Genomic DNA, 57,671 nt, shown 5'->3' with positions numbered 1-57,671 from the left:
GACCCGGCATCGGGCGGTGAGCTGAAGATCGAAGGGCAGGCGGTTGATATCGCCAAGCGTCGTCCTGGTCCCGATATGCGCTCCAAGGTGCAGATGGTGTTCCAGAACCCTTACGGTAGCCTCAATCCGCGCCAGAAGGTTGGCGATGTGTTGATGGAGCCGCTGGTGATCAATACGTCCGTCCCAGCCGCCGAGCGTCGCGAACGGGCAGAAGCCATGCTGGTCAAGGTTGGTCTTGGCCCGGAGCACTTCAACCGTTATCCGCACATGTTCTCGGGCGGTCAGCGCCAGCGTATCGCCATCGCACGCGCGCTGATGCTGAACCCGACGCTGCTGGTTCTGGACGAGCCGGTTTCTGCGTTGGACCTATCGGTTCAGGCGCAGGTTCTGAACCTGTTGGCCGATCTTCAGGAAGAGTTTGAGTTGACCTACGTTTTCGTCAGCCACGATCTTTCCGTGGTGCGTTACATTGCTGATGACGTGATGGTGATCTCAAAGGGTGTCGCGGTAGAGCAGGGCACGCGAGAGGAACTGTTCGCAGATCCGAAGCATCCCTATACACGCCAGCTTTTTGCGGCGACTCCGATCACGGATGTCGATGCCATTCGCGCTCGCGTCGAGCGCCGCAAGGCCGCACGCATTGCCGCTACAGCCTAAGCATTTGTTTTGGCAAAGACGAAACAGGCCGGTTTTCCGGCCTGTTTTTTTGTGCGCTGATTTTGCAAGCGATTCACGGCTTCAGAAAACTGCTTACAGCGGCAAGCGCACCATTGTCCCTGACATGACGATATGCAGTTTTCAATTCTGCAACGAAGGCTGTGTTATCAGGAAGGTCTTCACCAAATGTCCGGGTGAAGCCCAGAAAGCGGTCGATGACGTCGTCCGGCTCCATCCGTAGCTGGTCGGGTGCATCCCATTCATTGAACACTGGATCCAGGATCGTAATCGGCTCGCCGTTTTCATCGATCGTCGCGCAGGATCGGACCCAGAGCGCGACGGCGAGCACAAGGGGTCGGCTATCCGCCTTGAACGCCAGCAGCTCTCGCAGCGGCGCGAGGACGCGCAGCGGCAGCTTCTGCGAGGCATCCGAGGCGATCTGCATGGTCTTGTGTTGAAGCGCGGGGTTGCCAAAGCGCTCGCGTAAACCGGCCGCAAATGCCTCTCCGTCAACGGCGGCACTGAGTGTTTGTTTCACAGCATGCCAATAGGCATCAATAAAGCGCCGGATCGCAGGTTCGCTCCATGCATCAGCGACGGTGGCGAGCCCGGCGACCTGGCCGGCTGCCGCAATGGCGCTGTGTGCACCGTTCAGCATCCTGAGCTTCATATGCTCATAGGGTTCTACGTCGGCAACGAACTCCACACCGGACTTTTCAAGCGCTGGTCGTCCGTGTGGAAAGCGATCTTCAATGACGAAGCGGAAGTAAGGCTCAGCGACGACGGGCCAGGCGTCTTCAACGCCAAGGGCCGCTTTGATGCTTTCGCGATCAAGGCTGGTGGTTGCTGGAACGATCCTGTCGACCATTGAACAGGGGCAGGCAATGTTTTCGCCGATAAAATCCGCCAGTTCGGGTTTGGCCAATCTCGCATATTCCAGCAGCAGCTTTTGCAAGACACTGCCATTGGATGGGAGATTGTCACAGGACAGAAGCGTAAGTGGCACAGAACCTTCTGAAAGCCTGCGCTGTGTGGCGGCGAGAATGAAGCCGTATATGGTTCGCGGCTTGTCGGGATTTGCAAGATCGTGGACGATATCCGGATGATCGCGCAGCAGGGTCTTGCTGGCAAGATTTGTAACGTAACCTTTTTCAGTCACGGTCAGCGTCACAAGCCTGACACCTGGATCGGACAAACGGGCGATGAGTGTCTCGGGTGCCTCGGGCGCGACGATTGTTTCGACAATGGAGCCGATGATGCGCAGCTTCTGGCCATCTGCATCGCGCAGGCTGAACGTGTAGAGATTGTCCTGAGGTTCGATTGCATCGCGTGTGTCTGCACTTCTGAGCGATGCGGCCACAATGCCCCATCCGGTCTCGCCCCACGCGAGGCAGTCATCGATAAAAACCGCCTGATGGGCGCGGTGGAAGGCCCCGACACCGAGGTGAACGATACCCGGTGTGACCGCGTCGCGATCATAAAGGGGGATTTCGACGGATTGAGGCAGATAGGAAAGGGTTTTGGCGGAAAGCCGTTCTGACATTGGCAGCGTCGTGGCTTTCGGATTTTCAAACGGCAATTCTGTTTCCTCCCAGTTGTCTTTATCATGCTAGCCGGCAGCTATCCCCCGTTCTGCTTCAGCAGACGGATCTGGCGCAGCGTGTTTTGCCGGCTGCGCTCCAGGTGGCGCCACAGTGCATCGACGATCTGTGCCTTGCTTTTGGCACCCACCGCATCTGCGATATTCTGGTGCTCATCGACAGAACGGCTGTAGTCACCCAAAATCGAGACGAAAACGGTGTGCGTCTGGTCGAGGATGCGCTCATGCGAACCGGAAATGACGGGAATATTGGCAGCACCGACAAGCAGGCTGTGGAACGAACGATCATAGAAAAGCGCCTGTGATAGGTCGTCCAGGCTGGTGCCTTTTGAGAAAGCACGATGTTTCTCTAGGCTTTCCAGAAGTTTTGCATGGAGGGTGTCGTTCAACTGCCCGGCGTCGAATGCCACTTCGACCGCACCTTTTTCGATAAGCATTCTGGCGGCGTAGAGTTCCTCAACATCCTCAATGCTGAAATCCCGCACCACCATGCCGCGGCGGGATGAATTGACCACGAGCCCATCCGCCTCGAGCTTGAGACAGGCTTCTTTGATCGGAGTTGGACTTATTCCGAGATCTGCGGCGAGTTCGTTGGGAAGCAGTCGCTCCCCGCCACGCAACCGCCCACTGACGATACGCGAACGCAGTTCCTGGTGGGCCTGTTCGGCAAGAGTGACTTTGACCAAGCTGTTCATGCAAACATCATTGCTCAACCATAAAAGATCGGCAATCCTTCGAAATTAAAAATAAAAAATTTTTTATTTTCTATGATCGATAGTTTGCGTTAGTTCTTATGTCTACGCTCACGGCTTCTGGGAGGAAGGCTGCTGAGTTTGGTCAAGAGGTTGGTTTGACGGTTTGCGGCCCGTTGCGGGCGCGGCCTTTTCACGTCCGCCATGCTCCTCCCGAGATGATTGAGCGCAAGGGAGTGAGTGTGCCTTATGAAAATCAAGTCGGTCGAACCGTTTATCCTGCACCTGCCGTTAACCTCGGCATCCATTTCAGATTCTACCCACAGCATCACCCACTGGGGCGTCGTTGGCGCCAAGATCGTAACCACTGATGGCCTAGAGGGGTATGGCTTTACCGGAACGCATGCGCACCTGCCTTCCGATCGACTGATTACCTATTGCATCAGCGATTGTTATGCTCCCTTGCTCATTGGCGAAGATGCATCCGATCATTCCCGACTGTGGACGAAGCTGGCGCGTTATCCCTCGTTGCAGTGGGTTGGGCGTGCTGGCATCACGCACCTTGCGCTGGCGGCCATCGATGTGGCTCTTTGGGATCTGAAGGCGAAGAAGGCTGGCGCTCCGTTGTGGCACTATCTAGGCGGTGCAAGAACCGATCGGCTGGAAGCCTACAATACCGATATCGGCTGGCTCTCCTTCAACCTGGAAAATCTGCTGGCCGGGAGCGCAAAGGCCGTGGAAGAAGGTGGGTTCACACGCCTCAAGATCAAGGTCGGGCACGACGATCCGAATGTTGATGTCGAGCGTCTTGCTGCTGTCCGCAAGCGCGTCGGTTCATCGGTCAGGATTGCTATCGACGGTAACGGCAAATGGGACTTGCCGACCTGCCAGCGTTTCTGCGCCGCCGCCCGTGATCTCGACATTTATTGGTTCGAGGAGCCAATGTGGTATGACGACGTGACGAGCCATGCGCGGCTGGCGCGCAACACGTCGATCCCCATTGCGCTTGGCGAGCAGCTTTACACCGTCGATGCCTTCCGCTCATTCATTGATGCCGGTGCGGTCGCTTACGTTCAGCCGGATGTGACGCGGCTCGGTGGCATAACCGAATATATTCAGGTCGCCGATCTGGCGTTGGCACACCGGTTGCCCGTGGTGCCGCATGCCGGCGAAATGAGCCAGGTGCACGTGCATTTGAGCTATTGGCACCCGGCCTCGACCATTCTCGAATACATCCCCTGGATCAAGGACCATTTTGAGGAACCGGCCAATGTGGTTGATGGTGTCTACAAACGCCCGCAACAAGCGGGCGCCAGCACGACGCCGCTTGCCGCAAGCATGGAGCGTTACGGCAAGCCGGTCAGGTGAGGTGATGCCACCAGGCGATTAACGCCAGCCGAGGGCCGGGGCCACCTGCTTCAGGATCGTTTCGATCACGTGCGTGTTGTACGCGACGCCGAGTTGGTTCGGTACGGTCAGAAGCAGCGTGTCGGCCTCGGCGATGGCCTCATCGGCCTTCAGCTGCTCGATAAGCGCTTCCGGCTCGGCCGCATAACTGCGCCCGAAGATCGCCCGCGTTTTGTCGTCAATGAAGCCGATCGAGTCATCTTCCTTGTTGCCGTAACCGAAATAGGCCCTGTCCATATCGTTGACGAGAGCGAAGATACTACGGCTGACCGAGACGCGTGGTTCGTGTGCGTGACCTGCTTCTTTCCAGGCGGCTCGGTAGGCCCTGATCTGCTCGGCCTGCTGGACGTGGAACGGCTGACCCGTCTCATCCGTCTTCAGCGTCGAGCTTTGCAGGTTCATGCCAAGCTTTGCGGCCCATTCGGCGGTCGCATTCGAGCTTGAACCCCACCAGATGCGCTCGCGCAGGCCATCCGAATGCGGTTCCAGCCTGAGGAGGCCTGGCGGGTTGGGGAACATCGGCCGTGGATTGGGTTGTGCGAAACCTTCACCTTTCAAAAGTTCAAGAAAGACTTCGGTGTGCTGGCGCGCCATATCCTCTTCAGTCTGGCCTTCCGCCGGGCGATAGCCGAAGTAGCGCCAGCCATCGATGACCTGTTCCGGCGATCCGCGACTGATGCCAAGTTGCAGGCGCCCTCCCGATATCAGATCGGCGGAGCCGGCATCCTCGGCCATGTAGAATGGGTTCTCATATCGCATGTCGATGACGCCGGTACCGATCTCGATCGTCTTCGTTCTCGCGCCAACCGCAGCAAGCAGCGGGAAGGGCGAGGCAAGTTGCCGGGCGAAGTGGTGTACGCGGAAATAGGCCCCGTCAGCTCCAAGTTCTTCGGCTGCAACCGCAAGGTCGATCGATTGCAACAGCGTATCCGCGGCTGAGCGCGTTTGCGACTGGGGAGAGGGCGTCCAGTGCCCGAACGACAAAAATCCGATCTTTTTCATGATGGCCTTCGAAACGTTGGAGGAGTACCGGCAAGCCGGTATCGTTGTTGCCTGTCATATAGGCATCGCTCCCCCTTATCCAATCCAGCAATCGGAAACAGGGTGTCGCTGAAATGTGAACGACAGGATGCTCAGATGAGGGTTTTACGATCGAGCACGAACAGCTTCTCGTGGGCGCGAACCGTGTTCAATATGAAGTCCATCAAGGACCGTACGCGTGGTACATCGGCAAAGTCGTGATGGCTTGTCAGCCAGTAGCCACGCCGCAACTCCACCTCTTCCGGCAGAACCATCTGCAGGTCAGGGAACCGTGCCGCTATGAAGTTCGGCAGGATGCAAAGGCCGCGACCGCCGAGGGTTGCAGTCAGCTGCGCAAAGATGCTGGAAGACTGAAAATTGGGTCTCAATCCCGGCAGCACGTCCCGCATGTAATCGAGACCAGGCGAAAAGATCAGATCCTGTACGTAACCAATGAAGAAGTGGTCGAGAAGGTCTTCGCGGCGGGTGATTTTTGGCCGGCCGGCGAGGTAAGAGCGCGATGCGTAGATGTGCAGTGTATATTCGATGATCTGTTCATTGACATAGGGACCAGCTTTCGGCGGGTCAAGCGTCACTGCCACATCGGCTTCCTTTCTGGAAAGGGCCATGATCTGCTGGATCGTCACCAGTTCCACCATGATGTGGGGATGGGTGGCGGCGAAGTCGTTCAGTTTTTCAACAAAGAAAAAATTGGAAAAACCTTCCGGAGCACTCAGCCGTACGACACCGCGAAGCAGGCTGCCGCTTTCGGAAATATCCGACTGCAGTCGCTCTGCTTCAGCCTCGATGCGCTCGACGGTATCGACTAGCCGACGCCCCACATTCGTCAGTTCATAACCACGCGGATTTCTCTCGAACAGCTTGGTTTTAAGAGAGAATTCCAAGCGGTCGATGTGGCGGGAGACGGTGGCATGACTGGTCCGCAGGCTGCGGGCTGCGGACGAAAGCTGACCGGTTCGCGCGACAGCGAGAAAATATTGCAGGTCGTCCCAAGTGAAAGGCGTCGCCATATTGTTCCCGAAGAAGTGACTTCTGTTCAAAAATGAACAGTTCCTGTTCGCAATTTGATGATGCAGCCGTCTTGTGTCAACGCGCGAATTCGAGAAATCTAGGCTCAGGATGCATCGCTTTGAGGAGGGCGATGTGACCATTTCAGTGCAGATCGGAGCAGGTGCTCCGTTCACGACTGCACAAGTTGGATCTGAGGCTCGCAATCGATCTCTGGGAGGAGAAGTCAATGCGCAAGAGCATTATTTTGTCTACGGCCATGGTGTTGGCCGCGGGAACTGCCGCTTATGCCGCCGATCTTTCGGATGGCAAGGTCAAGATCGGCATCCTGAACGACCAATCCGGCGTCTATGCCAACTTCGGTGGCAAGTATTCTTTCGAGGCCGCCAAGATGGCGGTGGAGGATTACGGCGGTAAGGTGCTGGGCGCACCGGTTGAAGTTGTGACCGCCGACCATCAGAACAAGGCTGACGTTGCATCCAATATTGCCCGTCAGTGGTACGATACCGAACAGGTCGATTCCATTATGGAACTGACGTCATCGTCGGTTGGTCTTGCCGTGCAGGCACTGTCCAAAGACAAGAAGAAGATCACGATCAACACCGGTGCCGCAACAACGGAGCTGACCGGCAAGCAGTGCAGCCCCTATGGTTTCCACTGGGCCTACGATACCTATTCTCTGGCTGTCGGAACCGGTGGCGCGCTGGTAAAACAGGGTGGCGATAGCTGGTTTTTCCTGACCGCTGACTACGCCTTTGGATATTCGCTGGAAGAAAACACCAGCAATTTCGTCAAGGCCAACGGCGGTAAGGTTCTCGGTTCGGTACGCCATCCGTTGGCAACCACCGACTACTCGTCATTCCTGCTGCAGGCACAGTCCTCTGGCGCCAAGGTCATCGGGCTTGCGAATGCCGGCCTCGATACGTCCAACGCTATCAAACAGGCGGCGGAGTTCGGTATTGTTGCCGGTGGCCAGCGCCTTGCGGCCCTGCTCTTCACCCTCGCAGAAGTTCACGGTCTCGGCCTGGAAGCAGCACAGGGCCTGACGCTTACCGAAGGTTTTTACTGGGATCGCGATGACGAGTCCCGCAAGTTCGGTGAACGCTTCAAGGAGCGTACCGGAGCGATGCCGAACATGGTTCATACTGGTACTTATTCGGCGGTCCTCCATTATCTGAAGGCCATCGAGAAGGCCGGCACGGATGATGCGGATGCCGTGGCCGAGGCCATGAAGGAAATGCCTGTCAACGACGTCTTCGCAAAGGACGGCCATGTAGCTGCCAACGGCCGGATGATTCACGACATGTACCTCATGGAAGTGAAAAAACCGGAAGAAAGCAAACAGGCCTGGGACTACTACAAGGTGCTCGCCACCATTCCCGGCAAGGAAGCCTTCATGGACCCCGCCAAGAGCGGTTGCTCTCTGGTAACGCAATAAGGGAACATTCAATGACGATCGCTCCCGTCCTTGCCAGACAGGAGGACCACCGCGTCGTGCTTTCGGCGCGTGGGCTCTCCAAGACTTTCGGCGCATTCGCGGCCGTGAAGAACGTCGATCTCGACGTCGAACATGCCCGCGTGCATGCCCTGATTGGTCCGAACGGCGCGGGGAAAACGACGGTCTTCAACCTGTTGACCAAGTTTCTCCAGCCCTCGGGCGGGACGATCACCTTCATGGGAACGGATATAACAAAAACGCCACCGGACAAGGTGGCGCGGCTCGGTCTCGTGCGTTCCTTCCAGATCTCGGCGGTGTTTCCGCACCTTACGGTTCTGGAAAACGTACGGGTCGCGCTGCAAAGGCCAAACAATCTCGCCACGCAGTTCTGGTTGCCGCTCTCCTCGCTCGACACGCTCAATGCACGCGCTGAAGAACTGATCAGCATGGTCGGGCTGACGCGTGAAAAAGACGCGCTCGCCGCCGATCTTTCCTATGGGCGCAAGCGCGTGCTGGAAATTGCAACCACGCTGGCGCTCGACCCCAAGGTTCTGCTTCTGGACGAGCCAATGGCAGGAATGGGCGGCGAAGACGTTGCGCATGTCGCGGACCTCATCCGCGAAGTCGCAAAGACCCGCGCCGTCTTGATGGTCGAACACAATCTCAAGGTCGTGGCGGATATCTGCCACCATGTCACAGTGCTGCAACGCGGAGAGATCCTCGCGGAAGGGGACTACGCCGCAGTTTCCGCCGATCCGCGCGTGCGCACGGCCTATATGGGTACGGAGGAAGCCTGATATGGCGGCACTTCTCGAAGTTTCAAATCTGAAATCCTGGTATGGCGAAAGCCAGGCGCTCCATGGCGTCGATCTCACGGTGGGTGAAGGCGAGACCATCACCATTCTCGGGCGCAACGGCGTTGGAAAGACCACCACGCTGCGCACCATCATGGGCATCATCCGCAATCGCAAGGGCACCATCAAGCTTGCAGGCAAGGACATGATGCCGGTGCCGCTGCATCGGACCGCAAAACATGGCATCGGCTTCGTTCCTGAAGAACGGGGTATCTTCGCGACCCTGAGCGTCGAGGAAAACCTCAAGCTTCCGCCGGTTGTGTCCGAGGGTGGTATGAGCCTCGACGAAATCTACGAGCTTTTTCCCAATCTCTACGAACGCCGGGGCAGCCCGGGAACGAAACTCTCTGGAGGCGAGCAGCAGATGCTGGCTATGGCGCGCATATTGCGTACCGGCGTCAAGGTTCTGCTTCTCGACGAGCCGACAGAAGGGCTGGCCCCCGTCATCGTTCAGCGCATCGGCGAGGTTCTGCAAAAACTCAAGAGCCGCGGCATGACAGTGGTTCTCGTTGAGCAGAATTTTCGCTTTGCGAGCAAGATCGCCGATCGCTTCTACCTGATGGATCATGGACATATGGTCGGCGATTTTCCGGTTGGCGAACTGCCTCATCGTATGGGCGAGCTTAACAAAGTGCTGGGGGTTTAACGATGACGATGATCTTCGGCATTCCTGTGCAAGCCCTGTTGGGCCAATTGCTCGTCGGCCTCATCAACGGCTCGTTTTATGCGTTGCTGTCTCTCGGCCTCGCCGTCATCTTCGGCCTGCTGCGCGTCATCAACTTCGCCCACGGCGCGCAATATATGCTCGGTGCGTTCGTGGCCTTCCTCGGGCTACAATATTTCGGCATCAATTTCTGGGTCGCGCTGGTGGTGACACCGCTTGTCGTGGCGTTGTTCGGCGCCATCATTGAACGGTTTATGCTGTCGCGCCTCTACGATCTTGATCCGCTCTACGGTCTGTTGTTCACCTTCGGTCTGGCGCTTGTGGTGGAAGGGACTTTTCGCTGGCTTTATGGCGCGGCCGGTCAACCCTATTCGGTTCCGCCGCAGTTAGCAGGTGGCACCAATCTGGGCTTCATGTTCCTGCCGAACTACCGTGCCTTTGTCGTTGTCATTTCCCTTATCGCCTGCATCGCGACATGGGCGCTGATCGAAAAGACCCGTCTCGGCTCCTACCTGCGCGCTGCAACGGAAAACCCGACGCTTGTCCAGGCATTCGGCATCAACGTGCCGGTTCTTTTGACCCTGACCTACGCGCTTGGAGCCGGGCTTGCCGGGTTCACCGGTGTGCTGGCCGCACCGATCTATCAGGTGTCGCCTCTCATGGGCACCAACCTCATCATCGTGGTGTTTGCCGTGGTCGTGGTCGGCGGCATGGGATCGATCATGGGTGCCATCGTGACAGGCTACATGCTCGGCATTGCGGAAGGACTGACCAAGGTCTTCTATCCGGAGGCCTCAAACATCGTCATCTTCGTCATCATGGCCTTTGTGCTTCTCATCCGCCCCGCCGGACTTTTCGGAAAGGACGCCTGATATGTCCAAAGCCATTCAGAACTCTGCTGCTGCCTTGCCTCATACGGAAGTGTCTACGACGGCTGGAACCATCCGGACGGCGTTGATTGTTGCCGGCCTTGGGGTACTGGTTGTCGCGCCGATGTTCATCTACCCGATCTTCCTGATGAAGCTCTTGTGCTTTGCGCTGTTTGCCTGCGCCTTCAATCTGCTGATCGGTTATACGGGTCTCCTGTCGTTCGGCCATGCGGCGTTCTTCGGCGGCGCGGCCTACTTCACGGCCTATTCTGTGAAGGAATGGGGTGTGACACCGGAGATCGGTCTCGTCATTGGCATGGCCGGGGCTGCCCTTCTTGGTCTGGTCATCGGCTTTTTTGCCATCCGGCGTCAGGGCATATACTTCGCCATGATCACGCTTGCCTTGTCGCAGATGTTCTATTTCTTCTGCCTGCAGGCGCCGTTCACGCACGGGGAAGACGGCCTTCAGGGCGTGCCGCGCGGCCACCTCTTCGGGATCATCGATCTCAACACGACAAACAGCATGTACTACACGGTGCTGGCCGCTTTTGTGATTGCACTGCTGGTGATCTGGCGTTTCGTCAACTCGCCCTTCGGCATGATCTTGAAGTCGATCCGCGAGAACGAGCAGCGTGCCATTTCACTGGGTTACAGTGTCCAGCGCTACAAGCTTGGTGCCTTCGTAATGTCGGCAACACTTGCGGGTCTGGCGGGTGGTCTCAAGGCGCTGGTTTTCCAGTTCGCGACCTTGACGGATGTGACCTGGCAGATGTCTGGCGAAGTCATTTTGATGACGTTGCTCGGTGGCATCGGAACCATGATCGGGCCAATCTTCGGCGCTGGTCTTGTCGTTACTCTCCAGAACTATCTGGCGACATCTGATTTTCCGGTGACGATCATCACCGGTCTCGTCTTCATGGCCTGCGTGCTGGTCTTCCGCCGTGGCCTGATTGGCGAATTCTACGCCTCACGCATCGGTCGGAAACTCGGTTTCCAGCATCGGGGCTAGGTTTTGTGAAAACGGAATGAATGGTCTGGCTCGTGCCGTTTTCGGCGCGGGAGCGGGACCGCACGGAGAAAAGCATGGGCGAATATGACTATATCGTCATCGGAGCGGGCAGCGCTGGCTGCGTTCTCGCCAACCGCCTCTCGAAAGACCCGAACAATCGTGTGCTCTTGCTGGAAGCCGGCGGCAGCGACAACTATCACTGGATCCACATTCCGGTCGGTTATCTCTACTGCATCAACAATCCGCGTACCGACTGGTGCTTCAAGACGGCGGAAGAACCGGGACTGAATGGCCGGTCGTTGATTTATCCGCGGGGCAAGGTTCTTGGTGGCTGCTCATCCATCAACGGCATGATCTATATGCGCGGTCAGTCGCGTGATTATGACATGTGGCGTCAACTGGGTTGCGACGGTTGGGGCTGGGACGATGTACTTCCCTATTTCGTCAAGTCGGAGGATTTTTATCGCGGCAAGAGCAGCTTGCATGGGACGGGCGGCGAATGGCGGGTGGAAAAGGCACGTGTTCGCTGGGATGTGCTGGACGCATTTCAAAAGGCCGCCGCAGAAGCTGGAATTCCCGCGACGGATGATTTCAACAGAGGCGACAATGAGGGTGCAGGCTACTTTGACGTAAACCAGCGTTCGGGTTGGCGCTGGAACACCGCCAAGGCCTTTCTGAAGCCGGCGCGTGGCCGTGCCAACCTGACCGTTCTCACCAAGGCGCATGTGCGACGGCTTATTATCGAAGAAGGTGCGGTCAAGGGGGTGGAGTTCCATCATGACGGCGTGGCGAAGATAGCGCGCGCACGCAGGGAGACCGTTCTCTCCGCAGGCGCGATCGGTTCGCCCCACATTCTTGAATTGTCGGGTGTCGGGCGCGGCGACGTGCTGCAGAAGGCAGGGATCGACACGGTGTTGAACGTTGAAGGCGTTGGCGAGAACCTTCAGGACCATTTGCAATTGCGCATGATCTACAAGGTTTCAGGAGTGTCGACACTGAACGAAAGGGCGTCGACGTTGTTTGGAAAGGCTCGTATCGGTTTCGAATATGCGCTGAGCCGTTCCGGCCCGATGGCGATGGCGCCGAGCCAGCTAGGCGTCTTCACACGCTCTTCTCCCGAGAAGGAGACGGCCGATCTTGAGTATCATGTGCAACCGGTATCTCTGGATAAGTTCGGCGAACCGGTTCACACATTTCCTGCGATCACCGCCAGCGTCTGCAACCTGCGCCCTGAAAGTCGAGGCTCGGTGCACGTCAAAGGTCCTGATTTCGCCATGCAACCAGAAATCCGGCCGAATTATCTGACGACGGAAGGCGACCGTCAGGTCGCAATCGATGCTATGAGGCTGACCCGTCGGATTGTCGGGCAGCCGGCTTTCTCTCGGTTTAGACCTGAAGAATACAAGCCCGGTCCGTCCTATGAAAACGACAATGATCTGGCGCAGGCGGCAGGCGATATCGGCACGACGATCTTTCACCCGGTCGGCACGCTGCGCATGGGCTCCGATCTCGAGAGCGTCGTCGACGCCCGTCTTAAATTTCGAAAACTTCGTGGATTGCGGGTGGCGGATGCGTCGATCATGCCGCGGATCACCTCAGGAAACACCAATTCGCCGACGATCATGATTGCGGAAAAAGCCGCCGACATGATCCTCGCGGACAATCGATAAGAGGAAAAGACCATGCAAACCGTCGCTTTTATTGGGCTGGGGCATATGGGCCTGCCCATGGCTGTCAATCTGGTGAAGGCGGGATACGCCGTCAGAGGTTTCGATCTTGCCGAGGCCTGCATCACTGCCGCAAGGCAGGCGGGTGTACCGGTCGCGGCTGCGAGCGAGACCGCGATAGATGGTGCGGATGTCGTCATAACGATGTTGCCGAAGGGCGAACATGTGGTTTCCGTTTATGGTGATCTGGTGCGGAAGGTCGCGTCCGGAACGCTTCTCATCGATTGCTCCACTGTCGATATGGAGAGCGCCTTGAAGGCCCATGCGCTGGCGGTATCTGCAGCCTGCCCGTCTGTCGATGCGCCCGTTTCTGGAGGCACTGGCGGGGCAGCAGCTGGAACCCTGACCTTCATGTGTGGCGGTGAGGCGGACGCTTTCACAGCAGCAAGACCGATCCTCGAGGCAATGGGCAAGAAGATCGTCCATTGCGGCAAGGGTGGCAACGGACAGGCGGCGAAGATCTGCAACAACATGATCCTCGGTATTTCGATGATCGCTGTATCAGAGGCCTTTGTGCTGGGCGAAAAGCTTGGTCTTTCGCATCAAGCGCTTTTCGATGTTGCTTCCACCTCGTCAGGACAGTGCTGGTCGCTCACCACCTATTGCCCAGTGCCAGGTCCGGTGCCGACGTCACCGGCCAACAATGAATACAGGCCGGGTTTTGCCGCAGCCTTGATGTTGAAGGATTTGAAGCTGTCACAGGAAGCCGCGAATGGCGCTGGGGCCTCCACGCCACTCGGGAAGGCCGCCGCCGAGCTCTATGAAGGATTTGTGGGGGAGGGCAGCGGTGATCGCGATTTTTCGGCAATCGTCGAGATGTTGCGGGGAGGTGATGCATGAACGCAGTCACACCGTCGGATGTTCTGTGGAGCCCGCCGCAGGCCCGGGTGCGGCAGTCGGCACTCTTTCTGTTTGCTGAAAAAACGAAACCGCGGCATGGAGCCGAGCCGGATGATTATCCAGCGCTCCTGTCCTGGTCGGTCCGCGATCCCGAAGGTTTTTATGCCGCTCTCTGGGATGAGCTAGATATCATCGGAGAGCGAGGAGGCAGGTCCTTCGTCGCGGGAAACTCGATCCGCGATGCCGTCTTCTATCCGAAGGCACGGGTAAATTATGCCGAAAACCTTCTACGCGATGCCGACGACCGGCTGGCCATCATCGCGCATCGGGATGATGGCACCAGGCGGACCGTAACCCGGCGCAATTTATACGATGATGTTTCCCGTCTGGTTCAGGCTCTTCGTGCTGCAGGCGTTGGAGAAGGCGATCGTGTCGGGGCGATCGTCACGCACGATATAGAGGCGATAGTCGGTTATCTGGCGACGAGCGCCATCGGTGCGATCTGGTCGTCCTGTTCACCGGATTTTGGGCCGGCCGGCGCATCTGACCGACTGTCGCAGATCGATCCGAAAATCCTGATCGCGGTGGCGGAATACGGTTATGCTGGTAAACGCATCGATGTCGCACCGACAATACGGGCTGTGGCGGAGAGCGCCAAACCTGAAAAAATTGTCTTGATCGGAGACGGGGTCCCGGCAGTTCTCGCCGACCTAGGCTGCACGACGATTGCGGATTTCGTTGCGCCATTTGATGCGACAGAGATCGCTTTTAATCGTCTGCCGGTCAAGGCGCCGCTGGTTATCCTCTATTCCTCCGGCACGACAGGCAAACCGAAATGCATCACCCATTCTGGTGGTGGGCTGCTTCTTCAGCACATGAAGGAACAGAAGCTGCAATGCGATATCCAGCCCGGCGAACGGTTTTTCTATTTTACCACCTGCGGCTGGATGATGTGGAACTGGCAGGTTTCAGGCCTTGCCCTCGGTGCAACCCTCGTTACCTATGACGGCAATCCCGGTTATCCTTCATCTGCGCGTCTGGTCGATCTGATCGATGCGGAAAACATCGCCACTTTCGGGACATCGGCAAAGTTCATCGACGCCTGCCTGAAGGCAGGGGTGAAGCCTCGCGAGAGCCACAATCTCTCGTCCCTCAGAACTATTCTTTCAACCGGATCACCGCTTATCCCGGCCTCTTTCGATTACATCTATCGGGAGTGGAAGGCTGACGTGCATCTCGCCTCGATTTCCGGTGGCACGGATATCTGCGCCTGTTTCCTCGGTGGCAATCCGTTGCAAGCGGTGCACCGCGGTGAGTTGCAGGGCGCGATGCTCGGCATGGACATAGACACACTGGACGATCAGGGGCGATCTGTTTCCGGCGTGCCGGGTGAGCTTGTCTGTCGCAATGCGCATCTTTCCATGCCGGTCAAGTTCTGGGGCGATGAGGATGGTTCGCGTTATCAGTCGGCTTATTTCGACCGGTTCCCCGGCATATGGGCGCACGGCGATTTCGCAGAAAAACGACCGTCCGGCGGTTATGTCATCCACGGCCGTTCTGACACAACGCTCAATCCGGGCGGCGTGCGCATCGGCACGGCGGAAATTTACCGGCAGGTGGAAACCGTACCGGACGTCGAGGAGGCAATTGCGGTCGGACAGGACATCGATGGCGACCAGCGCGTCATACTTTTCCTTCGTCTCAAGAGCGGTGTAACCCTGACCGACGAGCTGGAAAAGACCATACGAACGCGTATCCGTTCTGGGGCGACGCCGCGCCATGTTCCGGCAAAGATCATTGCAGTCGGGGCTATCCCGCGTACCCGCTCCGGCAAAATCTCCGAGATCGCTGTCCGGGATACGATCCATGGCCGGCCGGTTAAAAATGCCGATGCGCTGGCCAATCCGGAAGCGCTTGAACTGTTTCGCAACCTGCCGCAATTGAAGGACTAGGCTATGGGCGAAGACACAGAACCGAAGATCGTCCTTGTCACAGGATCGACGAGTGGAATTGGGCTGGCAATTGCCAAACGTTTTGCCGAGGCAGGATACCTCGTGGCGCTTCACGGCATCGAAGAGGCTGAAGATGCGGCTCAGGTGCTTGAAACAGTGGCAAAAAACGCCCGGCATACGCCTGTCTATTTCTCCGCCAACCTGGCCAAATATGAAGAAAGTGCCCATCTCGCCGAAACCGTGATCGGCAAACTTGGCGGTATCGATGTGCTGGTCAACAATGCCGGCATTCAAAAGGTCGCCCCGATCGATGAGTTTGATTTCGCAGATTTCTCGCGGATTGTTGCCGTCTCGCTGGATAGTGCTTTCCATGCAACCCATGCCGCCTTGCCTGGCATGAAGCAAAGGGGATGGGGCCGCATCATAAATATCGCATCCGCGCACGGCTTGCGGGCATCGCCTTTCAAGGCACCCTATGTGGCGACCAAACATGCGGTGGTGGGGCTGACGAAAAGCGTGGCACTGGAAGTGGCCGAGCAGGGGATTACCTGCAATGCCATCTGCCCCGGATACGTTTTGACGCCGCTTGTCGCGGCGCAGATTGTCGATCAAGCCCGCGTGCATGGCATGAGCGAAGAAGATGTTATCAAAAAGGTCATTCTTGCCCCTCAGCCGACCAGACGGTTCGTCCAGCCGGAAGAGATTGCCGAGATGGCGCTTTATCTCTGTGGCGACATGGCCCGATCCATCACCGGAACAACCATCTCGATCGATGGTGGATGGACGGCAAAATAAGCTTTTGATTGCATAGTGGAGTGACACTTCAAGCTTGGCTTGAACAAAAAAGAGAGCCAGACGGAACCAAATGCCCTCGACTTCGTTGCACGCAAAGTGACAGGGAATCGGGGGCAATTCATGGCAGTTACAGTCACTGCAGTTATTCTCACGCTTATCGGGCTTGCTTTGTTCGGGTTCGGCTCACAACTGGTGATGCTGGGCGGAAGCTTTTATTATGCCTTGTCGGGGCTTGCCTTCGTGCTCACCGCCGTCCTTTTGTTCAAGCGCAGCAAGTTTGCGCTTCACGTCTACGCGGTTCTCATCCTTGCCACCCTCGTCTGGGCAATTTGGGAAGTCGGTTTCGACTGGTGGCAGCTCGGGCCTCGTGGCGGTGTCATCATTCTCATCGGCTTGTGGTTGCTGACCCCCTGGATCAAGAAACCGCTCGGGTTTGCGAGCCCGACGGGAACGGTTTACGGTCCGAATGCGTGGCCGCTGGCACTCTCGGTTCTGATCGCGATCATCGTCGCCGGTTACTCGATGACGCAGGACCCGCACAATCAGTCGGGAGAGTTGCCGCAAGAAAAGCTGGTGTCCGCACCGGTCTATGGCGGCGATGTGCCTGATAATGAGTGGCATCAGTATGGTCGCACACCTTACGGCCAGCGTTATTCGCCCCTGACGCAGATCACCGTCGACAATGTCTCTCAGTTGAAGGAAGTCTGGCGTTACCAGACCGGCGACGTCAAGCTGCCGGACGACGTGGGTGAGACCACCTACCAGGTCACGCCGCTCAAGGTTGGCGGGCTGCTTTATATCTGCACGCCTCACAATTGGGCGATTGCCATTGACGCCGCAACCGGCAAGGAAAAATGGAAGTACGATCCGAACGTCGGCCTTAACCCCGACCGGCAGCATCAGACTTGCCGTGGCGTTTCCTATTATGCTGAACCGTCAGCTGCGCCGGGAACCGCTTGCGCACAGCGCGTCTACCTGCCCACCTCGGATGCCCGCCTGATTGCACTCGATGCGCAGACCGGACAGGTCTGCACCTCCTTTGCCGATCAGGGTGTGCTGCACCTTGAGCAGGGCATGCAATACAATCCAGCGGGCTATTATTACTCTACATCACCGCCTGTGATCGTCGCGGGAAAGATCATCATCGGCGGCGCGGTGAACGATAATTACTCGACGCAGGAGCAATCCGGCGTCATTCGCGCGTTTGATGTCAACACGGGCGCGCTGATCTGGAACTGGGATTCGGGAAATCCGACGAAAACAGAACCGCTTGGACCGGGTGAGACGTACACCACTAACTCACCGAATAGCTGGTCCGTGTTCAGTTATGATGAGGACCTCGGTCTCGTTTATATCCCGCTCGGCAACCAGGTGCCTGACCAGCTTGGCATGGGGCGCAGCGAGAGCGTCGAGAAATATTCGTCGTCAATCGTCGCACTGGATATCAACACCGGGAAGGACCGCTGGGTTCGCCAGACCGTTCATCACGATCTCTGGGACATGGACGTTCCCGCCCAGCCGGTGCTTCTCGACATCACCAAGCAAGACGGAACCACAGTTCCCGCACTGGTGGGGCCGACCAAACAGGGTGACATCTATGTTCTCGACCGCCGTACAGGCGAGCCCCTGCTGGCCGTTACCGAAGAACCGGCGCCTGGAGGCGCTATCCCTGAAGATTTCAGCGCGCCCACGCAGCCGACATCACTTCTCACATTCAAACCCGCCCCACTGCAGGAAAAGAACATGTGGGGCGTTTCCATGTTCGATCAGCTTGCGTGCCGTATCAGCTTTCATCAGTTGAATTACAAGGGGCGCTACACGCCGCCATCATTGACGGGTACGCTCGTTTATCCCGGGAATTTTGGTACGTTCAACTGGGGCAGCGTGGCAATTGATCCTGAGCGCCAGGTGATGTTTGGCATGCCGACGTACCTTGCCTTCACCTCGCGTCTTGTTCCGCGTGATCAGATTCCACCTAAAGGACAGGATGAAAAGGGCAGTGAGCAGGGTCTAAACCGCAATGATGGAGCGCCCTATGGTGTCTTTATGGGGCCGTTTCTTGGTCCGTTGAAAATTCCCTGCCAGGCGCCGCCTTGGGGCTATGTCGCCGGTGCCGACCTGCGTACCGGAGATATTGCCTACAAGCGCAAGAACGGCACCGTTTATGACATGACACCGCTGCCGCTTCCCTTCAAGATCGGGGTGCCGGGCATCGGCGGACCAATTATCACCAAGGGTGGCGTTGCGTTTCTTGGTGCTGCGGTCGACAATTATCTGCGCGCCTATGACCTGACGACCGGCAAGCAGCTTTGGGATGCGCGGCTTCCGGCAGGTGGACAGGCAACACCGATGACCTATGCACTCGATGACGGCAAACAATATGTTGTCATGGTTGCTGGCGGTCACGGCTCCGTGGGAACGAAACCAGGCGATTACGTTATCGCATATTCGCTGCCGTAGCGGCGTACGAACAGCATCTATGAAGGGCCGGGGTTAAACCCGGCCTGATTGCATGTCGCGATACCACGCTACCAGCGCTTCAATGCCTTGTTCGACGGACGTTTGCGGCACGTAATCTGTCAACGCACGCAGCAGGTCTGGCGAGGCGAATGTGCGTGGCACATCGCCTTGCTGCATGGGCAGCATGTTGCGGATTGCCGGTTTGCCGACAGCCTTTTCCACGGTTTCGACGAAATGCATCAGCTGGACGGGTTGGCCACCGCCGACATTCACGACGCGGAACGGTGCGTGCCGTGACAGAGAGTCGATGACGCCGTCCTGTGTGACACGGTTGTCTTCGGATGGAATGACCTGGCTCAGCCGCACGATGCCTTCAACCAGGTCATCGATATAGGTGAAATCGCGGCTCATATTGCCTTCACCATATATATCGATCGGGCGGTTGTTTGAAATCGCATCCACGAATTTGATCGGCGCCATATCAGGGCGACCCCAGGGGCCATAGACCGTGAAAAAGCGGAACGCCGTGATGGGCAATTTGTAGAGATGGGCATAGCTATGCGCCATCAACTCCATGGATTTTTTCGTTGCGGCATAAAGCGTCATCGGCTCGTCGGCCTTGTCGCTTTCAGCAAATGGCACCTTCTCGTTCGCCCCGTAAATGGACGAGGTCGAAGCCAGCATCAGATGTTTGACACCAACGGACTTTGCAAGTTCGAGTACATTCCATGACCCCGTGAGGTTGGAATCGATATAGGCTTTGGGATTTTCGAGGCTGTAGCGAACACCCGCCTGGGCGGCGAGATGAATGATGATCTCAGGTTCGGCGGCCTCTGCAGCGCGTTTCAACGCATCGACATCTTCGAGCATGCCGATCTCTGCCTTGAAGCCGTTGGACCGGGCGAGGATCGCGTGACGTTTTTCTTTCAGGCTGACATCGTAGTACTTCGTCATGCCGTCGAAGCCGACCACGAAATGGCCCTGATCGAGCAGGCGTTTTGCCACGTAAAAGCCGATGAAGCCCGCTGTGCCGGTTATCAGATAACGCATAGTCCGAAGTACCTTTATGGGCGACCGATAGCGGCATAGGCGAAGCCGTGCGCCGATACCTCGTCAGTTCGATAGATGTTACGCAGATCCACCAGGATCGGGCTTTTCATGATTGCTTTCAGACGTGGTAGATCGAGCGCGCGGAACTGGTTCCACTCGGTCACGATAACCACTGCATCAGCATCTTGTGCCGCTTCATACGGCCCTTCGGCATACTCGATGTTCTCAAGCACATGGCGCGCGTTTGCCATCCCCTCAGGGTCGTATCCGATCACCTTTGCACCGCCGTCCTGCAGTGTCTGGATGATGGCGATTGCAGGGCTGTCGCGCATGTCGTCGGTGTTCGGCTTGAAGGTGAGACCGAGCACGGCGATCTTCTTGCCGCGCACATCACCGCCCACAGCATTGATGACCTTTCGGCCCATGGCGCGTTTACGGTTGTCGTTGATGGCGATGGTGGTTTCGATCAGGCGAACAGGGCTGTCGTAGTCCTGTGCCGTTTTTGCAAGGGCCAACGTGTCCTTGGGAAAGCACGAACCACCGTAGCCTGGACCAGCATGCAGGAATTTCGAGCCGATGCGACCGTCGAGGCCGATACCGCGCGACACATCCTGAACGTTGGCGCCGACCTTTTCGCACAAATCCGCCATCTCGTTGATGAAGGTGATCTTCATCGCGAGAAACGCGTTGGCGGCATATTTGATCAGTTCGGATGCGCGTCGTGTCGTGAAGAGCAGCGGCGACTGGTTGAGATAGAGCGGACGATAGACCTCCGTCATGACCGGGCGGGCGCGCTCGTCGGAAAGTCCGACAACGATCCGGTCTGGTCTTTTGAAGTCTTCGATCGCCGCACCCTCGCGCAGAAACTCCGGGTTCGACACAACAGCGAAATCAGCGGACGGATTTTCTTCGCGGATGATGCGCTCGACCTCATCGCCAGTCCCCACGGGGACAGTCGACTTCGTCACAATGACGGTAAAGCCGGTGATGGCGTGAGCGATCTCTTTGGCTGCGGCATAGACATAACCGAGATCGGCGTGGCCATCGCCACGGCGCGACGGTGTGCCAACGGCGATGAAAACGACCTCAGCATTGCTGACGGCATCGGCGAGGTCGGTGGTGAAGCTTAGACGTCCAGCCTTGGCATTGTTGGCGACGATTGTCTCCAGGCCGGGTTCGAAGATCGGGATATGGCCACTTTTCAAGGCCTCGATTTTTTCCGGCATCTTGTCGACACAGATGACGTCGTGGCCGAAATCGGCAAAGCAAGCGCCGGAGACAAGGCCCACATAACCGGAGCCGATCATGACTATCCGCATTCGTCTTCCTTTCGGATATCCCGCGTTTCGTTTGAACAGTGCACTGTAAAGACTCGGGGGAGCGGTGAGGTCTCCACCACACGTTGTTTAGCCGCCTTCCCGTCCGTCGCCAAGCGCCGGTGTGAGAGTGGCCTATTCGCTTTGCATGAAGCTTGTGTGATTACGTTCAGCATTCGCCATTTAGTGGTTTGGTGCGAGCTTAAAAAAGGCTTTGCGCGGTCCGCTATCGTTGCGGGTTTGGGATAAATTTGTCGCACCTTCCGGTGATTTGCGCTGGTGCGGGTAAACGGGTTTATTTTTGCCGTTTGGTGGCTTGCACTCGCCAGTAGCCGGGTCTAGCTCTGGAGCAGAGGAGAAAATCTGCAACGATTGTGCTGCCGCCGATGCTCGATGAGCGTCGTTGTTTGCTCATGGTTTTTTGTGGTTTGGCTCTTACCCGCCTGTCCGATGCTCGGGGTTCCTGAAATGCAAAAAGGTTTTTTGCTCGGCTTGTTTGCCTATGCCAGCTTTTCCTGGGGGGACGCGACGATCAAGTCGCTCGGCTCGCAGGTCGGGGTCTTCCAGATCGGCTTTTTCAGCATTCTCTTTTCCGGCATCTTCATCTTTTTCAGCAGACCCCGAGACGAGAGATGGCGCGATTTCTGGCGCATGAGCCGTCCTTTCGCGGTGCATGGTCGTGCAATCTCAGGCCTCTTCGCAGGCATTCTCGGTATCTACGCATTTACAACCATTCCGTTGGCGGAGGCTTATGCCCTGATCTTCCTGTCACCGCTGTTCGTCACCGTGCTTTCAGCCGTGGTACTAAAGGAAGACATCGGACCGTGGCGTTGGGCGGCGGTGCTGGCCGGCATTGTTGGCGTGATGCTCGTCGTAAGGCCGGGCTTCAAGGCACTTGAATTGGGGCATGTTGCGGCAATCGGCGTTGCGTTTCTTGCGGCCATGACCATCGTTCTGCTACGCTCTTTGGCAGGCAAGGAAAAGCGCACGTCCATCATGGGTGTGCTTCTGACATATGGTCTTGTTTTCAACGGCGTTGCGTCGATCCCCGAATTTGTTGCGCCAAATCTTCATCAGATATTGGCGTTTGCATTTATTGGCCTTTGTACTGCTACCGGACAGATCACGCTGCTGGTTGCAACACGGATTGCGCCTGCCAGCCAGATCGCGCCATCTCATTATTCGCAGATACTCTGGGCCGTTGCCATCGGTGCGACCTTCTTCCATGAATATCCCGATGCCACTGCGATCTTAGGACTGGGCGTCATAGCAGCTTCAGGTCTTCTCACCATGATCCGAGAGAAAGTCAGGCTTGGCACAGTTCGCTGGAATCCTTTCTTTCGCAATCGTCTTTGAGGGCAACCTCAAGGTTTGAAAGCGGCGTTGTCGCGCCTTAGGAAACAGTGCGTCAACCGAAGTGCGGCTTGCTGCAGCGGCGCCGTGGGGCCCATAAGGTGTTCATCGATAGATGAACGGAGAGCTGCAAATGCTCGTGGACGGAAAGTGGACAGCCGATTGGCATCCGGTACAGGCAACGGACAAAAAGGGCGGCTTTGTCCGTCAAATATCCGGTTTTCGCAACTGGGTTACGCCGGATGGCTCGGCTGGATCGACAGGTGAGGGCGGTTTTAACGCTGAGCCCGGTCGCTATCATCTCTATGTCGCGTTGATTTGCCCTTGGGCGTCGCGCACGCTGATCGGTCGCAAACTTAAAAAACTCGAAGACGTCATTTCTGTCTCCGTGGTCGAACCGTTTCTGTCCGACGAAGGCTGGAAGTTCGGAGACTATCCGGGTTCGGATTACGACACGCTGAACGGCGTCACCTACATGCACCAGCTCTACACGCGTGCCGACCCGCATTATACCGGTCGCGCCACCGTTCCGGTGCTCTGGGACAAGAAGACGAACACAATCGTCAATAACGAATCCGCCGATATCCTGCGCATGCTCAATTCTGGTTTCGGTGACCTGGCAGACAATACCCTCGATCTTTACCCAGCGAATTTGCAGGCGCAGATAGATGCACTCAATGACTACATCTATCCGCACCTGAACAATGGCGTTTACAGAACAGGCTTTGCCACCACGCAGATCGCTTACGAAGAAGCGTTTGCGGATGTGTTTGCGACGTTGGACGAACTGGAGGCGCGGCTTGCCTCAAACGGCCCATTCCTGTTTGGCGATGTTCCAACGGAAACGGATATCAGGCTATTTGTAACCCTTGTCCGCTTCGATGCGGCCTATTTCGGCCTGTTCAAGTGCAATCTTCGGCGCATTGCGGACTATCCCGATCTGCAGGCCTATATGATGCGCGTGCTTGATATTCCCGGTGTCCGCTCGACGGTGAGCATCGATCACATCAAGCGTGGCTATTATTCGGTCAAGGCACTCAATCCGACACAAATCGTTCCCGTTGGTCCTGATATGCCTGGCCTCGATGACGTGAAACTTTCAAAGGACTAAGAGATGACTGAAGTCGGCGCACGCAACCTCGTCATTCTGTTGCACGGCGTTGGCAGCAATGGAGCCAATCTCGCTCCGCTCGCCAATCTATGGAATGGCCTGCTGCCCAATACGGACTTCGTCAGCCCCAATGGTCCGTTTGCTTTCGGGCGGGGTCCCGGACGGCAATGGTTCAGCATCGAAGGCGTTACCGAAGAAAATCGCCCGGATCGGGTGCGGGCTGCAAGGGGCGATTTTGATCGCGTTATCGGCGAAATCATTGCCGAGCACGGACTTGCCGACAATCCGCAGCGCGTCGCACTGGTCGGCTTTTCGCAAGGCTCGATCATGGCGCTTGACGTCCTGGCATCGGGACGACTGCCTGTCGCCGCCGTCGCTGCCTTTTCTGGCCGCCTTGCTTCGCCGCAACCCATCAGCCCATCACCGTCGACACGGCTGACCCTCATTCATGGCGATGAGGATCACATCATGCCGGTCTCCGAGAGCGTCAAGGCATCGGATATATTCAAGGCAGCTGGCGTGGAGACAGAACTGCATGTTTTGCCGGGCCTCGGTCACAGCATTTCTCAGGATGGCGCCATGATCGCCGGAAGGTTCCTGCAACGAGCCTTTGGCGTCTGATCGCAAAAAGACATCAGAGCGGCTTGCCGACCTGTTCGAGCAGCCAGCTCTGGAACGCACGGGCCAGCATGTTGTCCTGCCTTCCTTCGGGCAGGGCAACGTAATAGCTTTTGTCGGTCTGCAAGGGCGCGTCGAAAGCGATGATGAGGCGTTCTGAGGCCAGTTCCGCTTCGATCAGGTATTTGGGCAAAAGCGCGAAGCCTATTCCGCTGATGGCGGCCTCTATGATCATCGAAAACTGGTCGAAGCGACTGCCTCGGTAGGCATGCTGTGTGATGACGCCGTTCATCTCCATCCACTCCGTCCAGAGTTTTGGACGTGTGGTCAAATGCAAGAGCGGTTTGTCGGCGAGGTCTTGTGGCGCTGTGATACCGTTCGATGTCAGCAGCGCCGGGCTGGCAACCGGCACGATCACCTCGTCGCACAAGAAGGTGCAGGTTCCATGCGCCCAGACCGGCTGACCGTAATGGATCGCAAGATCGAACCCCTCCTCGTCGAAATCAAAGGGGTGAGATCGTGAGCCGACGGTAATTGTCGTCTGCGGGTTTGCTGTCAGGAAGTTGTGCAGGCGTGGCATCAACCAGCGGCTTCCGAATGTCGGGAGTGTGGCGATGGAAAGAGATGCATGCGAGGTCCCGGCCGAGACGGCGCGAACCATGAGCTGTTCGGATTGTTGCAACAGGCGGCGAACATCCGGCAGAAATTTTCGGCCGGCCTCGGAAAGAACGACACGCCTGCGGATGCGCTCGAAAAGCTGCATGCCGGTCTGTGCTTCGAGGTCGCTGATCTGGCGGCTAACGGCGCTCTGGGTCAGATTGAGCTCTTCTGCAGCGCGCGTAAAGTTTCCGTGCCTTGCGGCACACTCGAAAGCCTGCAGGGTGACGATATCGGGGATCAGCCTTCTGCGTGAATCCATTTCATCCTCGCACCAACGCGCCCGCAGTCCCAAATAGAAAGGGCGTTTCGGCGTCTTATCTGATTGCCGTGGAGAATAAAACGACCATCTTGGCTTCGCAGTTTTTGCCGCGCTCACAAGCGTCGAATTTTGAAACGTCCTTTAGCGTTCTCCGCAATGGCGCTCCCTAAAGAATGATATTTCCGGGGTCGCCAATTTATTGAATGATTGTTTCTCTATCGTTCAAGTGGAAAAATCTAGCATGTCTCCATATCGAAATCGGCCGGAAGATCGGCGACAAGGAGACACCAATGCAGGGCCTGACCCGTCGTATCTTTTCTGGAAGCGTTCTTGCTGCCGCGCTTTTTTCCACCGTGCCATTCCAGGCCAGCGCCGCCGAAGAATTGAAAATCGGCTACCAGAAGACGGGCCTGCCGGTTATCGCCCGCCAGCAAGGCGTGATCGAAAAGGCGCTTGAGGCCAAGGGTGTCAAGGTTTCCTGGGTCGAATTCACCGCCGGACCGCCTCTTGTCGAAGCTCTGAACGTCGGCTCGATCAATGTCGGATGGACAGGCGACGCGCCGCCAATTTTCGGACAGGCTGCGGGCTCGGCGATCGTTTATGTCGCAGCGCTTCCTTCGAACGGAAAGGGTGAGGCTGTCTTTGCCAAGGAAGCAAGTGGCATCAAGTCTGTTGCCGATCTCAAGGGCAAGAAGGTCGGGGTTGGCAAGGGTACCAGTGCGCATAACCTCCTCGTCGCGGCACTGGAAAAGAACGGCCTGAAGTTTTCAGATATCGAGGTGGTCTATCTGAGCCCGGCTGATGCTGCGGCTGCTTTCGCCAGTGACAAGATAGATGCCTGGGCTGTGTGGGACCCTTTCTTTGCCATCGCCGAAACCCGTTACAAGCCGGTGACGCTGGCTCGTACATCGGACGTGTTGGATGTGAACACGTATTTCCTCGCCAACCGCGACTATGCGAAGTCCAACGTTGAAACGATCAACATCACGGTCGATGCGCTCGGTGAGGCGGCGAAATGGTCTGCGGCAAACCGCGACAAGGTCGCTGCCGCTCTGCATGAAGTGACAGGCGTGCCACTTGAAGCGCAGACGCTGGCTGCAAACCGTTCTGAATTCGGTATCACCAAGATCGACGACAAGATCATTGCGGGCCAGCAGGAAACTGCCGACCGGTTCTATCGGCTCGGACTGATCCCGAAACAGATCAGCATCAAGGATGCCGTCTGGTCTGGCGCGACAAACTGATAGCAACGCCGGAGGACGCCTCATGAGCAAAAAAATCCAGTCGGCGAGCGGCAGCGTTATCGGCTGGCTTTTGCCTGCGCTGATCATTCTTGGATGGGAAGTTGCGGCCAGAGCTGGGTTGATCTCGGCCAATGTTCTGCCGGCGCCGTCTGCGGTGGCAGAGGCGTTCTGGCGGTTGCTACTCTCCGGCGAACTCTTGAACAATATTGGCGTGAGTTCGGCGCGGGCGTTGGCGGGTTTTGCGATCGGTGGTGCTATCGGGTTCATTTTTGGCCTCGCCAACGGACTGTCGAAATTTTCCCGTAGCTTTACCGATACGACGTTGCAGATGATCCGCAATATTCCGCATCTGGCGCTTATTCCTCTTGTCATCCTGTGGTTTGGTATCGACGAGGAAGCAAAGCTCTTTCTTGTCGCGTTAGGTGTGTTCTTCCCGATCTACATCAATACACTGCTCGGCATCCAAGGCGTTGATCCGCAATTGGTGGAGATGGGGCGCACCTACGGGATGTCTCCCTTCACACTGTTTCGCCGGGTTATTCTCCCCGGCGCTTTGCCAGCCATTTTCACGGGTCTGCGTTATGCCCTCGGCATCATGTGGTTGACGCTCATCGTGGCGGAAACGATCTCATCTTCTTCCGGTCTCGGCTACATGGCCATGCAGGCACGCGAGTTTCTGCTGATCGACGTGGTGGTGCTGTCGATCCTCATCTATGCGCTTCTCGGCAAGCTTGCGGATAGTTTCGCACGCTTCCTCGAAAGCATTTTCCTGCAATGGCATCCGGCCTTCAAAAAAGCTTGAGAGGTAGTTCAATGTCGACGGGGAACGTTACAACTTTGCGGCGGCCGGACACGGTGGAAACGAAAGCTGTGCCATCAACTGGCGTCAAAGAAAAAGGCAAAATCGCCTTCAGCCTTCGAAACGTTGCCAAGACCTTTGGCGATAAACCCGTATTGCGGGGAATTGATCTCGATGTGCATGAGGGTGAATTTCTCGCCGTCATCGGCAAGAGCGGCTGCGGAAAAAGCACGCTGCTCCGCATTCTGGCCGGCCTTGAAACGCCTACTTCCGGTACGGTTTCGAAAGATCCGCAGGACCGAACCCGCATCATGTTCCAGGAGCCTCGGCTGCTGCCGTGGGAGCGGATCGCAGACAATGTTTCGGTCGGCCTGACAGGCATTGCCAAGGGAGACCAAGCCAGAGAACAGGCCTTCGCCATTCTCGACGAGGTGGGTCTGAAGGACAGGGCAGGAGAATGGCCCTATGTACTGTCAGGTGGACAGAAACAGCGTGTGGCACTGGCAAGAGCATTGGTCGCTCACCCGCAGATCCTTGCGCTTGACGAGCCGCTTGGTGCGCTCGACGCTCTGACGCGCATTGAAATGCAGCTTCTGCTGGAGCGCATCTGGCGCAAACAGAAGTTTACCGCCGTTCTGGTCACACATGATGTTTCAGAAGCTGTGGCATTGGCGGATCGTATCGTGGTGATCGATGAGGGCCGTATCGCGCTTGATCTCGAGGTCAAATTACCGCGGCCGCGCCGACACGGTACGCCGGAGTTCGCAAGGCTGGAGGAGCAGGTTCTTGACCAGCTTTTTGGCCGAAGCGAAAACGGCGCCTGAGTAATGTTCGTGTAAGGAAATGGCAGGGCCGGAGCCCTGCCATGCTTGTTGTCAGCCGATGCTCATCAGGCTGGCGTTGCCACCGGCAGCGGTCGTGTTGACGCTGACGGAAACCTCTTCCACCAACCAATCGAGGTTGTATGGCTGGCTTGCACCGGAAAGCGCTTGCGTTGTCGCGGCCTGCACCAGAACCAGCGGTCCTGGCAGAGCTGCGACCTTCCGGTTGACCTCCACGACACGCTCCGCGTCGCCTTCCACCAGGGCACCCGCGAAAGGACCGGATTTTTCCCAGTTATCGACCCAGCTGATGCGTGAGGTCACGGTTGCCGGCAATCCATAGGTCGTCTTCTCGAGCCCGGACGTGTTGTCGACGACGACCTTGTTTCCGGTTGCCAGCGCCGCAGCTAACTGACGATAGAGGCCCTGTTCCGTCTGCGGAATAAGCAGGACTTTGCCACGCGGATGCAGGGCATAGACGTTGCGCTCACCCACCGGACCGGCCAGCTCCGTTTCGAAGCCAAGGCCGGAGAGAGCACCGGCCTCGTGCGCTGCCTCGGCGGCCACGGTTTCTCCGTTCTCAGTCAGCCAACGTGCAAAATCCGTTGCGGCTTCGTCCTGCTGGCTGATGATCCGATCAATTTTCGGCGCCTTTTGCGTCATGCGGCCAAGATAGAGCGGACCACCTGCTTTCGGACCGGTGCCGGAAAGGCCGCGTCCGCCGAACGGCTGCACGCCCACAACCGCGCCGATGATGTTGCGGTTGACGTAAAGGTTGCCGGCCTCGATACGGGACAGAACATGCTTGATCGTATCGTCGAGGCGGGTGTGAAGGCCAAAGGTCAGGCCATAACCGGTCGCATTAATCTGGTCGATGAGGTTGTTGAGGTCATTGCGCTTGAAACGAATGACATGCAGCACCGGTCCGAAGACTTCACGCTTCAGATCCGCGAGCGACTTCATCTCGATGATCGTTGGCGGAACGAAGGTTCCCTTGCCAGTGTCGCCAGCAAGATCGATCTGTTCGATACGATTGCCAAGCGTTCGCATCTGCTCCACGTGTTTCTCAATAATTCCCTTGGCTTCTGCCGTGATGACAGGGCCGACATCGACGGACAGACTATCGGTCCGTCCGATCCGCAATTCGTGCAATGCGCCCTTCAGCATGGTCAGTGTGCGGTCGGCCACATCGTCCTGCAGGCAAAGGATACGAAGCGCCGAGCAACGCTGACCGGCGCTGTCGAAGGCCGATGCGATAACGTCGGCGACGACCTGTTCGGCAAGGGCAGAGGAGTCGACGATCATGGCGTTCTGGCCACCAGTCTCGGCAATCAGCGGGACTGGCTGACCGTTTGCCAGGACGCGACCAGCGAGCTGGCTCTGGATGATCCGGGCAACTTCCGTTGATCCGGTAAACATCACGCCCGCCGTCAACGGTGAACCGACAAGTGTTGCGCCAGTCTTTCCGTCGCCTGGCATAAGTTGAACGGCGTCTGCCGGAACACCTGCTTCGTGAAGCAGACGTACCCCTTGAGCTGCGATCAGCGGGGTTTCTTCGGCAGGCTTCGCCAGAACTGGGTTGCCGGCAACCAGTGCCGCGGCAACCTGACCGATAAAGATTGCCAGCGGGAAGTTCCAGGGGCTGATGCAGACGACCGGGCCAAGGGCCACTTGTTCGGCGCCAATGTTCTTGCGTGCTTCACCCGCATAATAACGCAGGAAGTCGATCGCCTCACGCACTTCTGCGATTGCGTTGGGCATTGATTTTCCGGCTTCACGAATGATGAGGCCGAGCAGGGCTGGCATTTCCGCCTGCATCTGGTCAGCGGCGCGATCAAGGCAAGCGGCGCGCTCTTCAACGGCGGTGGAGGACCAGCGCGATGTCGATGCCTTCAGCATTGCCTTTTCGACGTCGGCCTCGGTCGGCTCAATGACGTAACCGACGACGTCGGCATGGTCCCCTGGGTTGAGGACGGGGCGGGCTTCACCGTTTGCCTCAGGCGCGGCGGCTTTCCATTCGGTCGCAGCACTCTCGCTCAAAATGGTGTTCAGCGTTGCCAGCGTCGTTTCACTGGAAAGGTCGAGGCCTGCTGAGTTCGCACGCTCGGTGCCGAACAATGCGGCTGGCGATGCGATGCGATCATGCTGCGCGCCGGGCTGCTGCATGGCTTCCACAACCGCAACCGGATCTTCCAGGAGAGCGTCGACCGGAACAGCAGGGTCGGCAATCCGGTTCACGAAGGACGAGTTCGCACCGTTTTCTAGGAGACGGCGAACGAGATAGGCCAGCAGGGTCTCATGGGTGCCAACGGGCGCATAGAAGCGGCAAGGACGGTCGAGGTTCTTCTTGCCAACAACTTCGCTGTAGAGCGGTTCACCCATTCCGTGCAGGCATTGGAACTCATAGTCACCAAGCTTAAAGTCCGGGCCGGCGAGATGATAAATCGTCGCCATTGACTGTGCATTGTGCGTGGCAAATTGCGGGAAGATCACATCGCGGGCTGCCAGCAGCTTGCGGGCGCAGGCAATGTAAGACACGTCAGTGTGCACCTTGCGTGTGAAAACCGGGAAGTCTTCAAGGCCATCCAGTTGCGCACGCTTGATCTCGGCGTCCCAGTAGGCACCCTTGACGAGGCGCACCATGATACGACGGTTGGCGCGGCGCGCCAGATCGATGATGTAGTCGAGCACGAATGGGCAGCGACGGCCATAGGCCTGCACCACGAAACCGAGGCCATTCCAGCCCGCAAGATCCGCATCATGTGCCAGTGACTCGAGAAGGTCGAGGGACAGTTCGAGACGATCGGCTTCTTCCGCGTCGATGTTGAGGCCGATATCATACTGCTTGCAGAGCAGCATCAGCGATTTCACGCGTGGCAGAAGCTCTTCCATGACGCGTGCGGCCTGCGCTCGCGAATAACGCGGATGCAGGGCGGAAAGCTTGATGGAAATCCCGGGGCCGCCATAGATGCCGCGCCCGGCAGAAGCCTTGCCGATCGCGTGAATGGCGTTTTCGTAGTCACGATAATAACGCTCTGCGTCTTTCGCCGTCGTGGCGGCTTCGCCGAGCATGTCATAGGAGTACTGGAAACCTTGCTCTTCCAATGGCTTCGAGCGCTTGATGGCTTCGGCGATCGTTTCGCCGGTGACGAACTGTTCGCCCATCATGCGCATGGCCATGTCCACACCGCGACGGATTACGGGTTCGCCGGCACGAGCGATCAGTTTCGTCAACGCTGAAGACAGGCCGCTGTCGTTGACGGTTGAGGTGAGTTTGCCGGTAATTACGAGACCCCAGGTTGCCGCATTCACAAACAGGGATTTGCCACCACCGATATGCGACTTCCAATCGCCGCGGGCGATCTTGTCACGGATCAAAGCATCACGGGTTGCCTTGTCGGGGATACGCAGCAATGCCTCGGCAAGGCACATCAGCGCGACACCCTCATGACTGGACAGCGAGTACTCCTGCACCAGTCCTTCAACGCCGGTGCCCTTGGTCTTGGCACGAAGGGACTCGATGAGTTTACGAGCGGTTGTGCGAATGGCGCTTGCCTGCTCTTCCGAAACGGTTGCCGCCTGCAAAAGCGGGACAAGGCATTCCGGTTCCGATCGGCGGTAGGCCGCAGTGATCGCCTGGCGCAGTGCACTCTGTTCGCGCACTGCCGGTGCAAATTGTTCAAAAATGCCAACCGCGTGCTTTGATGTGTTCAAACCGGTCGTGTTCGCGCCATCGGCCATCCGAATGATCCTTGAAAAGCTGTTTCGCCAAAATTGACGGCACCTGCTTATGCGGTTCGGCCATCATTTTTTCTGAGCCGACAATATCATTGCCTCAGAAATTGATATGGCCTTATTTCTTCGATAAAACAGGAAATACGAACTTTTGTTTTGCCGGAAAGGCGTCAATAAGAATGGCTATATCGAAAAAAGAAGTCGATCTGGATCACTTTGATCTCAAGATCATCGAGGCGCTGAGCGAAGACGGGCGCATGTCAGTGCTGCAACTGGCCAAAAAGGTCGGACTTTCAAAGACCCCTTGCCAAACCAGGCTCAAGCGTCTGGTGGATGAGGGCTATATTCTGGGCTTTCGCGCCATGCTCAATCAACACAAGCTCGGCGTCGACCATATCGCCTTTACCGAGGTCAAGCTTTCGGACACGCGTGAAAAGGCGCTGGAAGAGTTCAACGCTGCGGTCCGCAAGATCAAAGAGGTCGAAGAGTGCCATATGATTGCGGGCGCTTTCGACTATTTGCTTAAAGTACGAACAAGCGACATTCGCAAATATCGGCGGGTGCTGGGTGAAAAAATATCCAGCCTTCCGTCGGTCGCAAATACATCGACCTTCGTCGTCATGCAGTCGGTCAAGGAAGCCGGCATTTGACGGCTTCCTTGAAGGACGAATGAGCGATCTCGTCAGCGGATGCTTGCTGATGCCGTTCCCGTTGCCGCTGTCGTCTGCGCGTCCGGGCCGAATTCGTTTTCGTTTTCGATACCCAGAAGCTCCTGCAAGCGAATGCGCGCCCGGCTGACACGGCTCTTGATGGTGCCTACAGGGCATCCGCAAATCTCTGCGGCTTCCTCATAGGCAAAACCTGAGGCCCCGATCAGGAGGATTGCTTCGCGCTGGTCATCCGGCAGTTTCGCAAGCGCTGACCGGAAATCCTGAAGGTCGACAGAGCCGTGCTGTTCCGGCGGGACCGACAAACGTGCCGTGTAGGCGCCGTCTGTATCCTGCACTTCACGGCCGGACTTGCGGATCTGGCTGTAAAATTCGTTGCGCAGGATTGTGACGAGCCAGGCACGCATGTTGGTACCGGGCTGATAGCTATCCTGCTTCGCCCAGGCCTTCATGATGGTGTCCTGAACGAGATCGTCTGCGCGATCGCGGGACCTGATGAGTGAGATAGCGAAAGCACGCAGATTTGGCAGCGCTGCCAGCATTTCCCGTTTGAAATTGTATTCAGTCTGTTCGGGCTCTTTCGCCATCATCCCTCCGAAACCCCGTTCTTTGCCTTGTTTTCGGCTTCATCGAGTTTTTCGAGAAGATCGAGGAATTTATCGGGAATGCCTTCATCCTGAACGGCATCGTAAAGTTCACGCAGCTTGCGTGAGATCACAGCCCGCCCGGAGTGCGGAACCTGTGGTGCGGCGGGATTGTCCCGCGAATCTTGGTCCGATTGAAAAATGCTCATAACGTCCGGTATTCCTTTTGTGTCGCGGCTTTAAATGCACCGCGCAAAAAATAGTTCCCGCCGTTGGAACTATTTTTGCGATGCATGCGTTCGTACTTCGGTTTGCTGTGCAGACCGCATGAAAGGGGAGTTTTCCATGTCAGTTTCTACACGCATCGCACCGCACCTGCCTTATCTTCGCAGGTTCGCTCGTGCCGTTTGCGGTTCACAATCTACGGGCGACGCTTATGTCGCTGCTACGCTGGAAGCGTTGATCGCCGATATCGAGATCTTTCCAAAGACAAGCAGTGACCGTGTTTCGCTTTATCAATTGTTTGTATCGATTTTTAGTTCCGTTACGATCAACATAAAGACGGACGAAAATCTCTCCGGATGGGAAAAACGCGCTTCGGCTAATCTGTCTGCCGTGCCCGCCGTTCCTCGTCAGGCATTCCTTTTGACCACGGTCGAAGAGTTCTCGCCATCAGAAGCCGCCGAGGTTCTGAACGTGTCGGAAGAAGAGGTCAGCGAGCTGATTGACGAGGCCGCCTCGGAAATCGCCCGTCAGGTGGCGACCGATATCATGATCATCGAAGATGAGCCGTTGATCGCGATGGATATCGAGCAGATGGTCACCGATCTTGGGCACCGGGTGACCGGCATCGCCCGGACGCACACGGAAGCGTTGGAGCTGTTCCACAAGACGCAGCCGAAGATGATCCTTGCCGATATCCAGCTTGCCGACGGTAGTTCTGGTCTGGACGCCATGAAGGACATCCTTCAGATGACCTCCATGCCGGTGATTTTCATTACGGCGTTTCCTGAGCGGCTTCTCACGGGTGAGCGTCCGGAGCCGACCTTCCTTGTTACCAAGCCTTTCAACCCGGATATGGTAAAGGCGCTGATCAGCCAGGCCCTGTTCTTTAATGAAAGCTCTCGCGTCGCGGCATAAAAACGCTGACCTGCGTGTCAATTCCGGAACCACCTCCGTGGCCGGGCGTTGGCAGGTACGTTTTATGTTTGAGTGCAGCTTTCTTCTAGGAGACGAATTTGCATCGGCTGGCATGGCACAATGCGGACAGGGATGAGGGAGAACTCCATGACTCTCTCGTTCTTGCATTGCTCGATTCCGGTGAGACAGTCATGCTTCAGGATAGCAACAGGGACTATATCTTTGTTGCCAACTTGCCTGACGTATGGCGCTTGCCCGCCAATTCCCCGCCAACGGATGAAAGTCTGTTTGGCAGCGACCTTTCGGAGCGGCTTGCCGACCTCAAGAAGGATATGGTGGCTGCTGGAAGTCGCGGGATGCTGGAAGTGAACGCGGGTGCAAACCGCGTGTTTCAATTCCAGGTCTATTCCACGGTCAACCAGTCGAACCAGGCTGTGCTGAAGACCACGATCCGGGAAGTGACGCTGGAGCGGCGACGTGAGCAATTGCTCAGGTCGCTGCTACGCGAGGTCAGCCATCGTTCCAAGAACCTGCTTGCAATCATTCAGAGCCTTGCGGCGCAGACGGCGCGTTTCAGTCTCACTAAAGATGATTTCCTCCGTAAGTTCAGGGGGCGTTTGCATGCGCTTGCCCAAAGCCAGGATCTGATTACGGACTCGGATTGGCGTGGAGCTCGTATCTTCGAGCTTCTTCGCCAGCAATTCGATCTCTATGTGCCGGAGTACCCGAACCTTATCCGCATGGAGGGAGACGACCTCCTTCTCAATCCAAATGGTGCCCTTTATATCGGACTGGCCTTTCACGAACTGGTCGTCAACACGGTCAGTCACAGTGGAAATCTCGCCTATCACCTGCCCATCTCGTTACAGTGTCGGCGGGAAGGGGAGTTCTATATCGTCGAGTGGACCGAACCCGTCATGGCCTCCAAGGACCCAGTCGAAGCACGTCGAAGCAATTTCGGCAGTGTTGTGCTGGAAAAGGTGGTTCCGGCGGCTCTATCTGGGACGGCAGAGTATCAGCTTTCGCCAGAACGCGTGTTCTACAAGCTCAGGTTCCCGGCCTCAGATACAACCGAACCATAAGGCCGTCGACGTCGATGATCGACTTTTCAGGGATCTAAAATGAAAGCAGCACGGCTCTTGCCAGAGCCGTGCCACTTTAACTGCAGGTCTTCAGGGGCGAAACCTGCGTATATCAGCCAAGCTTTCAGGCGGGGACGGGGAATGGCTTGGCTGCATGGATAACGGCCTCGCCAGATTTTGGTTCCCATCCTTTTTGATTTTTTTATTGCGTCCCGAATTGCTCTGACTGTTTCGGCACGAAATAACGCATCGGCGCTTCCAGCGTCCAGACGAAACCCGTCGCGAGATAGTCGGTGACCACCTGTCCGCCAAACGCGCCCTCCGCGTGTCGTTTGATAACTGTGGTTCCGAAACCCTTACGGGTGGGCTGCGACGCCGGTGGTCCGCCGGATTCGGTCCATTGCACCAGCACCATGGCCTGCCCGTCTTTTTCAAACGTCTTCCAGTGCAAGGTGATCTTACCTTGTGACGTGGAGAGTGCGCCGTATTTGATCGAGTTCGTGGTCAGTTCATGCAAGACAAGGCCGAAGTTCTGTGCAGCTTCCGGCGAAAGCATAAAGTCGGTGCCATCAAGGATGACGCGCCCTGAGACGCTGCCGAAAACGTCCAGATGGGTTTCGATCAATTTGTGGATCGGCAGCCCTTGCCATTGCACTTCCGCCAGGGCCCTGATCGACATACCGAGACCGCGCAAGCGGTGATCCACCTCTTTCTGGAATTCGGGTATGCTGGTGTTCTCCCGTCCCAATTGCCGCATCATCGCCTGCACCAGCGTCAGGATATTCTTGGACCGGTGCACGAGTTCATGAAGCAGAAGCTGCAACTGGTCCTCTGCCTGACTGCGGTCGAATGAGGCATTTGAGAGTGCGACGGCAACCTGATTTGCTTCCTTGATACGCGTGTCGATAGGGGCGACAATTTCTCCCTCGCCGATCCGTTCAGCCATGCGCGTTAGGTCGCGGATGGATGTACGCAATTGTCGTCCGACGAGAGAAGCGCCGCCAATCGCGATCAACACCAGCAGAAGACTGCCGATCATCATCTGACGCCATGTGTCGATCAGTGCGGCCTGACCTGCCGCCATAGGCCCCCACATCACGGCCTTCCATTGCCAGCCCGGTAACTGGGCATAGGCGTAGAGATTCCCCTTGTCGTCAAAAAAGTTTCCACTGAATGCCGTCATTTCGGAGACGACGTCAGGCGCCGCAAAAGGCGTGCCGGACTGCATATCCTGACTGCTGGACACCACAACGCGGTTCGCGCCGTCGATGATGGCGATCGCCCAGTTCTGTGGCAGGTTTTCAGTTGAAATCAGCCTGCCAAGATCACTCGCGTTCTGCGTCAGGATCAGCGCGTCTCCCGCTGAAGAAAGCTTCTGATCCAGTGGCAAGGTGACGTTGAACACCCATTCTTTACTTGTCTGTCCGAAAAACAGGTTCGAGACAGAGATGCGCCGGGACTCGAGTGCACTGGAAAGATCGGCGCCTTGAGCAACTTTTGCCAGGGGTTGACCGTAGGGAACGCGGGTATTGAGCCGCTGTTGGCCATCCTTTGTCGCCAGAATGGCGTAAAGACCCTCTCGGCTCATACTTTCGCCTATACGCGTCTGAAACGCGGAGAGATTGCCGCTTTCCAGTTCGGGAAATTGCGATAGCAGGTTCAGCGAGGTGGTTATTTCCTGAAGCCTGCGGTCTATGTTGCGGCTGATGAATCTGACGTCTTCCACGGTTTCGCGGCGCAGATCGTCGCGTTTCTCGTTTTCGAGCCGCAACATCAGATATCCGACAAAGAGGATAAGCGGTAGCGTGATCACCGTCGCCATCACCACCAGATAGGTGCCGATAGAGGCTGTCGGGAAGAAATGGGCACCACGTCGGCGGATGCTGCTGATCAGGTCTTTTAGTCTCGTGCCGGGTCCAGGCATGTCAAAAACTCCGGCGGGCATCTCATTGTTACAAAGCGATAATACCGCTCCAAGCCCCTTTAGCAACTCCTGATTTGCATAGTTTCAGGCTCAGCCGTGGCGGGTTCAATTCAGCTTTCGGCTGAAAAATTCGGAACCATTTCAATCGCCAGCCCGTTTGCAAATCATGACCGGCCCAATGAACAAACGGCATAAACGCCGATGGCCGGATAGGAAAAATCGAAAGGAGGACAACATGACCAAGAAACTTCTCACGATCACCGCAGCGGCCCTGATGGGTGCAACCGCATTTGCACCGCTTGCTATGGCGCAGACCGCACAACCGGCTCCGGCTGCACCGAGCACAGAGGCACCTGCGGCTCCATCCGCGACGCCGATGGCTCCGACAGCGCCATCTGCTGATACCAGTGCAGCCGCCTCGACCACCGGTGGCTCTTATTTGACAGAGCAGGCTGAAAATCAGATCAGCGCAAACGACTACATCGGTAAGGCCGTCTACACTGCCGCTGATGAAAGCATTGGTAATGTGACAAATATTGTCATGGAAGAAAACGGTGGACTTGTCGCGGCCGTGGTTGGTGTCGGTGGCTTCCTTGGTATCGGCGCAAAGGACGTCGCCGTTCCGATGGACAAGATCACGATGACGCGGAATGCCGAAAACGGCACGATCCGTCTGACGACAACAGAAACCGCAGAAACGTTGAAAGCGGCGCCGGAATTCAAGACGCTGGAACAGAAGGCTTCCGAGCAGAACGCGGCAGCCCCGGCGCCAGCGCCTGACAACACGACGACCTCTGCTACAAAGCCATAACCCCTAGGGGAGCAGGAGCGGGGTGACGATGGTCACCCCGGAGGACACCGGTCTGAGGAGGCCGGTGTCTTCGTATGTATGGAGTTTTTCAGATCGGGGCGTTACGCGAAGAGTGCCATGCCCAGGCGGACTTGATTATATCCGTCAACGTGTAGCGCGGCTCCCATCCCAGGATTTCCTTCGCTTTGTCGTTGTTCGCCACGAGTGTTGTGGAATCGCCATCGCGACGCTCGGCATATTCGACGGGGAAAGGACGCCCCGACACTTCAGAGATTGTCGCCAGTAGTTCCTTCACTGTCGTTCCTGTGCCGGTGCCGAGATTAAGCTCGACTGTATCGCCGCCATCCAGCAGATAATCGACGGCCCGCACATGAGCATCCGCGAGATCGAGGATATGTATATAGTCCCGAACGCAGGTGCCGTCGCGTGTATCGTAGTCGGTGCCGAACACCTTGAACCCCTGACGTCGTCCGAGTGCGGCCTCGATTGCCAGCGGAATGGCGTGGGTTTCCGGAGTGTGCCATTCGCCGATGCGCCCTTCAAAATCCGCACCTGCGGCATTGAAGTAGCGCAGCATCACCGATCGCAGCCCTTTATAGGTGCTGTAATCCTTCAGGGCCTGCTCGACGACCCATTTGGTGCGGCCATAGGGATTGATGGGTGCCTGGCGGTGAGTCTCGTCGATCGGAACCTGCTCCGGGAGACCGTAGGTTGCGCAGGTGGAGGAGAAAACAAAAGCTTCCACGCCAGCATCGATGGCGGCGGACAGAAGGTTGAGCGAGCCGATGACGTTGTTGTCATAAAAGGCGACAGGCTGTTTGACCGATTCACCGACCTCGATCAGCGCTGCGAAATGCAGAACGGCGACCGGTTGGTGTTTGGCAAAAACGTCATCGAGGCGTGCTCGATCGCGGATATCTCCCTGTTCAAGCGGTCCCCAGCGGACAAACTCTTCATGGCCGTTGGTGAGGTTGTCGAAAACGACTGGTTCATAACCGCGTTCCGACAAAAGCAGGCATGTGTGAGAGCCGATATAACCTGCACCGCCGACGACAAGAACTTTCTTCTTCATCAATGACCTTTCAGAAAAACAGACGCGCCAACACTCTTATTTACTTTGTCCAAATAAGGGCGGTCCGGCGCAAGGCGCCAGCCACCAAAACTATCCGTTGCGCGTAACACAAAAAAAACTGCGCATCCATTAGCGGGAATGCGCAGTCATTTTTTGTCGGAACTGTCAGTTTGCTTATTTGGTTTTTTTGGTGTTGGCCCTGGTTGCCAGGAAGCCCGCCGCCATAGCAACCGCGAGTGTCGCGTATGGCCTTGCCTGGATGGCAAGTGTCAACAGTGACTGCACTGCGAGCGGTGCTGCCGCGACTGTGGCGGTCAATGGCGGCGCAACAGGTCTTGCCACGGGATATGCTCTGGGCCGCTTAACAATCGCCAACGCGACCAGCATGATCACGCCCAACAAGAAGGCAGTTCCAGCAACGACGAGTGAGGCTGGGCCGGCGCCAAGATAATGTGAAAGATAGATCGAACCCGCAACCACCCCGGCAACAAGGGCGATCAGGAAGAATATTCCCGTCAATATCCAGAGAATTATGGTGGCGCGAAGCCGTCGCGTCACCATGCGGCCTTCACGTTGACTATCGCCCATATAGGCCAGCAATGCTTCAAGCATGGCGAAGCCTTATCGACGTGTCAGCAAAGCAAGGACAAAGCCAGCCGCAACGGCAAGGCCGAGCGATTGAAGTGGGTTTTTCTGAACCTGGTCGGTCAGGCTGTCATTCAGCGACGAAATCTCGTTGCGAACATTGTCGGCCATCTCGCCAGAGGCCGTAAGCGCATCGTCCGCCACACGAGCCGCTTGCGCTTTCAATTCATGCGAGGCGCCAACGCCAAGCGCTTTCACGCTCTTGGCAAGATTGGCAAGGTCCTCGCGAAGCTGCGCAAGCTGTGCTGCCACATCGGCGGCGTCGCCATTTTCGAGGGATTGCTGGATCTTGTCGTTTACGTCGCGTGCGCTTGCCATGGGAAGGCTCCTTATGGTGTGAGGTTGCGTGTCGGGAACGGTGGGAGGTGGGAAATCATAAGACGCCCGGTGCTGGGCATTCGTCAGTGACGGAGGCAGTCTGCAAAACGGTTGTCATGTTTCCTCAGGTAAAATCTCTTCGACCGAGCCCGCGTTCAGGTTGAGCATTACTCTACCCGTTGATCGACTGAACGCGCGGTTGTGTCGTTTGTTCCATGCCGTCGCGTGGTTTCTTGAAGGATCTGTCGCAAGACTCGGTTTTTCGAGGATTTAAGGGCCGGACATTTGTTTTCCTGTAACAAGCATCATATAAGGCCCATCAATCGAAACGTGCCTTGACACCAATCAATCTGTGATACCGAGATGCTCCAGACGCCTTATTACCTGATCGACAAGACAAAACTCCTCCACAACATGGAGAAGATTGCCTATGTGCGGGAGAAATCCGGCGCCAAGGCGCTTCTGGCGCTGAAATGCTTCGCCACATGGTCTGTGTTCGACTTCATGTCGCAATATATGGACGGCACCACGTCGTCTTCGCTTTACGAAGTTCGTCTGGGCAAGGAAAAGTTTGCGGGTGAGACCCACGCCTATTCCGTTGCCTATGCCGATTACGAAATCGATGAAGTCATTGCCAACGCTGACAAGATCATCTTCAATTCGATTGGTCAGCTTGAGCGTTTTGCCGACAAGGCGTCTGGTATTACCCGTGGTCTTCGGCTCAATCCGCAGGTCAGTTCGTCGAGCTTCGACCTCGCAGATCCGGCTCGTCCATTCAGCCGTCTCGGTGAATGGGACGTTGCCAAGGTCGAAAAGGTCATGGACCGTATCTCCGGTTTCATGATCCACAACAATTGCGAAAACAGCGACTTTTCGTTGTTCGATCGCATGTTGGCGCAGATCGAGGAGAGGTTCGGTTCGCTTCTGTCGCGTGCGGAATGGGTCAGCCTGGGCGGCGGCATTCATTTCACTGGCGAGAACTATCCGCTCGACCAGTTCTGTGATCGCCTCAAAGCCTTCTCCGAAAAATATGGCGTTCAGGTCTATCTGGAGCCGGGCGAAGCATCGATCACCAAAAGCACGACGCTCGAGGTTACCGTTCTCGATACGCTGTTCAACGGCAAGAACCTTGCCATTGTCGACAGCTCTATCGAAGCGCACATGCTCGACCTCCTGATCTATCGCGAAAGCGCCAAGGTCTCGCCGAACAATGGCAGCCATCCCTATATGGTGTGTGGCAAGTCCTGCCTCGCAGGTGACATTTTTGGCGAGTTTAAATTCGACAAGGCACTGGCGGTTGGCGACCGGATTTCGTTCCAGGACGCTGCCGGCTACACGATGGTCAAGAAGAACTGGTTCAACGGCGTCAAGATGCCGGCAATCGCCATCAAGGAACTGGACGGCACCGTACGCGCCGTTCGTGAATTCGACTTTGCCGATTACGAGCAAAGTCTGTCGTAACAACGGCCTCTCCGAAAGAGGTTCTTGTAAAACCCAAATCCAACCAAGCTCATCCCTGCGGGGATAAAGGGGGCATCACCTGAAATGAAGAAGAACGTTCTCATCATCGGCGCCGGTGGCGTAGCACAGGTCGTGGCGCATAAGTGCGCCCAGAACAGCGATGTATTGGGAGACATTCATATTGCGTCACGCACACTTGAAAAGTGCCGCAAGATTGTCGAATCCGTACGCGAAAAGAAGAGCCTCAAGACTGATGTAAAACTTGAGGCTCATGCGCTTGACGCGATGGATATCGAGGCGACGAAAGCCTTGATAAAGAAAACCGGCGTTCAGATCGTCATCAATGTCGGTTCAGCTTTCGTCAACATGTCCGTTCTTCGTGCCTGCATGGATACGGGTGTTGCTTACATGGATACCGCTATCCACGAAGATCCGACCAAGATCTGCGAAACGCCGCCATGGTACGGTAACTACGAATGGAAGCGCGCAGCGGAATGCAAGGAAAAGGGCATCACCGCGATCCTCGGCGTTGGTTTCGACCCGGGTGTTGTCAACGCTTACGCCCGTCTTGCCAAGGATGAGTACTTCGACAAGGTCACGTCTGTTGATATCGTTGATATCAATGCCGGCAGCCATGGCCGCTGGTTCTCGACCAACTTCGACCCGGAAATCAACTTCCGTGAATTCACCGGCGTCGTCTATTCCTGGCAGAATGGCCAGTGGCAGACGAACCAGATGTTCGAAGTCGGTCAGGAATTCGATTTGCCGGTCGTTGGCAAACAAAAGGCCTACATGACTGGTCACGATGAGGTGCATTCGCTGTCCAGGAACATGGACGGCGCAGACGTTCGCTTCTGGATGGGCTTTGGAGATCACTACATCAACGTCTTCACCGTTCTGAAGAACCTCGGTTTGTTGTCCGAAAAGCCGGTCAAGACAGCGGAAGGTCTGGAAGTCGTGCCGCTCAAGGTGGTCAAGGCTGTCCTGCCCGACCCGTCCTCGCTGGCGCCTGATTATGTCGGCAAGACCTGCATCGGCGATATCGTCAAGGGTATCAAGGATGGCAAGGAGCGCGAAGTCTTCATCTATAACGTAGCCGACCACAAGGAAGCCTACGAGGAAGTCGGTTCTCAGGGCATCTCCTATACGGCCGGTGTTCCGCCGGTTGCTGCTGCCATGCTTATTGCCACCGGCGAGTGGGATGTGAAGCAGATGGCAAACGTTGAAGAGCTGCCACCCCAGCCATTCCTCAACATCCTGAACAAGATCGGCTTGCCGAACCGCATCAAGGACGAAAACGGCGACCGCGCCCTGACGTTCTGATTGTTGCATTTTTATGATTGGCGGTCTTCTTCAAGATCGCCGATCGGCAAACAAAAAGCCCCGCGAAAGCGGGGCTTTTTTTATCAGCTTTTCTTGTGCTTTGGTGGGCGCTTTTCGAAAGGCTTGTCTTTCTTGCCCTCAAATTTCGGCTTGTCGCCGAAAGGCTTTTTCTTCTTCCAGGGCTTGTCGTCGCCTTTGCGATCGTCGCCCGAGGACTCATTCTTTTTGAAGTCGGGTCTTTCGAATTTGCGCTGCGCCTTGGCTGGGCGCGTGTCTTCACGATGTCCACCGGTCATTTCCGGCTTGCCTTCCAGCGCCTTCAGACGAATGCCCTTTTCGAGCGTCATGTCCTTGCCGATGGCGGAGGTAAAGCGGTCCACGGCGTCGGCTGCCAGTTCCACATAGGTTTCTGACTGCTGCATGCGGATCGCGCCGATGTCCTGACGGGTGATCTTGCCGAAGCGGCAGAGCATCGGGATCAGCCAACGCGGCTCGGCGCTTTGCTTGCGACCTACAGAGAGCGAGAACCAGGCGCTGTCCGAGAAATCGGAACGCTCACGACGCGGCGCGTTGTTTTCGACGTGCTCGAAGCTGTCTCGGCGCGGTTTGCGGCTGTTGTCCAGCGAGACTTCCGTGATGTCTTCCGGTGCCGAGCGTCCGGCGTGGTAGAGGCGCACGAAGGCAGCAGCGACTTTTTCTGCGCCGTGCTGTTCCAGAAGCCGGTTGACGAAATCGCGTTCATCGTCGGCCACAGCCTCGTTGAGTGAGGGATCTGCCAAAAGACGCGTGCCGTCACGTTCGATGATCTCTTCAACCGATGGCGGGCGAACCCAGGTTGGGCTTACCTTCGCGCCTTCCAGCAGGCGTTCCGCCTTGCGGCGCTGGCTGACGGGCACGATGATGGCGCTGACGCCCTTCTGGCCCGCGCGGCCCGTACGACCTGACCGGTGCAGCAGCGTTTCGGAATTGGTTGGCAGATCGGCATGGATCACGAGTTCCAGGCCAGGAAGGTCGATGCCGCGGGCTGCAACGTCCGTTGCGACGCAGACGCGAGCGCGGCCGTCACGCATGGCTTGAAGCGCGTGGGTACGTTCGTTCTGGCTGAGCTCACCCGAAAGCGCCACGACAGAGAAGCCGCGATTGTTAAGCCGTGCCGTCAGGTGGTTCACGTTCGCGCGCGTGGAACAGAACACGATGGTGTTGCGTGCTTCGTAAAACCGCAGCGCATTGATGATGGCATTCTCGCGGTCGGCGGGCGTGACCAGCAGGGCACGATATTCGATATCGTTATGCTGCTTCTGCTCGGAGGCAGTGGCGATGCGTACTGCATTCTTCTGATAGCTTTCGGCAAGCTTGGCGATGCTGCGCGAAACGGTTGCCGAGAACATCAACGTGCGGCGGTCTGCCGGCGATTCTTCCAGGATGAACTCCAGATCCTCACGGAAACCGAGGTCCAGCATCTCGTCTGCTTCATCGAGTACGACGGCGCGGATAGATGACAAGTCAAGCGCGCCGCGCTTGATATGGTCGCAAAGACGTCCCGGGGTTCCGACGATGATGTGCGCACCGCGTTCCAGCGCCCGACGCTCCGAGCGAATGTCCATGCCGCCAACGCAGGAAGCGATGGAAACACCGGTGAATTCGTAAAGCCATTCCAGCTCGCGCTTCACCTGCATGGCAAGTTCGCGTGTCGGGGCGATAGCGATGCCCAGCGGCGCGCCTGCCGAACCGAAACGGCCGTTCTGCTGGAGCAGCGTCGGCGCAATAGCAATGCCGAAAGCAACTGTCTTGCCAGAGCCCGTCTGGGCGGAAACCAGCGCGTCCTGTCCGTCCAGCTCAGGCGCAAGCATCGCCTTCTGTACCGGCGTCAAATCTTTATAACCGCGTTTTTCCAACGCCTGTGCAATCGCCGGGGCGATACCCTGGGTGTCTGTCATCTACCGTCTTTCGGATATAATACTGCCTGCACCCGCTCGAAACCCATAGGTCATAAAGCAGCCGATACCGGCCATTTCGGCCACGTGGCCGGTTTGATTGCCGCGCTCATACTGCGAATGGGCGCATTTGTACAGTGCAGTGCGGTACGCTCTTTCAGTCTGGTTCGTGACTGAAGGCCATATTTGCATTCTACGACGCTGCCGTCGCGCCGGAAAAGGCGTACCGCATGGTTCATAAACGGCATTGCGTGCCCCCCTCCTTTTCGGTAAGAGACCCGCAACTTGAGGCTCTTTGTCAGAAAGAACCGATTGGGTTTGTTCTTGTCCGCCCGCCCGACAAAAGGGCCGGCGGGAAAACGGGATGGTACTGGTCAAGCTATGGCTCGCATTGTCATGAAATTCGGCGGCACGTCCGTCGCGAACCTTGAACGCATTCACAATGTCGCGCGGCATGTGAAACGCGAAGTGGATGCTGGCCATGAAGTGGCCGTTGTCGTTTCCGCCATGTCCGGCAAAACGAACGAGCTGGTGGACTGGGTGCAGAATACACCTAAGGTTGCTGGTGCCAGCGCTGCATCTTTTTATGACGCGCGCGAATATGATGCCATCGTGGCGTCCGGCGAACAGGTGACGTCTGGCCTTCTGGCAGTTGCGTTGCAGTCGCTTGGCATCAACGCCCGCTCATGGCAGGGCTGGCAGATCCCGATCCGCACGGACAATGCCCATGGCGCTGCCCGCATTCTCGAAATCGATGGAACCGATATCGTTCGCCGCATGGGTGAGGGTCAGGTTGCTGTCGTTGCCGGTTTTCAGGGGCTTGGTCCGGATAACCGGATCGCAACGCTCGGTCGTGGCGGTTCGGATACGTCGGCCGTTGCCATCGCTGCCGCTGTTAAGGCTGATCGCTGCGATATCTATACGGATGTGGATGGTGTCTACACCACAGATCCCCGCATCGTGCCGAAGGCGCGTCGCCTGAAGAAAGTTGCTTTCGAGGAAATGCTCGAAATGGCCTCTCTCGGTGCGAAGGTTCTTCAGGTGCGTTCGGTCGAGCTTGCGATGGTACACAAGGTTCGTACCTTTGTGCGCTCCAGTTTCGAGGATCCCGATGCACCGGGCATGGGCGACCTCATCAACCCGCCCGGTACTTTGATTTGTGACGAGGATGAAATCGTGGAACAGGAAGTCGTAACCGGCATTGCCTATGCCAAGGATGAAGCACAGATTTCGCTGCGCCGCGTGGCAGACCGCCCGGGTGTTTCCGCCGCGATTTTCGGACCGCTTGCCGAGGCGCACATCAACGTCGACATGATCGTTCAGAACATTTCGGAAGATGGTTCGCGCACTGACATGACCTTTACGGTCCCGTCGGGCGACGTCGCCAAGGCGCTCAAGGTTCTTGAAGACAACAAGACCACCATCGGTTTTGATGTTGCCCAGAACGAGACTGGACTTGCGAAGGTCTCCGTTATCGGTATCGGCATGCGTAGCCACGCTGGTGTTGCAGCAAGCGCCTTCAAGGCACTTGCCGAGAAGAACATCAACATCAAGGCTATCACCACCTCCGAAATCAAGATTTCGATTTTGATCGATGGTGCCTATGCCGAACTGGCGGTTCGCACTTTGCATTCTGCTTACGGTCTCGATAAGAACTGATATAAGACGTCGGTACCCGATGCTCCGTTTTTCGGAGCCGCGTTCTTCCGATGTGGCGTATCATGAAAACGCGTCCCTTGCGGGGCGCGCTTCTCGCGCTATAAATTTTAAAAAGACGTTTCGATTCCCGGATGTGTGAAAGCCGGTTCGAAACAGTCGGGGAGCAAACGCGATGAGAGACCTGTCCGCAGGTCCACGTGTCCTGCTCAAGCGGCTGCGCGAAATGATGGCGGAGCACCTTGAGCCGCAGGAGCGTCTGGACCAGATCGTCCGTCAGATTGCCAGCAATATGGTGGCGGAGGTTTGCTCGGTCTACGTGCTTCGCTCCGATGGCGTTCTCGAACTTTACGCCACAGAGGGATTGAACAAGGATGCCGTCCATCTCGCCCAGCTCAAAATGGGGCAGGGTCTTGTCGGCACCATCGCAGCTTCAGCCCAACCCCTTAATCTTTCCGATGCCCAGGCACACCCGGCCTTCCGCTATCTGCCTGAAACCGGAGAGGAAATTTATCATTCCTTCCTCGGCGTGCCGATTTTGCGATCCGGTCGCACTCTTGGCGTTCTTGTGGTCCAGAACAAGGCCAGCCGAACGTACCGGGAGGATGAAGTTGAAGCGCTTGAGACAACCGCGATGCTTATTGCGGAAATAGTGGCGAGCGGTGAATTGAAGAAGATCACCCGTCCCGGTGTCGAGCTGGATTTGACGCGCGCCGTCTCCATCGATGGCGATGCTTATGGCGAAGGCATCGGTCTTGGTCACGTCGTGCTGCATGACCCAAGAATCGTCGTTACCAATCTCCTCAATGAAGATGCCGACACTGAGATTCGCCGTCTAGCCGATGCTATTGGTTCGTTGCGGATCTCGATTGACGACATGTTGCAGCGGCGTGATGTGCCCACAGAAGGCGAACATCGCGAAGTTCTCGAAACCTATCGCATGTTTGCCCACGACCAGGGCTGGGTGCGGCGCATGGAAGAGGCAATCCGCAACGGCCTGACGGCGGAAGCAGCAGTCGAAAAGGTTCAGAGCGATACCAAGGCGCGCATGATGCGCCTGACTGACCCCTATCTTCGCGAACGCATGCACGATTTCGATGACCTCGCTAATCGCCTGCTTCGCCAGTTGATTGGCTATGGTGGTCGCAGTTCAGAACAGGACTTTCCGCTGGATGCCATCGTTCTGGCGCGTGCGATGGGGGCTGCCGAACTGCTCGACTATCCGCGTGAGAAGTTGCGCGGCCTCGTGCTCGAAGACGGTGCTGTGACCAGCCACGTCGTTATCGTCGCCCGAGCCATGGGTATTCCCATCATCGGGCAGGCTGCGGGCGTCGTGGCGCTTGCTGAAAATAATGACCCGATCATCATCGACGGTGAGGACGGTCAGGTGCATCTGCGCCCGATGGCGGATCTGCAGCGCGCCTATGAAGAAAAGGTCCGTTTGCGTGCCCGCCGGCAGGAGCAATTCCGCGCGCTTCGCAATGTTGAACCTGTCACAAAGGACGGCCAGAAGGTCAATCTCAAGATGAATGCCGGTCTTTTGGTGGATCTGCCGCAGCTTGAGGAATCCGGTGCGGACGGGATAGGTCTGTTCCGAACAGAACTGCAGTTTATGATTGCGTCGAACATGCCGAAGGGGGAAGAGCAGGAAGCCTTCTACCGTTCCGTGTTGCGTCAGGCCAAGGGCAGGCCGGTCACCTTCCGCACGCTGGATATCGGCGGTGACAAGGTGGTCTCTTATATGCGCGGCCAGGAAGAGGAAAATCCGGCGCTCGGTTGGCGGGCGATCCGCCTCTCACTGGATCGGCCAGGGCTGATGCGTACGCAGATGCGCGCGCTTTTGCGTGCTGCGGCGGGTGCCGAGCTGCGCATGATGTTGCCGATGGTGACAGAGGTTTCTGAAATTCGCGCGGCGCGCGATCTCTTCCAGAAAGAGGTCCAGCACCTGTCGAAGTTCAGCCATGCACTCCCCAAGAAGCTGCAGTTCGGCGCCATGCTCGAAGTGCCGTCACTGATGTGGCAGCTCGATGAACTGATGCAGGAAGTGGATTTCGTCTCCGTCGGCTCGAACGATCTGTTCCAGTTCTCGATGGCAGTTGACCGTGGCAATGCCCGGGTGTCCGACAGGTTCGACATTCTCGGCAAGCCGTTCCTGCGCATTCTGCGCGATATCGTTAGGGCAGGAGAGCGCCACAACACGTCGGTGACGTTGTGTGGCGAAATGGCAGGAAAACCGCTGTCGGCAATGGCTTTAATCGGCCTTGGCTTTCGTTCGGTGTCCATGTCGCCAACGGCGATCGGCCCTGTGAAGGCCATGCTGCTGGGTCTCGACGCGGGGCATCTCGCCGAGGAGATGAATGCGGCCCTGGACGATCACAAGTCGCTGGAAGGCATGCGTGATGTGCTGCTGCGTTTTGCAGCGACCCATTCCATCCCTATTTGATAAAGATACAAACCATATCGGAGTGACTGGTGGCGAAGCTTCCCGTCGAAAAAATGCGCGAATTGGAAAGGCGTTTCGATGAAATCGAAGCGCGCATGTCGGCTGGCCCGGCGGCAGATGTTTATGTGAAGCTGGCGTCGGAATATTCCGAGCTTCAGCCCGTCGTCAAAAAGATCCGCGACTACGAAAAAGCGGTAGCGGAAGCAGCCGATCTTGAAGCTTTGCTTGCCGACAAGACGACTGACCGTGAAATGCGCGATCTCGCCGAAATGGAGCTTCCGGACGTTGAAGCCCGGATCGAAGAAATCGAAAAAGAAATGCAGATTCTGCTGCTCCCCAAGGATGCAGCGGATGAAAAAAGCGCGATTCTCGAAATCCGCGCTGGAACGGGTGGTTCAGAAGCTGCTCTCTTCGCTGGTGACCTGTTTCGCATGTATGAGCGCTTTGCCGCATCGAAGGGTTGGAAGGTTGAAGTGCTTTCCGCCAGCGAGGGCGAAGCTGGCGGGTACAAGGAAATCATTGCGACCATCAGTGGGCGCGGTGTGTTTTCCAAGCTGAAGTTCGAATCTGGCGTGCACCGTGTTCAGCGCGTGCCTGAGACCGAAGCAAGCGGGCGTATTCACACGTCTGCAGCAACTGTTGCGGTTCTGCCAGAAGCTGAAGATATTGACATCGAAATCCGCCCTGAAGATATTCGCATCGACACCATGCGAGCGTCGGGTGCGGGCGGTCAGCACGTCAATACGACTGACTCCGCAGTTCGCATTACCCATATTCCAACCGGACTTATCGTAACCAGTTCGGAAAAGTCCCAACACCAGAACCGTGCCAAGGCGATGCAGGTATTGCGTTCGCGACTTTACGACATAGAGCGTCAAAAAGCCGATAGCGAGCGTTCTGCCGATCGTAAAAGCCAGGTTGGTTCCGGAGATCGATCGGAGCGCATCCGCACCTACAATTTCCCTCAGGGTCGCGTTACGGATCACCGCATCAATCTCACACTCTATAAGCTTGATCGAATGATAGAGGGAGAGATTGACGAGGTGGTTGACGCCTTGATTGCTGACTATCAGGCCGGCCAGCTTGCTCAGCTTGGCGAGCAGCAGTGAGCCGCGCTTCCGCTTGCACGGTTGAAAACGCAGTCGCCGCGGCAAAGCGGCGGCTCGAAGATGCGGGTGTCAATGATGCACTGCTCGATGCCCGCATGCTGATTGGCGAAGCGATCGGATTTTCTTTGACCGATTTCGTTCTGAAGGCAGGACGTCTGGTCGGTGCGGATGAGGCCGAGCGGATTGCTGCAATGATCGAGCGCCGTGCATCAGGTGAGCCTGTGCATCGTATTCTTGGTCATCGTGAGTTTTACGGACTTGATTTTCTGCTTTCCAGAGAAACTTTGGAGCCAAGGCCCGATACGGAAATTCTCGTCGATACGCTCCTTGAGCATTTGCGGCGCATGACGTCGCGAAAAGGCAATGCTCGTCTCATCGATCTTGGAACAGGCACAGGGGCAATTTGCCTTACGCTTTTGAAGGAATGTCCCGCAGCCAGCGGCATTGGCAGTGATATATCCGCTGATGCTCTCGCTACGGCCAGCAAAAATGCGGTGCGGCTTGGTGTTGCCGATCGTTTTGAAGCGGTAAGAAGCGACTGGTTTGAAAATATTTCTGGTGGCTTCGACATAATTGTGTCGAATCCACCCTATATACGTAGTGATGTCGTCACAAAGCTTGACCGGGAAGTTCGTTATCACGATCCCTTGGCGGCGCTTGACGGAGGTCAGGACGGCCTTGCACCGTACCGCCTTATTGCTGCCGACGCAGGTCGTTTTCTTGTGGAAAACGGTGTTGTCGGTGTAGAGATCGGGTTCGATCAAAGGCTTGATGTTTCCGCTATATTCACATCGCACGGCTTCACTCTTCTCGAGGCCGTCAAGGATTATGGCGGTAACGACAGAGTTTTGACCTTCCGGAGATAGTCAATCGCGATATGTCTACGGATTTTTTGCAAGGATATTTTGCAGAGCAAAAGAAAAGACTTGGATTTCCGCATGAAGCGGGCTAGTTTGCGGCCACATGCCGGGTGGCTGAGGACGAACAAAGATTCGTCAGGGTATTGGTCAGTCCCGAAGCGGGTTCTTCTAAGAGCCCTGAAAGGCTGGGCGTTTCCGGCATGTGAATCAGTAAACTTTGTTCGCAGGCGGCTCGGTGCAGCATTTGCGCGGCCGGGCGTCATACGCGAGGTTTTCGACCGGAGCTATGTCCGGCAAGGCGCGTGATGGAGCAATTTCAAGAAAAGTGCGCAAGCATTTGGTGTTTGGAATTGCATGAAAACAACCAGATTGTCAGCAAAACAGAATTCAGGTGAGCAATTGATGAGGCCAGGACAGCAAAACAAGCGCGGCCGGGGGCGTGGAAATAACAACAACAACAATAACAATGGTGGCGGTAACAACAACTTCAACCGCAAAGGCGGTAACCCGCTCACCAGGACTTATGACAGTTCCGGCCCTGATGTTAAAATCCGTGGTACCGCCCAGCACATAGCGGAAAAATATGCGGCTCTTGCACGCGACGCACAGAGTTCCGGTGATCGCGTTATCGCTGAAAACTATTTGCAGCACGCTGAGCACTACAACCGCATCATTGCCGCCGCACAGGCGCAGATGCAGGAACGCTTCCAGCGCGATGACCGAGCCGACTACAACGCCGCCGATACGGACGACGAGGATGTAAACGATGGCGACGACGTCGTTGTAATCGTGCCTCCACAGCAATCCGAGCAGCCCGAACGCGCTCAGCGCCAAGAGCAGCCGGAGCGCCAGGAGCGGACCGAACGCAACGAGCAGCGCCCGAACCGTCGCGAACGGCCAGATCGCCGCGAGCGCCAGGAACGTCAGGTGGTTTCCGCAGAGCCGGCGGCGCCTGTTTATGACGCCAGCTCCGCACCGCAGCCGGTCATTGAGGGTACGCCTCTTGAGGTTGCCGTCGAGGAAGAGCAGCAGCAGGCTGAAGCAACTGCAGCTCCGGCTGCAGAGCGCGCGACGAAGAGCCGCCGTTCGGCTGCTCCACGCCAGCGTCGTCCGCGTCGTGCGGCTGCAGATGAAAATGCTGAAGGTGCAGAAGCGCCGGCTGGCGAAGAAGCTGCTCCGACGACGTTGGAAAGCGCTGCGGAGTAAGCACGTCTTCCAAAGAGCGATATACGATCGAAAAACTCCGGCTTGCCGGAGTTTTTTGTTTTTGTGGCTTGGATGGGTGATCCCTATCGGCTTACACCCATTCGTTTGGGGGCGGGCTTTGCCGAAGGTTTTGGGTCTTTCGAAAAATTCCGCAGCGCATGTTTTATCCCCTTTAAACCGGAGAAATTGCCTCCCATATCTCTCTCGAAAGAACCGGCGTCTCATGAATGTTGCGCTTGGTTCGCAGACGAGGCGAGGGTGCGAAATCACATGAAACGCATCGCTCGTAGCGGGGCTTGCCTTGAAGGGAGCCTCAACCCAAGCACCCGGAACTGTGCCGAATGCGGGCAGGCCGGTATATGGAGGTTACAGTATGAATATTGAGAAGTATTCCGAACGTGTTCGTGGTTTCCTGCAATCTGCGCAGACATTTGCGCTTGCCGAAAACCATCAGCAATTTTCCGCTGAGCACGTCTTGAAAGTTCTGCTTGATGACGAGCAGGGAATGGCGGCCTCGTTGATCGAGCGGACTGGCGGCAGTGCTAAGGAAGCACGTCTTGCCAACGACGCCGCACTTGCGAAATTGCCGAAAGTGTCCGGCGGCAACGGTGGTCTCTCGTTGACTGCGCCGCTTGCGAAGGTTTTCTCCACTGCTGAAGACCTGGCGAAGAAGGCCAATGACAGCTTTGTTACCGTCGAGCGACTGTTGCAGGCTCTCGCGATTGAAAGTTCCGCATCGACCTCTGCCTCTTTGAAAAAGGCAGGTGTTACCGCGCAGGCTCTCAACCAGGTGATCAATGAAATCCGCAAGGGACGGACGGCCGACAGCGCCAATGCCGAACAGGGCTTTGACGCGTTGAAGAAGTTCGCCCGCGACCTGACGGAAGAAGCACGCGAAGGCAAGCTTGACCCGGTGATCGGTCGCGACGATGAAATTCGCCGCACCATTCAGGTCTTGTCGCGCCGCACAAAGAACAATCCTGTGCTGATCGGTGAACCCGGCGTCGGTAAAACGGCGATTGCGGAAGGTCTCGCGTTGCGTATCGTCAACGGCGACGTACCGGAAAGCCTGAAGGACAAGAAATTGATGGCGCTCGACATGGGCGCATTGATTGCTGGTGCGAAATATCGCGGTGAGTTCGAGGAGCGCCTGAAAGCTGTCCTGAACGAAGTTCAGGCGGAAAATGGTGGGATCATCCTTTTCATCGACGAGATGCACACGCTTGTGGGTGCAGGCAAGGCAGATGGCGCGATGGATGCGTCTAACCTTCTGAAGCCTGCTCTAGCACGCGGTGAACTGCATTGCGTTGGTGCGACCACACTTGATGAGTATCGCAAGCATGTTGAGAAAGATCCGGCACTTGCCCGTCGTTTCCAGCCGGTCATGGTTGACGAGCCGACGGTCGAGGACACGATTTCGATTTTGCGCGGCCTGAAGGAAAAATACGAGCAGCATCACAAGGTCCGCATCTCGGATTCGGCTCTTGTCGCCGCTGCGACGCTTTCTAACCGCTACATCACCGATCGCTTCCTGCCGGACAAGGCTATCGACCTTATGGATGAGGCTGCATCGCGTCTGCGTATGCAGGTGGATTCCAAGCCAGAAGAACTCGATGAGCTTGATCGCCGCATCATCCAGCTGAAGATCGAGCGCGAGGCGCTGAAGCAGGAAACTGACCAATCGTCTGCGGATCGTCTGAGAAAGCTCGAGGACGAACTCGCCGACACGGAAGAAAAAGCCGACGCCTTGACTGCCCGTTGGCAGGCCGAGAAACAGAAGCTCGGTCACGCGGCTGATCTGAAGAAGCGCTTGGAAGAGGCTCGTAACGACTTGGCGATCGCTCAGCGCAATGGCCAGTTCCAGCGCGCTGGCGAGTTGACGTACGGCATCATTCCGGGTCTCGAAAAGGAACTGTCGGCGGCGGAAACCCGTGACGCCAGCGGTGCTGGTTCGATGGTGCAGGAAGTGGTGACGGCGGATAATATCGCCCACGTCGTTTCTCGCTGGACCGGCATTCCGGTCGACAAGATGCTGGAAGGTCAGCGTGAAAAGCTTCTTCGAATGGAAGATGAACTCGCGCAGTCGGTCGTCGGGCAGGGTGAGGCCGTTCAGGCCGTTTCCAAGGCCGTTCGCCGTTCGCGTGCCGGTCTCCAGGACCCCAATCGTCCGATCGGCTCTTTCATCTTCCTTGGTCCAACGGGTGTGGGCAAGACCGAGCTGACGAAGGCGTTGGCTCGCTTCCTGTTTGACGACGAAACCGCGATGGTTCGCCTGGATATGTCGGAATATATGGAGAAGCACTCCGTTGCACGGCTGATCGGCGCACCTCCAGGCTATGTCGGTTACGAGGAAGGCGGAGCGCTGACGGAAGCCATTCGTCGCAGACCCTATCAGGTCGTTCTGTTTGACGAGATCGAAAAAGCACATCCGGACGTGTTCAACGTTCTGTTGCAGGTACTGGACGATGGCCGTCTAACCGATGGTCAGGGCCGTACTGTCGATTTCAAGAACACCATCATCATCATGACCTCGAACCTTGGTTCTGAGTTCATGACACAGATGGGCGACAATGACGATGTGGACTCCGTCCGTGAGTTGGTGATGGAACGCGTTCGGTCGCATTTCCGGCCTGAGTTCCTGAACCGCATCGACGATATCATCCTCTTCCATCGCCTGCGGCGTGATGAAATGGGTGCCATCGTGGATATCCAGCTCAAGCGTCTTCTGTCGCTGCTTGGCGAGCGCAAGATCGACCTGCAACTGGACGAGGATGCCCGCAATTGGCTTGCCAACAAGGGTTATGACCCAGCTTATGGCGCACGTCCGCTGAAGCGGGTGATCCAGAAGGCTGTCCAGGACAGACTTGCCGAGATGATCCTCGGCGGAGAAATTCCTGATGGTTCTCGCGTCAAGGTTACGTCCGGCACGGATCGCCTGCTCTTCAAGGTCAAACCGTTGAAGGACCAGGTTGAAGCCGATACCGCTGACGCGGCATAAAACGAAAAGGGCTCCGGAGACGGAGCCCTTTTTCATTCAGGACGTCGTCCGACAGATTAAGCCGTTAGCGGCTAGCCACCTGATTGGGTTTGTCCTCGATGTTGAGAAGGTTGTCGATCCGCTTTCTCTCATCGGAGAACCTAGCCAGTGCGTCGCCCGAGAGCGACTTACCGCCGGGGAGGCGAACCTTCATCGCATCGACCTTGGTGCCGTTGACGATAAGCTCATAGTGCAGGTGCGCGCCGGTCGAAAGGCCGGTGGAGCCAACATAACCGATCACTTGACCTTGTCTGACTTTCGCGCCTTCGGTCACTCCGCGGGCGATCGCGCTTTGATGATTGTAGGAAGACACATAACCATTGGCATGGCGCAAAAGGGTCTGGTTCCCATAACCGGAAGCCCAACCTGCTTTTTCCACCACGCCGTTACCGGTTGCGATGATCGGTGTGCCACGCGGTGCAGCCCAGTCCGTGCCGGTATGCATACGGCTGAACTTCAGAACGGGGTGACGGCGCATGCCGAAACCGGAGGTCATGCGGCCATTCGGAACCGGGTTGCGCAACAGAAACTGGCGGATGCTCTTTCCGTTTTCATCGAAGTAGTCGACGCTGTTGTCGTCAGGGTTCTGAAAACGATAAAAACGTGTCTCGTTATCACCGAACTTGGCATTCACATAAAGAAGCTCGGATTTGTCGGTTGCTTTGCCATCCGTGTCTTCAACGGAGAAAAAGGCTTCCAGCGTATCTGTCGGCTTAAGCTGCGCCTGGAAATCGACGCTGCTGGCAAGAAGCTTGACGAGCTGCGAGACCATGCTCTGGTTCATGCCATAGGCAAGCGCGGCCCGATATACGCCATCATAAACGCTCGGCAGATCGCGCCCGGCAGCCGGGGCAGGGGTACTGTCGAAAGCCGTCGCAACGGCATCAAGTTTCGGGGGTTCGCTTGCCTTGATGAAGCGCTTCTTGTCGTCGACGGCCATAGTGACCATGTGCCTGCCTTTTCGATAAAGGCTGACACGGACGATATCGCTCTTTTCATCCTCTTGCAGCACGCCCACACGCAGCACATCACCGCTCTCAACGTTCTGCGACCTAATTTCGGGTGAAAGCAGACCAGCAATTTCGGAGGCCTGCGCTTTCGAATAACCCGCCCCGAACAGAGCATCCTCGATAGACTCGGCCTGGCGCGCCGGAATGACGTCGTCGGCATACTCCTTGACCGGCGCGGAGGGCGATTGTGGTGTCGACACCGACATGTTCTGTTCGACAACGCGGGCCGCAAGGCCGGCCGTAATGTCGACATCACCTTCGTCATCGTCGAAACGACGCGGGTCGATATAATAGAGAGCCGCAAGCTGCTCGTTTCCGTCCGTCAGGATCGAACCATTCGACCGGACCGCCTCTTCAACCTCATCAAAACTCAATGACCCTGCAAAAGCATATTTGGAATGCTGCGTCGGAAAGGCGACCGTCTTAAGACTGACTTCGGATTCCACTTCGGACCCGTAGATCGTGCCCGTACGGCTGGCAGGCGGAATGGCTGCGCCATTGTCATCATTGCTTGCGAAGATATTGAGCGGATCAAAAGCCGGATAGTCGTCCTGTTTCGCGTAATTTGACGCGAGTGGGATTTTGACATGCGAGAAGGGTACCTTGCGGACCACTTCCTTGTCGCCGTCATGAATGACGGTCGAAACTTCCATGATGGAGCGATCCGAGGGACGCGCGGCAATATTTGGTGCGAGAAGGCGAACGCCACGGCGGGCGGCTTCTGTCGCATTGTTGCCCATGTCGGCGCGCGCAAAGGCTTCGGCGGGAATGGCGAGCTGCTGACGGCCATCAAGTGCGGCAAACAGCGCGACGCCCATCAATATCGATGAGGTAATACCTGTCAGGAACGTGCCGGAAAGCCAGCGCATGGAAATCTCGCGACGGTCAGGCGCACGTCGACCCTCCGCCAAAATCGGCGGTTCCGTGCCAAGCGAGCGGATCACATTGCGATCCGCCATCATGCCTGCTGCTTCCCGTCAGTCATGCGTTCTCCAGAAACTTCAGCGAAGGTGTGCAACTTTCGACGCCATGAGTCAAATCCGCGGCGTCTGTGCTCGCCCTTATATATGTACGGATGGGCTGTGGTTAATTGTTCGTTGACGAAGCAATTAGTGAGGACTCGGGCCAAAACAAGGCGCAAAACAGTCTCTCATATTAAGGAGCCCATCCAGCTGTGCAAAAACTGCCGCCTTTAATAGGTGCTCCGACGGTGAAAATCGCGAAAATTCAAAATTATCACGCCTAATCAATTGCTTGTGTGATTTTTTGTATTTTTGAAAATTGGTGTGTTGACTTGTTTCATGGGGTGGGTTTATAAGTCCGCTCACTGAACGAGGGCGGCGGCGCTGCTGGCGACGAACTGCTTCGTTCTAGAGAAATCAAGCGGATTGGCTGACTTGCTGGTTTGT

At 56.7% G+C, this 57,671-nt stretch carries 46 protein-coding genes (1 of these 46 running past the window's edge); 30 read left to right on the top strand and 16 right to left on the bottom strand.

The window, feature by feature from the left end; all coding sequences use genetic code 11:
- Nucleotides 1-657, top strand: the 3' portion of a protein-coding gene (locus tag HWX89_RS04150; RefSeq protein ID WP_138793636.1) for an ATP-binding cassette domain-containing protein. The gene continues 189 nt to the left of window position 1, outside the view; the window shows 657 of its 846 coding nt (coding positions 190-846); the start codon falls outside the window, past its left edge; the stop codon is at nucleotides 655-657.
- A 73-nt stretch (nucleotides 658-730) separates the two neighbouring features.
- On the opposite strand, the gene HWX89_RS04145 is transcribed toward HWX89_RS04150, so the two are convergent.
- Complete coding sequence (locus HWX89_RS04145) at nucleotides 731-2,200, bottom strand: mannitol dehydrogenase family protein (RefSeq protein ID WP_138793692.1); 1,470 nt, start codon at nucleotides 2,198-2,200, stop codon at nucleotides 731-733.
- 77 nt (nucleotides 2,201-2,277) lie between these two features.
- Nucleotides 2,278-2,952 carry a GntR family transcriptional regulator gene (locus HWX89_RS04140; protein ID WP_138793637.1) on the bottom strand — a complete coding sequence of 225 codons (675 nt, stop codon included), beginning with the start codon at nucleotides 2,950-2,952 and terminating at the stop codon, nucleotides 2,278-2,280.
- 246 nt (nucleotides 2,953-3,198) lie between these two features.
- Here HWX89_RS04140 and HWX89_RS04135 point away from each other — a divergent pair, with 246 nt between their 5' ends.
- The gene (locus tag HWX89_RS04135) at nucleotides 3,199-4,317 is read left to right on the top strand and encodes a mandelate racemase/muconate lactonizing enzyme family protein (RefSeq protein ID WP_138793638.1); all 1,119 of its coding nucleotides are present in this window, start codon (nucleotides 3,199-3,201) and stop codon (nucleotides 4,315-4,317) included.
- Nucleotides 4,318-4,335: 18 nt separating this feature from the next.
- Here HWX89_RS04135 and HWX89_RS04130 read toward each other — a convergent pair whose 3' ends face one another.
- A complete protein-coding gene (locus tag HWX89_RS04130; protein WP_138793639.1) occupies nucleotides 4,336-5,358 on the bottom strand; it encodes an LLM class flavin-dependent oxidoreductase in 1,023 nt (340 codons plus the stop codon).
- A gap of 131 nt (nucleotides 5,359-5,489) precedes the next feature.
- On the bottom strand, nucleotides 5,490-6,407 hold the full coding sequence (locus HWX89_RS04125; protein WP_138793640.1) for a LysR family transcriptional regulator: 918 nt from the start codon (nucleotides 6,405-6,407) through the stop codon (nucleotides 5,490-5,492).
- Nucleotides 6,408-6,634: 227 nt separating this feature from the next.
- Here HWX89_RS04125 and HWX89_RS04120 point away from each other — a divergent pair, with 227 nt between their 5' ends.
- The 10 genes from HWX89_RS04120 to HWX89_RS04075 all read left to right on the top strand — a co-directional run bounded on the left by HWX89_RS04120 (nucleotide 6,635) and on the right by HWX89_RS04075 (nucleotide 19,013).
- Nucleotides 6,635-7,843 (top strand): ABC transporter substrate-binding protein, encoded by a 1,209-nt coding sequence (locus tag HWX89_RS04120; protein WP_138793641.1) that lies wholly within the window; start codon nucleotides 6,635-6,637, stop codon nucleotides 7,841-7,843.
- Nucleotides 7,844-7,854: 11 nt separating this feature from the next.
- Nucleotides 7,855-8,640, top strand: a complete 786-nt coding sequence (locus HWX89_RS04115; protein WP_138793642.1) for an ABC transporter ATP-binding protein — start codon at nucleotides 7,855-7,857, stop codon at nucleotides 8,638-8,640.
- A 1-nt stretch (nucleotide 8,641) separates the two neighbouring features.
- Nucleotides 8,642-9,343, top strand: coding sequence for an ABC transporter ATP-binding protein (locus HWX89_RS04110; protein WP_138793643.1), 702 nt, complete (start codon nucleotides 8,642-8,644; stop codon nucleotides 9,341-9,343).
- 2 nt (nucleotides 9,344-9,345) lie between these two features.
- Nucleotides 9,346-10,233 (top strand): branched-chain amino acid ABC transporter permease, encoded by an 888-nt coding sequence (locus HWX89_RS04105; protein ID WP_138793644.1) that lies wholly within the window; start codon nucleotides 9,346-9,348, stop codon nucleotides 10,231-10,233.
- A gap of 1 nt (nucleotide 10,234) precedes the next feature.
- Complete coding sequence (locus HWX89_RS04100) at nucleotides 10,235-11,239, top strand: branched-chain amino acid ABC transporter permease (protein WP_138793645.1); 1,005 nt, start codon at nucleotides 10,235-10,237, stop codon at nucleotides 11,237-11,239.
- A gap of 74 nt (nucleotides 11,240-11,313) precedes the next feature.
- Nucleotides 11,314-12,909: a GMC family oxidoreductase gene (locus HWX89_RS04095; RefSeq protein WP_138793646.1), complete on the top strand. Its 1,596-nt coding sequence runs from the start codon at nucleotides 11,314-11,316 to the stop codon at nucleotides 12,907-12,909.
- 12 nt (nucleotides 12,910-12,921) lie between these two features.
- On the top strand, nucleotides 12,922-13,806 hold the full coding sequence (gene mmsB, locus HWX89_RS04090) for a 3-hydroxyisobutyrate dehydrogenase (RefSeq protein WP_138793647.1): 885 nt from the start codon (nucleotides 12,922-12,924) through the stop codon (nucleotides 13,804-13,806).
- Nucleotides 13,803-15,758, top strand: a complete 1,956-nt coding sequence (locus HWX89_RS04085) for an acetoacetate--CoA ligase (protein ID WP_138793648.1) — start codon at nucleotides 13,803-13,805, stop codon at nucleotides 15,756-15,758. Before mmsB ends, HWX89_RS04085 begins: the two co-directional genes overlap by 4 nt.
- 3 nt (nucleotides 15,759-15,761) lie before the next feature.
- Nucleotides 15,762-16,553, top strand: a complete 792-nt coding sequence (locus HWX89_RS04080; protein ID WP_138793649.1) for a 3-hydroxybutyrate dehydrogenase — start codon at nucleotides 15,762-15,764, stop codon at nucleotides 16,551-16,553.
- Nucleotides 16,554-16,673: 120 nt separating this feature from the next.
- A complete protein-coding gene (locus HWX89_RS04075; RefSeq protein ID WP_138793650.1) occupies nucleotides 16,674-19,013 on the top strand; it encodes a glucose/quinate/shikimate family membrane-bound PQQ-dependent dehydrogenase in 2,340 nt (779 codons plus the stop codon).
- Between the two features lie 33 nt (nucleotides 19,014-19,046).
- Here HWX89_RS04075 and HWX89_RS04070 read toward each other — a convergent pair whose 3' ends face one another.
- Nucleotides 19,047-20,063 carry an NAD-dependent epimerase gene (locus tag HWX89_RS04070; RefSeq protein ID WP_138793651.1) on the bottom strand — a complete coding sequence of 339 codons (1,017 nt, stop codon included), beginning with the start codon at nucleotides 20,061-20,063 and terminating at the stop codon, nucleotides 19,047-19,049.
- Nucleotides 20,064-20,077: 14 nt separating this feature from the next.
- Nucleotides 20,078-21,382, bottom strand: coding sequence for a UDP-glucose dehydrogenase family protein (locus HWX89_RS04065; protein ID WP_138793652.1), 1,305 nt, complete (start codon nucleotides 21,380-21,382; stop codon nucleotides 20,078-20,080).
- A 465-nt stretch (nucleotides 21,383-21,847) separates the two neighbouring features.
- Here HWX89_RS04065 and HWX89_RS04060 point away from each other — a divergent pair, with 465 nt between their 5' ends.
- The 3 genes from HWX89_RS04060 (at nucleotide 21,848) to HWX89_RS04050 (ending at nucleotide 24,464) form a co-directional block, all read left to right on the top strand.
- Nucleotides 21,848-22,735, top strand: a complete 888-nt coding sequence (locus HWX89_RS04060; protein WP_138793653.1) for a DMT family transporter — start codon at nucleotides 21,848-21,850, stop codon at nucleotides 22,733-22,735.
- Nucleotides 22,736-22,865: 130 nt separating this feature from the next.
- Complete coding sequence (locus HWX89_RS04055) at nucleotides 22,866-23,843, top strand: glutathione S-transferase family protein (RefSeq protein WP_138793654.1); 978 nt, start codon at nucleotides 22,866-22,868, stop codon at nucleotides 23,841-23,843.
- 3 nt (nucleotides 23,844-23,846) lie between these two features.
- The gene (locus tag HWX89_RS04050) at nucleotides 23,847-24,464 is read left to right on the top strand and encodes an alpha/beta hydrolase (RefSeq protein ID WP_138793655.1); all 618 of its coding nucleotides are present in this window, start codon (nucleotides 23,847-23,849) and stop codon (nucleotides 24,462-24,464) included.
- A 13-nt stretch (nucleotides 24,465-24,477) separates the two neighbouring features.
- On the opposite strand, the gene HWX89_RS04045 is transcribed toward HWX89_RS04050, so the two are convergent.
- Nucleotides 24,478-25,380, bottom strand: coding sequence for a LysR family transcriptional regulator (locus HWX89_RS04045; protein ID WP_138793656.1), 903 nt, complete (start codon nucleotides 25,378-25,380; stop codon nucleotides 24,478-24,480).
- A gap of 290 nt (nucleotides 25,381-25,670) precedes the next feature.
- On the opposite strand from HWX89_RS04045, the gene HWX89_RS04040 reads away from it, so the two are divergent.
- Genes HWX89_RS04040 through HWX89_RS04030 form a run of 3 tightly spaced genes read left to right on the top strand, consistent with a single transcriptional unit; the run spans nucleotide 25,671 to nucleotide 28,247 of the window.
- Complete coding sequence (locus HWX89_RS04040) at nucleotides 25,671-26,624, top strand: aliphatic sulfonate ABC transporter substrate-binding protein (RefSeq protein ID WP_138793657.1); 954 nt, start codon at nucleotides 25,671-25,673, stop codon at nucleotides 26,622-26,624.
- Nucleotides 26,625-26,646: 22 nt separating this feature from the next.
- Nucleotides 26,647-27,426 (top strand): ABC transporter permease subunit, encoded by a 780-nt coding sequence (locus HWX89_RS04035; RefSeq protein ID WP_138793658.1) that lies wholly within the window; start codon nucleotides 26,647-26,649, stop codon nucleotides 27,424-27,426.
- A gap of 11 nt (nucleotides 27,427-27,437) precedes the next feature.
- Entirely contained in the window at nucleotides 27,438-28,247 is an 810-nt protein-coding gene (locus HWX89_RS04030; RefSeq protein ID WP_138793659.1) for an ABC transporter ATP-binding protein, read from the top strand.
- Nucleotides 28,248-28,298: 51 nt separating this feature from the next.
- Here HWX89_RS04030 and putA read toward each other — a convergent pair whose 3' ends face one another.
- On the bottom strand, nucleotides 28,299-31,985 hold the full coding sequence (gene putA / locus HWX89_RS04025; protein ID WP_138793660.1) for a trifunctional transcriptional regulator/proline dehydrogenase/L-glutamate gamma-semialdehyde dehydrogenase: 3,687 nt from the start codon (nucleotides 31,983-31,985) through the stop codon (nucleotides 28,299-28,301).
- 173 nt (nucleotides 31,986-32,158) lie between these two features.
- Here putA and HWX89_RS04020 point away from each other — a divergent pair, with 173 nt between their 5' ends.
- Nucleotides 32,159-32,629 (top strand): Lrp/AsnC family transcriptional regulator, encoded by a 471-nt coding sequence (locus HWX89_RS04020; protein ID WP_138793661.1) that lies wholly within the window; start codon nucleotides 32,159-32,161, stop codon nucleotides 32,627-32,629.
- Nucleotides 32,630-32,661: 32 nt separating this feature from the next.
- Here the strand turns inward: HWX89_RS04020 and HWX89_RS04015 are convergent, their stop codons facing one another.
- The gene (locus HWX89_RS04015; protein WP_138793662.1) at nucleotides 32,662-33,234 is read right to left on the bottom strand and encodes a sigma-70 family RNA polymerase sigma factor; all 573 of its coding nucleotides are present in this window, start codon (nucleotides 33,232-33,234) and stop codon (nucleotides 32,662-32,664) included.
- Entirely contained in the window at nucleotides 33,234-33,440 is a 207-nt protein-coding gene (locus tag HWX89_RS04010; protein ID WP_138793663.1) for a NepR family anti-sigma factor, read from the bottom strand. The genes HWX89_RS04015 and HWX89_RS04010 overlap by 1 nt, the downstream gene beginning before the upstream one ends.
- Before the next feature lie 136 nt (nucleotides 33,441-33,576).
- On the opposite strand from HWX89_RS04010, the gene HWX89_RS04005 reads away from it, so the two are divergent.
- Together HWX89_RS04005 and HWX89_RS04000 are read left to right on the top strand one after the other, a co-directional pair.
- Nucleotides 33,577-34,371: a response regulator gene (locus HWX89_RS04005; RefSeq protein ID WP_138793664.1), complete on the top strand. Its 795-nt coding sequence runs from the start codon at nucleotides 33,577-33,579 to the stop codon at nucleotides 34,369-34,371.
- 98 nt (nucleotides 34,372-34,469) lie between these two features.
- A complete protein-coding gene (locus HWX89_RS04000) occupies nucleotides 34,470-35,453 on the top strand; it encodes a sensor histidine kinase (RefSeq protein WP_138793665.1) in 984 nt (327 codons plus the stop codon).
- A 202-nt stretch (nucleotides 35,454-35,655) separates the two neighbouring features.
- On the opposite strand, the gene HWX89_RS03995 is transcribed toward HWX89_RS04000, so the two are convergent.
- Nucleotides 35,656-37,377, bottom strand: a complete 1,722-nt coding sequence (locus tag HWX89_RS03995) for a sensor histidine kinase (protein ID WP_178340617.1) — start codon at nucleotides 37,375-37,377, stop codon at nucleotides 35,656-35,658.
- 235 nt (nucleotides 37,378-37,612) lie between these two features.
- On the opposite strand from HWX89_RS03995, the gene HWX89_RS03990 reads away from it, so the two are divergent.
- Nucleotides 37,613-38,188, top strand: a complete 576-nt coding sequence (locus HWX89_RS03990) for a PRC-barrel domain-containing protein (protein WP_138793667.1) — start codon at nucleotides 37,613-37,615, stop codon at nucleotides 38,186-38,188.
- An 88-nt stretch (nucleotides 38,189-38,276) separates the two neighbouring features.
- Here the strand turns inward: HWX89_RS03990 and galE are convergent, their stop codons facing one another.
- The 3 genes from galE to HWX89_RS03975 form a co-directional block, all read right to left on the bottom strand.
- A complete protein-coding gene (gene galE / locus HWX89_RS03985; RefSeq protein WP_138793668.1) occupies nucleotides 38,277-39,260 on the bottom strand; it encodes a UDP-glucose 4-epimerase GalE in 984 nt (327 codons plus the stop codon).
- 174 nt (nucleotides 39,261-39,434) lie between these two features.
- Nucleotides 39,435-39,872 (bottom strand): hypothetical protein, encoded by a 438-nt coding sequence (locus tag HWX89_RS03980; protein ID WP_138793669.1) that lies wholly within the window; start codon nucleotides 39,870-39,872, stop codon nucleotides 39,435-39,437.
- A gap of 9 nt (nucleotides 39,873-39,881) precedes the next feature.
- A complete protein-coding gene (locus HWX89_RS03975) occupies nucleotides 39,882-40,223 on the bottom strand; it encodes an ElaB/YgaM/YqjD family protein (RefSeq protein ID WP_138793670.1) in 342 nt (113 codons plus the stop codon).
- A 363-nt stretch (nucleotides 40,224-40,586) separates the two neighbouring features.
- Between HWX89_RS03975 and nspC the strand changes: the two genes are divergently transcribed.
- Together nspC and HWX89_RS03965 are read left to right on the top strand one after the other, a co-directional pair.
- Nucleotides 40,587-41,684, top strand: coding sequence for a carboxynorspermidine decarboxylase (gene nspC, locus HWX89_RS03970; RefSeq protein WP_138793671.1), 1,098 nt, complete (start codon nucleotides 40,587-40,589; stop codon nucleotides 41,682-41,684).
- Nucleotides 41,685-41,768: 84 nt separating this feature from the next.
- Complete coding sequence (locus tag HWX89_RS03965) at nucleotides 41,769-43,007, top strand: saccharopine dehydrogenase family protein (RefSeq protein ID WP_138793672.1); 1,239 nt, start codon at nucleotides 41,769-41,771, stop codon at nucleotides 43,005-43,007.
- An 83-nt stretch (nucleotides 43,008-43,090) separates the two neighbouring features.
- Here the strand turns inward: HWX89_RS03965 and HWX89_RS03960 are convergent, their stop codons facing one another.
- Nucleotides 43,091-44,944 carry a DEAD/DEAH box helicase gene (locus HWX89_RS03960; protein ID WP_138793673.1) on the bottom strand — a complete coding sequence of 618 codons (1,854 nt, stop codon included), beginning with the start codon at nucleotides 44,942-44,944 and terminating at the stop codon, nucleotides 43,091-43,093.
- Nucleotides 44,945-45,322: 378 nt separating this feature from the next.
- Here HWX89_RS03960 and HWX89_RS03955 point away from each other — a divergent pair, with 378 nt between their 5' ends.
- The 6 genes from HWX89_RS03955 to clpB all read left to right on the top strand — a co-directional run bounded on the left by HWX89_RS03955 (nucleotide 45,323) and on the right by clpB (nucleotide 55,213).
- On the top strand, nucleotides 45,323-46,600 hold the full coding sequence (locus tag HWX89_RS03955; RefSeq protein ID WP_138793674.1) for an aspartate kinase: 1,278 nt from the start codon (nucleotides 45,323-45,325) through the stop codon (nucleotides 46,598-46,600).
- 172 nt (nucleotides 46,601-46,772) lie between these two features.
- Entirely contained in the window at nucleotides 46,773-49,040 is a 2,268-nt protein-coding gene (ptsP, locus tag HWX89_RS03950; protein WP_138793675.1) for a phosphoenolpyruvate--protein phosphotransferase, read from the top strand.
- 29 nt (nucleotides 49,041-49,069) lie between these two features.
- Nucleotides 49,070-50,149 carry a peptide chain release factor 1 gene (gene prfA, locus HWX89_RS03945; RefSeq protein WP_138793676.1) on the top strand — a complete coding sequence of 360 codons (1,080 nt, stop codon included), beginning with the start codon at nucleotides 49,070-49,072 and terminating at the stop codon, nucleotides 50,147-50,149.
- Entirely contained in the window at nucleotides 50,146-51,015 is an 870-nt protein-coding gene (prmC, locus tag HWX89_RS03940; RefSeq protein WP_138793677.1) for a peptide chain release factor N(5)-glutamine methyltransferase, read from the top strand. The genes prfA and prmC overlap by 4 nt, the downstream gene beginning before the upstream one ends.
- A 396-nt stretch (nucleotides 51,016-51,411) precedes the next feature.
- Nucleotides 51,412-52,215 carry a DUF4167 domain-containing protein gene (locus tag HWX89_RS03935; RefSeq protein ID WP_138793678.1) on the top strand — a complete coding sequence of 268 codons (804 nt, stop codon included), beginning with the start codon at nucleotides 51,412-51,414 and terminating at the stop codon, nucleotides 52,213-52,215.
- A gap of 373 nt (nucleotides 52,216-52,588) precedes the next feature.
- On the top strand, nucleotides 52,589-55,213 hold the full coding sequence (gene clpB / locus HWX89_RS03930) for an ATP-dependent chaperone ClpB (protein ID WP_138793679.1): 2,625 nt from the start codon (nucleotides 52,589-52,591) through the stop codon (nucleotides 55,211-55,213).
- A gap of 64 nt (nucleotides 55,214-55,277) precedes the next feature.
- Here the strand turns inward: clpB and HWX89_RS03925 are convergent, their stop codons facing one another.
- Nucleotides 55,278-57,224, bottom strand: coding sequence for a M23 family metallopeptidase (locus HWX89_RS03925; RefSeq protein WP_138793680.1), 1,947 nt, complete (start codon nucleotides 57,222-57,224; stop codon nucleotides 55,278-55,280).
- Between the last annotated feature and the right edge of the window lie 447 nt (nucleotides 57,225-57,671).

Source organism: Rhizobium sp. RM (assembly GCF_013390595.1).
GTDB lineage: Bacteria > Pseudomonadota > Alphaproteobacteria > Rhizobiales > Rhizobiaceae > Agrobacterium.
Note: the sequence above shows the minus strand (reverse complement) of the source record. Positions and strands in the feature narration are given on the sequence as shown.

What these genes read in the sequence shown, in the direction of transcription:
- HWX89_RS04105 (WP_138793644.1), top strand. Translation starts at nt 9,346, where the DNA reads ATGACGATGATCTTCGGCATTCCTGTGCAAGCCCTGTTGGGCCAATTG.
- HWX89_RS03980 (WP_138793669.1), bottom strand. Translation starts at nt 39,872, where the DNA reads ATGCTTGAAGCATTGCTGGCCTATATGGGCGATAGTCAACGTGAAGGC.
- HWX89_RS04035 (WP_138793658.1), top strand. Translation starts at nt 26,647, where the DNA reads ATGAGCAAAAAAATCCAGTCGGCGAGCGGCAGCGTTATCGGCTGGCTT.
- HWX89_RS03925 (WP_138793680.1), bottom strand. Translation starts at nt 57,224, where the DNA reads ATGATGGCGGATCGCAATGTGATCCGCTCGCTTGGCACGGAACCGCCG.
- galE (WP_138793668.1), bottom strand. Translation starts at nt 39,260, where the DNA reads ATGAAGAAGAAAGTTCTTGTCGTCGGCGGTGCAGGTTATATCGGCTCT.
- HWX89_RS04145 (WP_138793692.1), bottom strand. Translation starts at nt 2,200, where the DNA reads ATGTCAGAACGGCTTTCCGCCAAAACCCTTTCCTATCTGCCTCAATCC.
- HWX89_RS04045 (WP_138793656.1), bottom strand. Translation starts at nt 25,380, where the DNA reads ATGGATTCACGCAGAAGGCTGATCCCCGATATCGTCACCCTGCAGGCT.
- HWX89_RS03990 (WP_138793667.1), top strand. Translation starts at nt 37,613, where the DNA reads ATGACCAAGAAACTTCTCACGATCACCGCAGCGGCCCTGATGGGTGCA.
- HWX89_RS04020 (WP_138793661.1), top strand. Translation starts at nt 32,159, where the DNA reads ATGGCTATATCGAAAAAAGAAGTCGATCTGGATCACTTTGATCTCAAG.
- HWX89_RS04100 (WP_138793645.1), top strand. Translation starts at nt 10,235, where the DNA reads ATGTCCAAAGCCATTCAGAACTCTGCTGCTGCCTTGCCTCATACGGAA.
- HWX89_RS04005 (WP_138793664.1), top strand. Translation starts at nt 33,577, where the DNA reads ATGTCAGTTTCTACACGCATCGCACCGCACCTGCCTTATCTTCGCAGG.
- HWX89_RS04030 (WP_138793659.1), top strand. Translation starts at nt 27,438, where the DNA reads ATGTCGACGGGGAACGTTACAACTTTGCGGCGGCCGGACACGGTGGAA.
- HWX89_RS04130 (WP_138793639.1), bottom strand. Translation starts at nt 5,358, where the DNA reads ATGAAAAAGATCGGATTTTTGTCGTTCGGGCACTGGACGCCCTCTCCC.
- putA (WP_138793660.1), bottom strand. Translation starts at nt 31,985, where the DNA reads ATGGCCGATGGCGCGAACACGACCGGTTTGAACACATCAAAGCACGCG.
- HWX89_RS04040 (WP_138793657.1), top strand. Translation starts at nt 25,671, where the DNA reads ATGCAGGGCCTGACCCGTCGTATCTTTTCTGGAAGCGTTCTTGCTGCC.
- HWX89_RS03995 (WP_178340617.1), bottom strand. Translation starts at nt 37,377, where the DNA reads ATGCCTGGACCCGGCACGAGACTAAAAGACCTGATCAGCAGCATCCGC.
- HWX89_RS03955 (WP_138793674.1), top strand. Translation starts at nt 45,323, where the DNA reads ATGGCTCGCATTGTCATGAAATTCGGCGGCACGTCCGTCGCGAACCTT.
- HWX89_RS04135 (WP_138793638.1), top strand. Translation starts at nt 3,199, where the DNA reads ATGAAAATCAAGTCGGTCGAACCGTTTATCCTGCACCTGCCGTTAACC.
- HWX89_RS04010 (WP_138793663.1), bottom strand. Translation starts at nt 33,440, where the DNA reads ATGAGCATTTTTCAATCGGACCAAGATTCGCGGGACAATCCCGCCGCA.
- HWX89_RS04050 (WP_138793655.1), top strand. Translation starts at nt 23,847, where the DNA reads ATGACTGAAGTCGGCGCACGCAACCTCGTCATTCTGTTGCACGGCGTT.
- HWX89_RS03935 (WP_138793678.1), top strand. Translation starts at nt 51,412, where the DNA reads ATGAGGCCAGGACAGCAAAACAAGCGCGGCCGGGGGCGTGGAAATAAC.
- HWX89_RS04075 (WP_138793650.1), top strand. Translation starts at nt 16,674, where the DNA reads ATGGCAGTTACAGTCACTGCAGTTATTCTCACGCTTATCGGGCTTGCT.
- nspC (WP_138793671.1), top strand. Translation starts at nt 40,587, where the DNA reads ATGCTCCAGACGCCTTATTACCTGATCGACAAGACAAAACTCCTCCAC.
- HWX89_RS04110 (WP_138793643.1), top strand. Translation starts at nt 8,642, where the DNA reads ATGGCGGCACTTCTCGAAGTTTCAAATCTGAAATCCTGGTATGGCGAA.
- HWX89_RS04015 (WP_138793662.1), bottom strand. Translation starts at nt 33,234, where the DNA reads ATGGCGAAAGAGCCCGAACAGACTGAATACAATTTCAAACGGGAAATG.
- HWX89_RS04065 (WP_138793652.1), bottom strand. Translation starts at nt 21,382, where the DNA reads ATGCGGATAGTCATGATCGGCTCCGGTTATGTGGGCCTTGTCTCCGGC.
- HWX89_RS04115 (WP_138793642.1), top strand. Translation starts at nt 7,855, where the DNA reads ATGACGATCGCTCCCGTCCTTGCCAGACAGGAGGACCACCGCGTCGTG.
- HWX89_RS04080 (WP_138793649.1), top strand. Translation starts at nt 15,762, where the DNA reads ATGGGCGAAGACACAGAACCGAAGATCGTCCTTGTCACAGGATCGACG.
- HWX89_RS04120 (WP_138793641.1), top strand. Translation starts at nt 6,635, where the DNA reads ATGCGCAAGAGCATTATTTTGTCTACGGCCATGGTGTTGGCCGCGGGA.
- mmsB (WP_138793647.1), top strand. Translation starts at nt 12,922, where the DNA reads ATGCAAACCGTCGCTTTTATTGGGCTGGGGCATATGGGCCTGCCCATG.
- HWX89_RS04125 (WP_138793640.1), bottom strand. Translation starts at nt 6,407, where the DNA reads ATGGCGACGCCTTTCACTTGGGACGACCTGCAATATTTTCTCGCTGTC.
- HWX89_RS04070 (WP_138793651.1), bottom strand. Translation starts at nt 20,063, where the DNA reads ATGCGTTATCTGATAACCGGCACAGCGGGCTTCATCGGCTTTTACGTG.
- HWX89_RS04085 (WP_138793648.1), top strand. Translation starts at nt 13,803, where the DNA reads ATGAACGCAGTCACACCGTCGGATGTTCTGTGGAGCCCGCCGCAGGCC.
- HWX89_RS03975 (WP_138793670.1), bottom strand. Translation starts at nt 40,223, where the DNA reads ATGGCAAGCGCACGCGACGTAAACGACAAGATCCAGCAATCCCTCGAA.
- HWX89_RS03965 (WP_138793672.1), top strand. Translation starts at nt 41,769, where the DNA reads ATGAAGAAGAACGTTCTCATCATCGGCGCCGGTGGCGTAGCACAGGTC.
- HWX89_RS04140 (WP_138793637.1), bottom strand. Translation starts at nt 2,952, where the DNA reads ATGAACAGCTTGGTCAAAGTCACTCTTGCCGAACAGGCCCACCAGGAA.
- HWX89_RS04060 (WP_138793653.1), top strand. Translation starts at nt 21,848, where the DNA reads ATGCAAAAAGGTTTTTTGCTCGGCTTGTTTGCCTATGCCAGCTTTTCC.
- HWX89_RS04055 (WP_138793654.1), top strand. Translation starts at nt 22,866, where the DNA reads ATGCTCGTGGACGGAAAGTGGACAGCCGATTGGCATCCGGTACAGGCA.
- ptsP (WP_138793675.1), top strand. Translation starts at nt 46,773, where the DNA reads ATGAGAGACCTGTCCGCAGGTCCACGTGTCCTGCTCAAGCGGCTGCGC.
- HWX89_RS04095 (WP_138793646.1), top strand. Translation starts at nt 11,314, where the DNA reads ATGGGCGAATATGACTATATCGTCATCGGAGCGGGCAGCGCTGGCTGC.
- clpB (WP_138793679.1), top strand. Translation starts at nt 52,589, where the DNA reads ATGAATATTGAGAAGTATTCCGAACGTGTTCGTGGTTTCCTGCAATCT.
- HWX89_RS03960 (WP_138793673.1), bottom strand. Translation starts at nt 44,944, where the DNA reads ATGACAGACACCCAGGGTATCGCCCCGGCGATTGCACAGGCGTTGGAA.